The organism is Arthrobacter sp. YD2, from assembly GCF_030410475.1.
GTDB lineage: Bacteria > Actinomycetota > Actinomycetes > Actinomycetales > Micrococcaceae > Arthrobacter_B > Arthrobacter_B zhangbolii.
Genome location: NZ_JAUHHB010000003.1, coordinates 685737 through 743407, shown reverse-complemented (window position 1 = coordinate 743407; position 57671 = coordinate 685737). Strand labels below are relative to the sequence as shown.

The 57671-nt window shown below is 65.8% G+C and carries 49 protein-coding genes, 1 tRNA gene, 1 pseudogene and 2 riboswitches (2 of these 53 cut by a window edge); of the genes and pseudogenes, 29 read left to right on the top strand and 22 right to left on the bottom strand.

The annotated features are described in order from the left end of the window. From QWJ37_RS14425 to QWJ37_RS14405, 5 genes are all read right to left on the bottom strand, one after another. Positions 1-292: the 5' portion of a HAMP domain-containing sensor histidine kinase gene (locus tag QWJ37_RS14425; RefSeq protein WP_290245688.1), read on the bottom strand. The gene continues 1190 nt to the left of window position 1, outside the view; the window shows 292 of its 1482 coding nt (coding positions 1-292); it begins with the start codon at positions 290-292; its stop codon lies beyond the left edge, outside the window. A gap of 4 nt (positions 293-296) precedes the next feature. Continuing rightward, positions 297-1010, bottom strand: a complete 714-nt coding sequence (locus tag QWJ37_RS14420; protein WP_227929202.1) for a response regulator transcription factor — start codon at positions 1008-1010, stop codon at positions 297-299. Positions 1011-1098: 88 nt separating this feature from the next. Further along, positions 1099-2745, bottom strand: coding sequence for a DNA repair helicase XPB (locus QWJ37_RS14415; RefSeq protein WP_290245687.1), 1647 nt, complete (start codon positions 2743-2745; stop codon positions 1099-1101). Continuing rightward, complete coding sequence (locus QWJ37_RS14410; RefSeq protein WP_290245686.1) at positions 2738-5167, bottom strand: helicase-associated domain-containing protein; 2430 nt, start codon at positions 5165-5167, stop codon at positions 2738-2740. Before QWJ37_RS14410 ends, QWJ37_RS14415 begins: the two co-directional genes overlap by 8 nt. A 39-nt stretch (positions 5168-5206) precedes the next feature. Further along, entirely contained in the window at positions 5207-5533 is a 327-nt protein-coding gene (locus QWJ37_RS14405) for a hypothetical protein (RefSeq protein WP_227905762.1), read from the bottom strand. A 200-nt stretch (positions 5534-5733) separates the two neighbouring features. Here QWJ37_RS14405 and QWJ37_RS14400 point away from each other — a divergent pair, with 200 nt between their 5' ends. The 3 genes from QWJ37_RS14400 to QWJ37_RS14390 are packed head-to-tail and all read left to right on the top strand — an operon-like array spanning position 5734 to position 8000. After that, positions 5734-6117, top strand: coding sequence for a cold shock domain-containing protein (locus tag QWJ37_RS14400; RefSeq protein ID WP_227905763.1), 384 nt, complete (start codon positions 5734-5736; stop codon positions 6115-6117). A gap of 21 nt (positions 6118-6138) precedes the next feature. After that, on the top strand, positions 6139-6666 hold the full coding sequence (locus QWJ37_RS14395; protein WP_227929238.1) for a DUF3027 domain-containing protein: 528 nt from the start codon (positions 6139-6141) through the stop codon (positions 6664-6666). A gap of 53 nt (positions 6667-6719) precedes the next feature. Then, a complete protein-coding gene (locus tag QWJ37_RS14390) occupies positions 6720-8000 on the top strand; it encodes an MFS transporter (RefSeq protein WP_290245685.1) in 1281 nt (426 codons plus the stop codon). 38 nt (positions 8001-8038) lie between these two features. Here the strand turns inward: QWJ37_RS14390 and serC are convergent, their stop codons facing one another. Next, positions 8039-9166, bottom strand: a complete 1128-nt coding sequence (gene serC, locus QWJ37_RS14385) for a phosphoserine transaminase (RefSeq protein ID WP_227905765.1) — start codon at positions 9164-9166, stop codon at positions 8039-8041. A gap of 213 nt (positions 9167-9379) precedes the next feature. On the opposite strand from serC, the gene QWJ37_RS14380 reads away from it, so the two are divergent. The 9 genes from QWJ37_RS14380 to fdhD all read left to right on the top strand — a co-directional run bounded on the left by QWJ37_RS14380 (position 9380) and on the right by fdhD (position 17012). Then, the gene (locus QWJ37_RS14380) at positions 9380-10078 is read left to right on the top strand and encodes a metal-dependent transcriptional regulator (protein WP_227905774.1); all 699 of its coding nucleotides are present in this window, start codon (positions 9380-9382) and stop codon (positions 10076-10078) included. A gap of 65 nt (positions 10079-10143) precedes the next feature. Next, positions 10144-10359, top strand: a riboswitch (cyclic di-AMP (ydaO/yuaA leader). 3 nt (positions 10360-10362) lie between these two features. Then, on the top strand, positions 10363-11133 hold the full coding sequence (locus QWJ37_RS14375) for a M23 family metallopeptidase (protein WP_290245684.1): 771 nt from the start codon (positions 10363-10365) through the stop codon (positions 11131-11133). A 118-nt stretch (positions 11134-11251) separates the two neighbouring features. Then, positions 11252-11416: riboswitch (cyclic di-AMP (ydaO/yuaA leader) on the top strand. A 3-nt stretch (positions 11417-11419) separates the two neighbouring features. After that, positions 11420-12223 (top strand): NlpC/P60 family protein, encoded by an 804-nt coding sequence (locus QWJ37_RS14370; protein WP_227905778.1) that lies wholly within the window; start codon positions 11420-11422, stop codon positions 12221-12223. 27 nt (positions 12224-12250) lie between these two features. After that, a complete protein-coding gene (locus QWJ37_RS14365; RefSeq protein WP_227929199.1) occupies positions 12251-13039 on the top strand; it encodes an NlpC/P60 family protein in 789 nt (262 codons plus the stop codon). A 349-nt stretch (positions 13040-13388) separates the two neighbouring features. After that, positions 13389-13889: an HNH endonuclease gene (locus QWJ37_RS14360; RefSeq protein ID WP_227905782.1), complete on the top strand. Its 501-nt coding sequence runs from the start codon at positions 13389-13391 to the stop codon at positions 13887-13889. Further along, complete coding sequence (locus QWJ37_RS14355) at positions 13889-14587, top strand: NTP transferase domain-containing protein (protein ID WP_290245683.1); 699 nt, start codon at positions 13889-13891, stop codon at positions 14585-14587. The genes QWJ37_RS14360 and QWJ37_RS14355 overlap by 1 nt, the downstream gene beginning before the upstream one ends. Continuing rightward, the gene (locus tag QWJ37_RS14350; protein ID WP_290245682.1) at positions 14539-14826 is read left to right on the top strand and encodes a DUF6457 domain-containing protein; all 288 of its coding nucleotides are present in this window, start codon (positions 14539-14541) and stop codon (positions 14824-14826) included. The genes QWJ37_RS14355 and QWJ37_RS14350 overlap by 49 nt, the downstream gene beginning before the upstream one ends. After that, positions 14823-16121 carry a molybdopterin molybdotransferase MoeA gene (locus QWJ37_RS14345; RefSeq protein WP_227905789.1) on the top strand — a complete coding sequence of 433 codons (1299 nt, stop codon included), beginning with the start codon at positions 14823-14825 and terminating at the stop codon, positions 16119-16121. The genes QWJ37_RS14350 and QWJ37_RS14345 overlap by 4 nt, the downstream gene beginning before the upstream one ends. A gap of 45 nt (positions 16122-16166) precedes the next feature. Then, the gene (gene fdhD / locus QWJ37_RS14340; RefSeq protein WP_290245681.1) at positions 16167-17012 is read left to right on the top strand and encodes a formate dehydrogenase accessory sulfurtransferase FdhD; all 846 of its coding nucleotides are present in this window, start codon (positions 16167-16169) and stop codon (positions 17010-17012) included. 70 nt (positions 17013-17082) lie between these two features. On the opposite strand, the gene QWJ37_RS14335 is transcribed toward fdhD, so the two are convergent. After that, positions 17083-18786: an ATP-binding protein gene (locus tag QWJ37_RS14335; RefSeq protein WP_290245680.1), complete on the bottom strand. Its 1704-nt coding sequence runs from the start codon at positions 18784-18786 to the stop codon at positions 17083-17085. Positions 18787-18980: 194 nt separating this feature from the next. On the opposite strand from QWJ37_RS14335, the gene QWJ37_RS14330 reads away from it, so the two are divergent. Next, on the top strand, positions 18981-20888 hold the full coding sequence (locus tag QWJ37_RS14330; RefSeq protein WP_227905797.1) for an ABC transporter ATP-binding protein: 1908 nt from the start codon (positions 18981-18983) through the stop codon (positions 20886-20888). Between the two features lie 39 nt (positions 20889-20927). Here QWJ37_RS14330 and nagB read toward each other — a convergent pair whose 3' ends face one another. The 6 genes from nagB to QWJ37_RS14300 are packed head-to-tail and all read right to left on the bottom strand — an operon-like array spanning position 20928 to position 26253. Beyond that, positions 20928-21689: a glucosamine-6-phosphate deaminase gene (gene nagB, locus QWJ37_RS14325; protein ID WP_290245679.1), complete on the bottom strand. Its 762-nt coding sequence runs from the start codon at positions 21687-21689 to the stop codon at positions 20928-20930. Positions 21690-21693: 4 nt separating this feature from the next. Next, positions 21694-22518: a DeoR/GlpR family DNA-binding transcription regulator gene (locus tag QWJ37_RS14320; protein WP_227929195.1), complete on the bottom strand. Its 825-nt coding sequence runs from the start codon at positions 22516-22518 to the stop codon at positions 21694-21696. Between the two features lie 6 nt (positions 22519-22524). After that, a complete protein-coding gene (locus tag QWJ37_RS14315) occupies positions 22525-23385 on the bottom strand; it encodes a class II fructose-bisphosphate aldolase (RefSeq protein WP_290245678.1) in 861 nt (286 codons plus the stop codon). Beyond that, entirely contained in the window at positions 23385-24374 is a 990-nt protein-coding gene (locus QWJ37_RS14310) for a hexose kinase (RefSeq protein WP_227905802.1), read from the bottom strand. Before QWJ37_RS14310 ends, QWJ37_RS14315 begins: the two co-directional genes overlap by 1 nt. Further along, the gene (locus QWJ37_RS14305; RefSeq protein ID WP_227905803.1) at positions 24371-25315 is read right to left on the bottom strand and encodes an ROK family protein; all 945 of its coding nucleotides are present in this window, start codon (positions 25313-25315) and stop codon (positions 24371-24373) included. The genes QWJ37_RS14310 and QWJ37_RS14305 overlap by 4 nt, the downstream gene beginning before the upstream one ends. Then, positions 25312-26253, bottom strand: a complete 942-nt coding sequence (locus QWJ37_RS14300) for a sugar isomerase (protein ID WP_290245677.1) — start codon at positions 26251-26253, stop codon at positions 25312-25314. The genes QWJ37_RS14305 and QWJ37_RS14300 overlap by 4 nt, the downstream gene beginning before the upstream one ends. Positions 26254-26614: 361 nt before the next feature. Between QWJ37_RS14300 and QWJ37_RS14295 the strand changes: the two genes are divergently transcribed. The 3 genes from QWJ37_RS14295 (at position 26615) to QWJ37_RS14285 (ending at position 29749) form a co-directional block, all read left to right on the top strand. Then, the gene (locus QWJ37_RS14295; protein ID WP_227905814.1) at positions 26615-27847 is read left to right on the top strand and encodes an extracellular solute-binding protein; all 1233 of its coding nucleotides are present in this window, start codon (positions 26615-26617) and stop codon (positions 27845-27847) included. A gap of 71 nt (positions 27848-27918) precedes the next feature. Then, positions 27919-28839 (top strand): sugar ABC transporter permease, encoded by a 921-nt coding sequence (locus QWJ37_RS14290; protein ID WP_227905815.1) that lies wholly within the window; start codon positions 27919-27921, stop codon positions 28837-28839. A 1-nt stretch (position 28840) separates the two neighbouring features. Further along, positions 28841-29749, top strand: a complete 909-nt coding sequence (locus tag QWJ37_RS14285; protein ID WP_290245676.1) for a carbohydrate ABC transporter permease — start codon at positions 28841-28843, stop codon at positions 29747-29749. A gap of 41 nt (positions 29750-29790) precedes the next feature. Here QWJ37_RS14285 and QWJ37_RS14280 read toward each other — a convergent pair. Both QWJ37_RS14280 and QWJ37_RS14275 read right to left on the bottom strand, forming a co-directional pair. Then, positions 29791-29864: transfer RNA gene (locus QWJ37_RS14280), tRNA-Arg, on the bottom strand. Positions 29865-29896: 32 nt separating this feature from the next. Beyond that, on the bottom strand, positions 29897-30451 hold the full coding sequence (locus QWJ37_RS14275) for a MarR family transcriptional regulator (RefSeq protein ID WP_227905817.1): 555 nt from the start codon (positions 30449-30451) through the stop codon (positions 29897-29899). 82 nt (positions 30452-30533) lie between these two features. On the opposite strand from QWJ37_RS14275, the pseudogene QWJ37_RS14270 reads away from it, so the two are divergent. Next, positions 30534-32495: pseudogene (locus tag QWJ37_RS14270) on the top strand (MMPL family transporter); the annotation flags it as partial. Between the two features lie 21 nt (positions 32496-32516). Here QWJ37_RS14270 and QWJ37_RS14265 read toward each other — a convergent pair. Beyond that, entirely contained in the window at positions 32517-33146 is a 630-nt protein-coding gene (locus QWJ37_RS14265) for a hypothetical protein (RefSeq protein WP_227929189.1), read from the bottom strand. A gap of 136 nt (positions 33147-33282) precedes the next feature. On the opposite strand from QWJ37_RS14265, the gene QWJ37_RS14260 reads away from it, so the two are divergent. The 5 genes from QWJ37_RS14260 to QWJ37_RS14240 all read left to right on the top strand — a co-directional run bounded on the left by QWJ37_RS14260 (position 33283) and on the right by QWJ37_RS14240 (position 40428). Then, positions 33283-34086 (top strand): inositol monophosphatase family protein, encoded by an 804-nt coding sequence (locus QWJ37_RS14260; protein ID WP_227929188.1) that lies wholly within the window; start codon positions 33283-33285, stop codon positions 34084-34086. A 92-nt stretch (positions 34087-34178) separates the two neighbouring features. Then, positions 34179-36629, top strand: coding sequence for a DNA helicase PcrA (gene pcrA, locus QWJ37_RS14255; RefSeq protein ID WP_290245675.1), 2451 nt, complete (start codon positions 34179-34181; stop codon positions 36627-36629). 200 nt (positions 36630-36829) lie between these two features. Further along, positions 36830-37999: an ADP-forming succinate--CoA ligase subunit beta gene (sucC, locus tag QWJ37_RS14250; protein WP_227905827.1), complete on the top strand. Its 1170-nt coding sequence runs from the start codon at positions 36830-36832 to the stop codon at positions 37997-37999. 36 nt (positions 38000-38035) lie between these two features. Further along, positions 38036-38938 (top strand): succinate--CoA ligase subunit alpha, encoded by a 903-nt coding sequence (gene sucD / locus QWJ37_RS14245; RefSeq protein ID WP_227905829.1) that lies wholly within the window; start codon positions 38036-38038, stop codon positions 38936-38938. Between the two features lie 83 nt (positions 38939-39021). Then, positions 39022-40428 carry a sugar porter family MFS transporter gene (locus QWJ37_RS14240; RefSeq protein ID WP_227905831.1) on the top strand — a complete coding sequence of 469 codons (1407 nt, stop codon included), beginning with the start codon at positions 39022-39024 and terminating at the stop codon, positions 40426-40428. Positions 40429-40495: 67 nt separating this feature from the next. Here QWJ37_RS14240 and QWJ37_RS14235 read toward each other — a convergent pair whose 3' ends face one another. From QWJ37_RS14235 to QWJ37_RS14225, 3 genes are all read right to left on the bottom strand, one after another. After that, positions 40496-42052 carry an alpha/beta fold hydrolase gene (locus tag QWJ37_RS14235; protein ID WP_290245674.1) on the bottom strand — a complete coding sequence of 519 codons (1557 nt, stop codon included), beginning with the start codon at positions 42050-42052 and terminating at the stop codon, positions 40496-40498. Between the two features lie 259 nt (positions 42053-42311). After that, positions 42312-44129 (bottom strand): BCCT family transporter, encoded by a 1818-nt coding sequence (locus QWJ37_RS14230; protein ID WP_290245755.1) that lies wholly within the window; start codon positions 44127-44129, stop codon positions 42312-42314. Between the two features lie 445 nt (positions 44130-44574). Beyond that, on the bottom strand, positions 44575-45708 hold the full coding sequence (locus tag QWJ37_RS14225; protein ID WP_227905611.1) for a VIT1/CCC1 transporter family protein: 1134 nt from the start codon (positions 45706-45708) through the stop codon (positions 44575-44577). A gap of 338 nt (positions 45709-46046) precedes the next feature. On the opposite strand from QWJ37_RS14225, the gene QWJ37_RS14220 reads away from it, so the two are divergent. From QWJ37_RS14220 to QWJ37_RS14210, 3 genes are read left to right on the top strand one after another with little or no spacing between them, the layout of a single operon-like run. Further along, positions 46047-47849, top strand: coding sequence for a long-chain-fatty-acid--CoA ligase (locus QWJ37_RS14220; RefSeq protein WP_290245673.1), 1803 nt, complete (start codon positions 46047-46049; stop codon positions 47847-47849). Between the two features lie 15 nt (positions 47850-47864). Further along, complete coding sequence (locus QWJ37_RS14215) at positions 47865-49031, top strand: AI-2E family transporter (RefSeq protein WP_290245672.1); 1167 nt, start codon at positions 47865-47867, stop codon at positions 49029-49031. A 3-nt stretch (positions 49032-49034) separates the two neighbouring features. After that, positions 49035-49610 (top strand): cupin domain-containing protein, encoded by a 576-nt coding sequence (locus QWJ37_RS14210; RefSeq protein WP_290245671.1) that lies wholly within the window; start codon positions 49035-49037, stop codon positions 49608-49610. Positions 49611-49682: 72 nt separating this feature from the next. Here QWJ37_RS14210 and QWJ37_RS14205 read toward each other — a convergent pair whose 3' ends face one another. Continuing rightward, on the bottom strand, positions 49683-51365 hold the full coding sequence (locus QWJ37_RS14205) for an FAD-dependent monooxygenase (RefSeq protein ID WP_290245670.1): 1683 nt from the start codon (positions 51363-51365) through the stop codon (positions 49683-49685). A gap of 119 nt (positions 51366-51484) precedes the next feature. Here QWJ37_RS14205 and speB point away from each other — a divergent pair, with 119 nt between their 5' ends. From speB to QWJ37_RS14185, 4 genes are all read left to right on the top strand, one after another. After that, positions 51485-52453, top strand: coding sequence for an agmatinase (gene speB / locus QWJ37_RS14200; protein ID WP_290245669.1), 969 nt, complete (start codon positions 51485-51487; stop codon positions 52451-52453). Further along, a complete protein-coding gene (locus QWJ37_RS14195) occupies positions 52450-54105 on the top strand; it encodes a thiamine pyrophosphate-binding protein (protein ID WP_290245668.1) in 1656 nt (551 codons plus the stop codon). The genes speB and QWJ37_RS14195 overlap by 4 nt, the downstream gene beginning before the upstream one ends. Before the next feature lie 86 nt (positions 54106-54191). Continuing rightward, positions 54192-54707 (top strand): MarR family transcriptional regulator, encoded by a 516-nt coding sequence (locus QWJ37_RS14190; protein WP_227905599.1) that lies wholly within the window; start codon positions 54192-54194, stop codon positions 54705-54707. Between the two features lie 50 nt (positions 54708-54757). After that, positions 54758-56431 carry an MDR family MFS transporter gene (locus QWJ37_RS14185; RefSeq protein ID WP_290245754.1) on the top strand — a complete coding sequence of 558 codons (1674 nt, stop codon included), beginning with the start codon at positions 54758-54760 and terminating at the stop codon, positions 56429-56431. Positions 56432-56451: 20 nt separating this feature from the next. Here the strand turns inward: QWJ37_RS14185 and QWJ37_RS14180 are convergent, their stop codons facing one another. Beyond that, positions 56452-57663 carry an NAD(P)/FAD-dependent oxidoreductase gene (locus tag QWJ37_RS14180; protein WP_290245667.1) on the bottom strand — a complete coding sequence of 404 codons (1212 nt, stop codon included), beginning with the start codon at positions 57661-57663 and terminating at the stop codon, positions 56452-56454. Positions 57664-57668: 5 nt separating this feature from the next. Continuing rightward, positions 57669-57671: the 3' portion of a class I SAM-dependent methyltransferase gene (locus QWJ37_RS14175; RefSeq protein WP_290245666.1), read on the bottom strand. It continues 732 nt past the right edge of the window; 3 of the gene's 735 nt are visible here — the last part of the coding sequence; the start codon falls outside the window, past its right edge; the stop codon is at positions 57669-57671.

Sequence of the window (57671 nt, the reverse complement as noted above, 5' to 3'; positions counted from 1 at the left end):
GCACATCCGTGGCGGATTCCGAGTGGGTGGCCGGACCGTGCGTTCCGTCCTCGTTCAGGTACAGGCCGTAATAGCGGAAAAGCGAGGCATCCGTGCTGGCCTCGTTGACCACCAGATAGCGCGAGACGTTCGGGGCGTTTTCCTCAATGTCCGCGTCCAGCCGGCCAACCAGGATCTGGCGCAGTACGTAGATCGTGGCGAGGCCGGTGATGGTTACCGTCACCACCATCAGCACGGCCATGATGGCGACAAGCTGCGACCGCAGCGACGCGGATTTCCAGCGGCGTATCAAGGGCCTAGCGCTTCTCCGAAGAGCGAAGCAGGTAGCCGACGCCGCGCTTGGTCTGGATCAGCGCGGGCGCGTCCGGGCTCTTGTCGATTTTCCGGCGCAGGTAGGAAATGTAGGACTCCACAATGGAGGCGTCGCCGTTGAAGTCGTATTCCCACACGTGGTCCAGGATCTGCGCCTTGGACAGCACCCGGTTGGGGTTGAGCATCAGGTAGCGCAGCAGCTTGAATTCGGTGGGGGAGAGGTCGATGGTGACGCCCCCGCGCCGGACCTCGTGGGCGTCGTCGTCGAGCTCCAGATCATCCACCCGGATGACTGCGTCGTCGTCTTCCAGCGGCTGGGTGCGACGCAGCACCGCCCGGATGCGGGCGACTACCTCGTCGAGGCTGAAGGGCTTGGTGACGTAGTCGTCACCGCCCACGGTCAGCCCGGTGACCTTGTCCTCGGTGTCGTCGCGGGCAGTCAAAAAGACCACGGGGAAGTGCTGTCCGGCCGCGCGCAGGCGCCGGGTCAGCGTAAAGCCGTCCATGTCCGGAAGCATCACGTCCAGGACGGCCAGATCCGGGTTGTGGGAGTCAACGGCGGCCAGGGCCTCACGGCCGTTGGCGGCAGCGACGACGTCGAAACCGGCGAACCGCAGCGAGGTGGAGAGCAGCTCGCGGATGTTCGGCTCGTCATCAACAACAAGTAGGCGTGCTTCAGGGGTAGACGATTTGTTCACCCCGCCAGTTTCTTACATTTAGCTGGACGTTGTCTGTAGGTGGACCGGATAGTTCCTGAATGGCGCCGGGGAATCCTAAAGGTCCCCGCTACACCGGTTTTTCGATATCGGAGGCGTCCAGGATGGAATAGGCGTAGCCCTGCTCGGCCAGGAACCGCTGCCGCTTGGCGGCGAAGTCCTGGTCCAGGGTGTCCCGGGCCACCACGGTGTAGAAGTGTGCCGCCTTGCCATCGGCTTTGGGCCGCAGCAGCCGGCCCAGCCGCTGGGCCTCCTCCTGCCGGGACCCGAAGGAGCCGGAGACCTGGATGGCCACGGAGGCTTCGGGCAGGTCGATGCTGAAGTTGGCGACCTTGGACACCACCAGGGTGTTCAGCGTTCCCTCGCGGAATTCGTTGAAGAGCCGCTGGCGTTCCTTCACCGGGGTGTCGCCCTTGATGACGGGGGCGTCCAGGCGCTCCGCCAACTCGTCCAGCTGGTCCAGATACTGTCCGATCACCAGGGTCTGCTCACCCGTGTGCCGGCGGACCAGCTGTTCGACGACGCGGGTCTTGGTTTCCGAGGTGGAGCACAACCGGTACTTGTCGCCGTCCTCGGCCATGGCGTAGGCCACCCGCTCATCCCGGGGCAGGTCCACCCGAACCTCGATGCATTCGGCCGGAGCAATGTAGCCCTGCGCCTCGATGTCCTTCCACGGCGCGTCATAGCGCTTGGGCCCGATCAGGGAGAAGACCTCGCCTTCGCGTCCGTCTTCCCGGACCAGGGTGGCGGTCAGGCCGAGCCGGCGCCGGGCCTGGAGATCCGCCGTCATCCGGAAGATCGGTGCCGGCAGCAGGTGGACCTCGTCATAAATGATCAGTCCCCAGTCATTGGCATCCAGAAGTTCCAGGTGCGGATACAGGCCGCCGCGCTTGAGCGTGAGGACCTGGTAGGTGGCGATGGTGACCGGCCGGACTTCCTTCACCGCGCCGGAGTATTCACCGATCTCGTCTTCGGTCAGCGAGGTGCGCTTGAGCAGCTCATCCTTCCACTGCCTGGCGGAGACGGTGTTGGTGACGAGGATCAGGGTGGTGGTGGAGCTGGTGGCCATGGCTGCGGCGCCCACCAGAGTCTTGCCGGCCCCGCACGGCAGGACCACCACGCCGGAGCCTCCGGCCCAGAAGTTCTCCGTGGCCAGCTTCTGGTAGGGCCGCAGAGCCCAGCCGTCCTCGTTGAGCACAATGGGGTGCGGAGTCCCGTCGACATAACCGGCCAGGTCCTCAGCCGGCCAGCCAAGCTTCAGGAGCAGCTGCTTCAGCTGTCCGCGCATGGCGGACTGCACCACCACGGTTTCGCCGTCGATCCGCGGACCCAGCAGCGGCTGGATCTTCTTGGCGTGCATAACTTCTTCCAGCACCGGGTAGTCATTGGTCCGCAGCACCAGCCCGTGCTGGGGGTCTTTTTCCAGCCGCAGCCGACCGTACCGGGACATGGTGTCTTCAATGTCGATCAGCAGCGCATGCGGCACCGGGAAGCGGGAGTAGGTCAGCAGCGTGTTCAGCACCTGCTCGGCGTCGAGGCCGGCGGCGCGGGCGTTCCACAGACCCAGCGGGGTGAGCCGGTAGCTGTGGATGTGCTCGGGGGCACGCTCCAGCTCGGCGAAAGCCGCAATGGCATGCCGGGCCTCGGTAGCCTGCGGGTGATCGACTTCCAGAAGAATCGTCTTATCGCTTTGGACAATCAACGGTCCGTCAACCATGTGCCGGGCTACCCTCCACTATTTCCACGTCCATAATCCGATGTACTGACACTGTACGTTCCACGTCATGGCGCGGGTCGTAGACCCGCACCCTGCCCTCATTCACTGAAAGGGGAACAAAGATCTCCTGGCGCTGATTCCCCTGGCTGTCCACCACGCCCATCCGTACAGAGCTTTTGGTCCGAATGGCCTTGCGCAGGGTTTCCAGGCTGACCAGGGACTCGGTTTCACCGCTGGTATGCAGCACTAGCCCTACGCCGCGGAGGGCAGCGAGCTGCCGGTCCAGATCCTCATCTGTCAGCTCCCACTGGTTCAGGCGGGTCCTGGAAGACGACGGCGCAGCTACGGGAACCATCCGGTGGGAGCCGACCGGTTTGCGGGCCGGTCCCTCCAGTGCAGGCGGATACCCCAGTTCCCGCAGGGAGAACGTGAGTTCCTTGGCGGACACGCCAGCTGCCACGACGGTGGGCGCGAGCCGGACCAGGCCCAGCGACGCGGTGCGCGGGTCCGCGAGCAGTGCGCTCAGGCCTTCCTCGTCGTCGCTGCGCAGATAGGACCCGGCGGTGCCGACCCGGAGCCGGCCGTACCGGGCGGCGGTGTCCTCCACCAGGTAGCTCAGCGGCTGGGGGACTTCGGTGGCGGAATGCTGGCGCAGGAACCTGAGGATGCCTTCGGCGTCGTGTCCTTCATCCAGGGCACGGCGGATGGATTCGGCCGAGAAACGGTAAATGGTGGCCGGGCCCTGGCCCTCGGCGGTGGAAATCAGTGCCAGTTCACGCGCGACGTCGGGCTCCAGGTAGCCGGGCGCGATGGCGGTCAGGTCCGCCTGCAGCAAAAAGGAGTTCAGCGGCGCCGGCAAAGCATCGCGCAGCACGGAGGCGGCCCGCACGTAGTCGCCCTCGGACACGGCGGCGCCCAGGACGGTCAGTGCGCCGGAACCGAGAAGTCCCAGTTGTGCCGCTTCCCGCAGGATGCCCGGCACCAGGCGGGCAAAACGCCGCTGCAGCCGGGGCTGGTGCCAGGTGAGGGCGCTGATGAGGTCCTCTGTGTCAAAGGCGTTCACGGAGTCCCCGGAGCTTTCGACTTCCGAGAGCAGTGCCAGCATTTCCAGGGCCCGGCGCCGGACCACCGGAGCGTCGGGGCGGGAGACTTCGGCGGCCAGCGCGTTGACTGCTCCGCCGGCCGGCAGCGGTGCACCGACCAGTGAGGGAGCCCTGTCGGCGTCCAGCCAGGCTTCCACCAGCCGCCGCCACTGCTCCTCACGGCTGGCCTGCAGCCAGTCTCCTTCCGAGGCGCCCCAGCGGGACGTTGCGGCATCCAGGGTCAGCAGCCCGGCCAGGGCGGCCAGTTCCAGCAGCCAGGACGTGGCCGCGCCGTCGAGGCGCAGGGATTCGGAGAGCCGCCGCACTTCTCGCACGCCCACACCGCCCGAGCGCAGTGTCCCCACCGGGTTTTCCGCAGCCAGGCCCACCAACTCCGTCACCAGGCGGAGGGTCTCGGCCACGGCTCCGAACGCAGCATTGTCGCGCAGGTTGCGCGCCACGGGGCGCGGGTTGGGGCGGGGTGCTTCCAGTTGGAAGTCGGCCACGATGACGTGGCCGCGGGACGCCTGTCCCACCGGGCGCGGCAGTTCCACATGCAGGGCATCAAGGGGAACGAGAAGGCCGCGGGCCACCAGCCATTCCACCGGTGTGGGTGAAGGGTTTTCCAGCACGGCACGTCCCAGGGCGGCTTTTTTGGGAATGGTGCCCACCGGCGAATATTTAAACCTGCGGAGCAGTTCGGCAGTCTGGGGCGGTGCCCCGCTCATCAGCGATGTCCAGGCAACCGGGTCGGACACCAGGTGATGCAGCGCGTGGGCAGCGGTAGCCGGGGTGTCGGCTTTCTCCACAGGCAGCCCGGCACCGCGCAGCCCCTCGACTATGCCAACGAGACGCTGCCCGAACTCGGGATGCTGGGCGGCAAGCGTGGAGTACGGCCGGCCCAGGCCCGCCGGATAGGCGCCCAGCGCCTCGCCAAGAACGGAGACCGGCAGGTAGAAGCGGCGCGTGGCATCTGCTTTGGGGGCTCCCGGATGCGGTTTCGCCCGGCGCAGCAACGCAAGGGAATGCAGGTGTCCCAGAATGACGTCCAGGGATTTGATCGTGGATCCGGCGATCGCGCCCTTGAGCCAGGACGCAGTGGTGCTGAGGTGTGAATCCTCGTTGGTGGTCAGGTCCACGGCTTCGAGGACCTGCAGCTCCGGAGCGGTGAGTTTCTCCAGGATCCGCTGCACGCTGACCCGGGTGGACGCACGTGCCGCCAGGGCCTGGAAATCAGGTACCGGCGGAAGTACGAGATCGGGCCGGGCCGTGAGCAATTCACGCAGCTGGTCGTCGCTGCGTGCGGCTAAATCATCGGCCAAAGCTCGAATCGCGGACATCAGCACCACGTTACCTGAGGAGGGAGGGAAACGGACCGATCAGCCCCGGCGCCTGCGCCTGATTGAATCGATGACCAGGCCCGCCATCAGCACGAAGGCAAGGGGCAATGCATAAAAGGTTGCTGCGACCAGCCAGGGCTCAACGGTCCGTCCCTGCAGGGAAAGGAAGAGAACCGCTGCCAGAGTGCCGAGGCCAAACAGTGCCAGCACACCCGCAAGGGCGGCAGCGATGCGGCGTAGGGGAGACGTGCCGTTGGAGATGCCGGACCCTTTCTGTGGCTGCGGATCATGGAACTTCACATCTTCGGACTGCGGAGATTGCGCTGCCGCAGTGGCCCGGACCGCGTCCGGTGGCGTGGTGCTCATGGTGATTAACGCTAACAGCGGAAAACCAGCCGACAAAGGGGAAGGCTTGGAGGCGGATTCCCTTGTCGGGATATTCTAAAGGGAACAGACTTCCCCGTAGTATCTCTGGGGTACGGAGCGCCGCTTCCGTGCCGGACTGCGGGTCACACGAAAAGGCAGGCAACCCTGCCTTGCTGAAAACTAAGAACGAGGTAACCGAAGTGCCTATCGGCAAGGTCAAGTGGTTCGACACTGGTAAGGGTTTTGGTTTTCTGGCCACGGATGAGGGGCAGGAAGTATTCCTTCATGCCTCGGCCCTGCCAGCAGGAGTCAGCGAGGTTAAGCCCGGCACCCGCATGGAGTTCGGCGTAGCCGACGGCCGGCGCGGCCCGCAGGCCCTTTCCGCACGCATCTTGGAAGCACCGCCGTCGGTTGCCAAGGCCACCCGCAAGGACGCCGAAGACATGGCTGTGATTACCGAAGACCTGATCAAACTCCTTGACGGAATCTCCAACGGCCTGCGCCGCGGGCGCTACCCGGAAAAGAAACATGCCGCCAAGGTGGCCGCAGTCCTGCGCGCCGTCGCTGACGACCTGGATGTATAAGGTTCGCGTACTGAAGTGACTATGACACCGGTAACCCCCTCTCCCGATACGTCTCCGGAACCCGGATCCGACCAGGCAGCTCCCGCGGCCCGGCGGCGGGCTCCGCGCCGTCCCGGTAAACCCGACGCCGTCCTGGCCGCAGCAGTGGCTGAAGCACGTGCCGGCCTGCTGGAGGTCGCAGCTGAAGAAGAAGTGGGCGAGTACGTGGGCGCCGTTGCGGATGCCGAGCGCCTGGTAACCCACCGGTTCGCGGCCCTGCGTCCCGGTTACCGCGGATGGCAGTGGTACTCCACGGTTGCGCGGATGCCCAGAAGTAAAAAGGTGACGGTCAGCGAGGTGGGGCTGCTGCCGTCCGAGGATTCCCTGTTGGCGCCTGAATGGGTGCCGTGGTCCGACCGGCTGCGGCCCGAGGATATCGCCGCCGAGCAGGAACAGCAGGCGAAGGAGCAGGCCGAACAGGAGGCCCGCGACGCGCTGGAACAGGCTGAGCCCCGGCAGGACGGGCAGCAGTCCTCCACTGACGCGACGGGTGCCGGGGAGGACGACTAACCCGTGACGGTTGCGGCAACAGGTTCATCAATCCCGCAGGGGGCGCTGAACTGATGTTCCGTTCCCTACGCATCTTTAACTACCGGATCTGGTTTTTCGGTGCCCTGGTCTCAAACATCGGCACCTGGATGCAGCGGACCGCACAGGACTGGCTGGTCTATGACATCCTCACTGACCAGAATGCGGCAGCGATGGGCATTGTCATGGCCCTGCAGTTGGGGCCCCAGCTGCTGCTCGCCCCCTGGTCCGGACTGATTGCGGATACCTACAACCGCCGCAAGGTCCTGCTGCTGACCCAGATCAGTATGGGCGGTCTCGGCCTCGCCCTGGGCCTGCTGGTTCTCTCCGGCCATGCCGAGCTGTGGCATGTCTACGCGTTTGCCATGGCATTGGGGATTGTTTCCGCCATTGACGGTCCGGCACGGCAGGCTTTTGTGTCCGAAGTGGTTTCGGAACGGGATCTCCCGAACGCCGTGGCCCTGAACAGCGCCTCCTTTAACGGGGCACGGATGATCGGCCCCGCCGTCGCAGGCCTGCTGACCGTGGCCGTCGGCCCGGGGCTGGTCTTTATCCTCAATGCCCTGACCTTCGGCGCCATGGTGGTGGCCCTGCTGAAGATGCGTGCCGGGGAACTGCGGGCCATGCCGAAGGCGTCCGCCGGCAAGGGGCGCATCCGGGCGGGGCTGGCCTATGTGCGCCACCGGCCGGACCTGATGATGGTGATGCTCGCCATTTTCATTGTCGGCACGTTCGGCATGAACTTTGCCATATATATAGCGGCAATGGCGCGCACGGAATTTGGCCGCGATGCAGGGGTCTTCGGGGTGCTCAACTCAGTGATGGCGATCGGCTCGGTATCCGGTGCCTTACTCTCCGCCCGCCGGGACCGGCCACGGCTGCGGTTTGTTTTCGGCGCCGCGGGTGCCTTCGGGTTCGCCTGCATCCTTTCCGCCGCCGCACCCAACCTGATCCTGTTCGCACTCTCGCTGATCCCGGTGGGGCTGTTCGCCCTCACGCTGATGACCAGCGCCAACGCCTATGTGCAGACCACCACCGCACCGGGAATGCGCGGGCGGGTGATGGCGCTGTATTTCGCGATCTTCATGGGCGGAACGCCGCTGGGCGCCCCGGTGGTCGGCTGGGTCTCCAACGCCTTCGGTCCGCGCTGGAGCCTGGGGGTAGCGGCCGCTGCCGGCATTGTGGCGGCCACACTGGGCTTTGTCTGGGCGTGGCGGACCTACGGAATGCGGTTCCACTATGACCGCAGCCTGCCGCGCCGCCTGAGCATGACCACAGACATCCCGGAAAAGGCGCAGGACCCGGACAACGCCTAGTGTCCGGGTCCTGCGCCTGATGCTGCTGGCCTGAAGGGTCAGGAATGCTCGATCACGTAGTCGATGCAGTTCAGCAGGGCGCTGACATCATCGGGTTCGATGGCAACAAAGGTGGCAATCCGCAGCTGGTTGCGGCCCAGCTTGCGGTAGGGCTCCACATCCACCACGCCGTTGGCACGCAGGGTCGCAGCGATGGCGGACGCGTCAATGCTGTCATCGAAATCGATGGTGGCAATCACGTTTGAGCGGTCCTCGGGCCGGGCGACGAACGGTGTGGCCACCGCGGATTTCTCCGCCCAGGAGTATATGCGGCCGGCGGATTCGGCAGTGCGGCCGGCGGCGAAGGCCAGCCCGCCGTTGGTGTTGAGCCACTGGACCTGCGAGTTCAGGGTCACCAGAGTGGACAACGACGGCGTGTTGTAGGTCTGGTTCAGCCGCGAGTTATCAATGGCCGTCTGCAGGTTCAGGAAGTCGGGGATCCAACGGTCGCCGGCGTTGATCCGCGCCGCACGCTCCAGCGCGGCGGGGGAGAACATGCCAAGCCACAGCCCGCCGTCGGACGCGAAGTTCTTCTGCGGCGCGAAGTAATACACATCGGACTGGGCCAGGTCCACGTCCAGCCCGCCGGCAGCGGAAGTGGCGTCAATGAGGACCAGGGAGCCGTCGTCGGCGCCCTGCACCCGCTGGACCGGAGCTGCTACGCCGGTGGAGGTCTCGTTCTGCGGCCAGGCGTAAACATCTACGCCGGGCTCGGCCACGGGCTGCGGCCGGGTACCCGGTTCGGCCTTGATGATGCTGGAGGCGGAGAGGAACGGCGCCTTGTTGGTGGCGGCGGCGAACTTGGAACCGAACTCACCGAAGGAGAGGTGCTGGGCCTTGTTCTCCACCAGGCCGAAGGAGGCAATGTCCCAGAAGGCGGTGGACCCGCCGACGCCGAGGACCACTTCATAACCCTCGGGCGCCGAGAACAGGTCGGAGAGACCGTTACGGATGCTGCCTACAAGGTTGCGCACGGGTGCCTGGCGGTGGGAGGTGCCCAGCAGGCTGCCTCCGGCCTGCGCAAGCGCCTCGATCTGTTCCGGGCGGACCTTGGACGGTCCGGCGCCGAACCGGCCGTCGCGGGGCAGGAGTCCGGCGGGAATCTTCAGTGCGGCGGTATCGCCCATTGGTTATCGCTCCAAGCGTGTCAGGGGAAAGCGCGTATGCAATTCCATTCTGCCGCACCCTCCTCCACCGGACGATTTATGACCCCGGCCACGGGAGGATGTGCTGCAGGCCGGGCAATTTACGGGGCGTCGGGCGAATAGGCTAACGTGTTGGCGTACACCCGGGGCAGCGGTATGTTGTCCTCCTTTCTTCCTTAGTAGGAGCGGCCCGTCATGACGGATCTCATTGACACCACTGAGATGTACCTCAGGACCATCCTGGAACTGGAAGAGGAAAACATTGTTGCCCTGCGGGCGCGGATTGCCGAACGGCTGCGCCACTCAGGCCCCACCGTGTCCCAGACAGTTGGGCGGATGGAGCGCGACGGCCTGGTGGTGGTCGCGGGAACCCGCAGGCTGGAGCTGACCGAACTCGGCCGGCGCCGCGCCACGGAGGTCATGCGGAAGCACCGGCTGGCCGAACGCCTGCTGGCCGATGTGATCGGCCTTGACTGGGCCTACGTCCACGACGAGGCCTGCCGGTGGGAGCATGTCATGAGTGAACGGGTGGAACGGCGGCTCTACGAGCTGCTGGGACGCCCCACCGAATCCCCCTACGGCAACCCCATCCCGGGCCTGGAAGCGATCGGCGGCGTAGCCTCGGAGGTCTTCAGTTCAGGAGTCAATGACCTGGTCTCCATGGTCGCTGAAGCTGTGCCGGGCGCCCCGCTGAAGCTGGTCCGCCTGGCCGAGCCCATCCAGGTGGAGCCCGAACTGCTGTCCCAGCTGGACGAGGCAGGCCTGCGGCCCGGCGCCCGGATCACCGCGGAAGAAGTGGGCGGGTATATCTCAGTCCGTGTGCCCGGCATTGAAGGGGCCCTGGAACTGCCTGCGGAGGTTGCGGCGCACGTCTTCGTGTCCCACGCCGGGTAACGGAATGGTCACTTTTGTGGCGTTTACCCTATAGTGAGTTCCTGACGTTGAAACACCATCGTTATCCGGTCCGTCCGCCGAGCCCTGCCAGCGGACCGGAGTACCAACCGTTCAGGCAGGGGCGGAGGACCCACTTTCCGGCAGCACAGCTGCCTTGGGGTGAAGCCTTCCGGACGCCGACAGCCGTGCACGCCCAGCCGCCTGCACGCCGCCGGACCGGAGGCCGAGTTTCTCTACTCGAATCCGACAGCTAACTTCGTAGGCGATCCAAGAGAGGGAATTACTTGTCGAAGCATGCTGCTTCGGGCCGGCGCCGTGCGTCTGCTCCTGTTACGCCTGCGCGTCAGCGCAACTCAACGTCCTCCGGCCGCCGGCGGGCTGAAACCAAGACCATCTCCGTTGGGGGAGCCGCCCAGAAGGTTGCCATTACCGCTGCCACGTCGGGCCTGATCCTCACCGCGGCCCTGCCGACGACGGCGGCTGCCGGGGACCCCGCAGTGCAGTCGGAACCGGTTGCAGCGACAAGTACGCCAGTACAGGCTGACCCGAATGCCAATGTCGGCTTCGCCAGGGCAGGTTTAAGCAGCGCCTTCGATCCGGACGCCAAGCTCGCCTCGGTTACGGTTGCTGCCGGCAGCACGGTGGTTCCCGCCGCGGCCAAGGGCACACTCTCCACTCCGCTGGACGCCGCCCTCATCGAAACCTCCGGGTTCGGACACCGCGTCAGCCCCATCACCGGTGAAGCCGGCGAAATGCATAATGGCCAGGACTTCGCTGCCACCTGCGGCACCGCCGTAAACGCCGCTGCCTCCGGCACGGTCGTTTTTGCCGGCTGGCACCCCTATGGCGGGGGCAACCGTGTGGTGATTGACCACGGCAACGGCGTAGAGACCACGTACAACCACCTGTCCAGCGCAGCAGTCACCGTGGGTACCGAAATCAAGCGCGGACACCTGGTGGGCGCAAGCGGAACCACTGGCGCTTCCACCGGCTGCCACCTGCATTTTGAGGTCGTAGTTAACGGCGAAGTGGTCGACCCGCGGGACTGGTTGTAACCGGACGAATATCGTTTCGTGATCGGAACGTGACATAGAGCAAATGTTGCTGTACGCTCGTCCTCGTGCCTGATTCGCCAACGATCGGGCACCTTCGAACAGATCGCCGAGCTCTGCCACTGTTTGAAGTCCGTTCGCAGAATCGCATGGCAGAGGCGGGGGAACCAATTTCGGGTTTCGAAAGAAACCCTTGGGGTTAAGTTGCAAAGGCCATTAGGCCGGGCAACCGGGTGACTCCCATCCGAATCCGACAGCTCACCTCGTAGGCATTGGGAGAGGCAAACTTGTGTCATCACACGCTCATGGCCGCCGTCGCGCTGCCACCGTACAGACCAACCCGATCACCGCGCTTTCCAAGGCAGTCAGCTCCAACGCCGGTACCGTAGGCCGCCAGGCCGCCGTCGTAGTAGCAGCATCCGGCCTCGTGCTGGCTGCAGGACTCCCTGCACAGGCTTCCTCCGTGAATACGGACCGCCAGGCTCTTGAGGCCACCACCCTGAACTTCGTGGACGGCAGCGTCACCGCTCCCGCCAACGCCCCCTTCGCTCTGCAGCTGGCCGCTACCGCCGGTTCCATCGATGGATCCGAGTACCGCGCACAGGTTGCAGCAGAAGAAGCAGCAGCAACCGCAGCAGCCGAGCAGGCAGCTGCACAGGCTGCCCAGGCAGCACAGACCGCCGCTGCAGCAACCGCACCCGCAGCTGCCCCGGCCGCTGCCGGTGCCGCCGTTATGACGGCTTCCTCCACTCCTGCCGCACCCGCACCGGAAACCGCTGCTCCCAGCAACGTCGGCGCGGCCCTGGTCGCCTCGGCCTACGGCCAGATCGGCGTTGCCCAGGATTGCACCGCCATGGTTGAAAACGCACTGCGCTCCGTCGGCAAGTCCGTCGGCGATCTGGCCCCGGGCCAGTTCTTCCAGTTCGGCGCAGTTGTCGGCAGCCCGCAGCCCGGCGATCTGGTCATCACCGGTGGCCACGTCGCGATCTACGTCGGCAACGGCCAGGTCATCAGCGGCGGGCTGAACGGTATGAACACCGGCCTGCACAGCCTCTCCGACCTGCCGGGCGCCAGCTTCGTCCGGGTCAGCTAAGCCCAGTTTTTCGAGAGCCGGAGAATCATGACCTCGACAACTGAGCGCGCCCGCCACCGGGCGCCGGTGGAACGCACCACTACGCTGAACGCACTCGCCGGTGCCGTGAGCGCCAACGCAGGAACAGTGGGCCGCCAGGCCGCTGTTATTGCCGCGGCCTCGGGGCTGGTACTGACAACCGGCGTTGCCGCCAATGCCTCCGGTGCGGAGACCCTGCGCGATGTCCGCACCAGCAACCTGAACCTTTCCGCGGCCCAGCCCGTCCAGGTACCGGAGACCATTCAGGTCTCCTTCGAGCGGGACGGGATCAACGGTGTGATCACCGCTCCCGAGCCTGTGCCTGCCGAGACGCCCACGCTGACCGTACAGGCCCAGGAAGTAGTTCCCGCCACGGCCAACACCAATGCCCAGGGCGGCGCCACCACCGGTGCCGCAACTGCAGCACCGGCCGCGGCAACCCCGTCACCGGCACCGGAAGTTCCTTCCGGAGTTGGCGCAACCATCGCGGCCGCAGCTTACGCCCAGCTTGGCGTCAGCCAGGACTGCACCATGCTGGCCACCAATTCGCTGGCTGCCGCAGGCATCAACTTCCACGGATGGCCGGCCGGCTACCTGTCCCTTGGACGGACGGTCAGTGCAGCCGAGGCCATGCCCGGAGACCTGATCTACTACGCCGACGGCGGCATGGGCATGGCCCACATTGCCGTCTACGTAGGCGGCGGACAGGCAGTACACGGCGGGTTCAACGGAAACAGCACAGTGGTTGCTCCGGCGGAGCTTGGCTCCGGCGGCGTTTACATCCGCGTAGGCGGCTAATACCCCTGCACATCAACGCACTGCCTGAGTGCGGGGCGTGAGTTTGTAAGACAGTCTGTAAGACCACGGCAAGGCTCCTCCTTCGGGGGGAGCCTTCCGGCTTTAATCCATTCCTTTTAACCCGCCCGGCCCGTCTAACCCCTCCGGCCCTTTGATACACCCGCACCCCGCCGTCGTCGCTGGGGCGGGGAAGCGGAGCGGGGGAGTGGTGTGTCCGCCGGGGTTTTGCGCGTGAAAATGGCCAAGTTGCGAATCCCGGCATACTCTTGCATAGACAATCCGAAGTGCCGTTTGCGGAACGGTGTCTTGTACTCACCGGTTCGTGGGCGGCAGATGAAGAGGTATGTGCATGCGCACTCTCGTTCTGAATGCTGGATACGAACCGCTGGCCGTGATTACCTTCCGCCGGGCCCTGGTACTGGTCCTCAACGGAAAGGCAAGCGTGGTAGCCGAGAGCGGTGAACCCGTGGCCGGGCCAAATGAGATTTTTCCCCGGCCCTCCGTGATCCTGCTGCACCGTTATGTGAAAATTCCCTACCGCGAGGGCACTGTTGCCACCCGCCGGGGAGTACTGCGCCGGGATAACCATGAATGCGCTTATTGCGGCAAGGCTGCGGCGACGGTGGACCACGTAGTGCCCCGCTCCCGCGGCGGAGATGACAGCTGGGAGAATCTCGTAGCCTGCTGCCTGCGCTGCAACAACACCAAAGGGGATAAGACCCTGGCGCAACTCGGGTGGCAGCTGCGCATTTCGCCCAAGGCGCCCCGCGGCGCCCGCTGGCAGATCCGTGAACTGGAACGGCCGTCCCCGCAATGGGACCCCTTCCTGCAGAATGACACGGCTGCCTGATGCCCGGACCCCCGGATCACGCGGCAATTATCCTGGCCGGCGGCCGCTCCAGCCGCCTGGGCGGTGTGCCCAAGGCACTATTGCTGGCGGACGGTAAAACGCTGCTGGAAACCACCCTTGCCGCGGTGCCCGACGCGCGGCCGGTATACGTCGCCGGTCCGCCTGAGCTGGCCCCGCTCCTGGCCCGGTCTGCACCGGAGGCGGTGCTGGTCCGTGAAGAACCCGCCTTCGGCGGACCGGCAGCAGCAGTGGCGGCCGGCATCCTGGCCATGACCGATCCGCCCGAATGGACGCTGGTGCTGGCCTGCGACATGCCCGGTATCGCGGCCGCCGTAGAGACACTGCTGTGCTCAGCGACGGGATCCGAGAGCCTGCTGGCGGTGGACGCCGAGGGATATATGCAGCCACTTGCAGGGATCTACCGTACGGCGGACCTGCTCTCCGCAGTGAATGTTCCTGCGCCCGGACAGCTGACAAACATGTCGATGAAGGGGCTGCTTGCTAGGGTGCAATGGAGGGGTGTGCAGGTTTCCCCCATGAGTACGGCCGATGTTGACACCTGGGCGGACGCGACGTCCCTGGGTGTGAGCGCCACGGACATGCAGCAGCACAGCCTGCGGCATGGACCCAGCGAAGCGAAGGAGCACGAATGGCAAGCCAGCAGGAACAACTCGAAGCATGGAGCGGCAGGTTGCTGAGGGCCCTTGAGCTCGAAGGCACTCCGGTGGAGGTTTCCGCCGTCCTCGACCTCGCGGCAGCCGCGGCACATAGCGTGGTGCGTCCGGCGGCGCCGTTGACCACCTTCATCGCGGGTTACGCTGCGGGCATGGCAGCAGGCAGCGGCCAGGCGGATGACGCGGTGGCCATGCGTTCGGCGATGGCGGTGGCGGCCAGCGAATGCGCCGGTGCAGCTGCAGAGAAAGGGGGAATGGAATGAGTGAACCCTCGGTTCCCGTCATCCTCCCCGTGCAGCCCAACGCGTCCTGGGCCCAGGCCCGGCATGCCGCGTACGCCGCAGCCCGTCCGTTGCCCTATGAGACGGTACCCCTGGACGAAGCCCTGGGGCGGATTCTCGCGCTGGAAACCGCTGCGCTGCAGCCCGTGCCGCATTACGCCTCGGCGGCCATGGACGGGTGGGCTGTGGCCGGCCCGCCGCCCTGGACGGTCATCACCACCAAGGAACCGGAAGTAGAGCGCTGGCAGATTCACCGCGAATCCGGGCGCCGGGCACTGCAGCCCGGTGAGGCCGTGGCCATCCTCACTGGCGGACTCATCCCAGAGGGCGCGGATTCGGTGCTGCGTTCGGAAAGCGGTACGGTGTCCGGCGATGAAGTGCCGGTGCTGACGCTGAATGACCGTGCGGAAGGCGTCCAGCCCCGGCAGGGTGAACACATCCGTCCGGCCGGCGAGGAAGCATCGGCCGGCGAAACCACCATCCCGGCAGGGAAGCTGCTGAATCCTGCGCACATCGCCCTGGCCGCCGTCTGCGGGCACGATACCCTCCCCGTACTGCGCTCCCCGCGGGTTTCCCTGCTGCTGACCGGCGACGAGGTGATCGAAGCGGGGCTGCCTGAACCGGGCCAGGTCCGGGACACGTTCGGACCGCAGCTGCCGCAGCTGATCACCATGCTTGGCGGACGGGTGGACGTGGTGCGGCGCCTGCCGGACCGGCTCGAGGAGGTAGTGGCCGCGCTCAGCAGCGAAGAGGCCAATGACGAACTCTCCATTGCCATGTCCTCCGGGGACGTGCTGATCACCACCGGCGCCACGGGGCGCTCCGAGGCGGACCATCTGCGCCGGGCCCTGGAGGAAGTGGACGCCGAGCTGCTGATTGACGGCATTGCCATGCGGCCGGGACATCCCACCATGCTGGCCAGACTGCGGGACGGCAGGCTGCTGGTGGCGCTGCCCGGCAACCCGCTGGCTGCGATGATGGCGGTCTTCACACTGGTTCAGCCGCTGCTGGACGGGCTGCGCGGCGCACCGATTTCCCGTGAGCGGCATGTGCTGGCCGGAGTGGACCTGGAGCCGCTGCCGGGCAGGACGCGGCTGGTTCCGTGCACCATCCAGGAGGACCGGGCCATGCCCTCGCCGTATTTCCGCTCCGGCATGCTCCGTGGGCTGGCTGAAGCCGATGCAGTGATGGTGGTCCCCGCGGAGGGCTGCATCCGTGACCAGGCGGTTATGGCTCTGCCACTGCCGTGGCAGGTCAATCAGGCCCCCGCGGGCTAGGGCCGGCACGCAAACGCAACAGGTACTACGGCACAGGGAGGCATTATGGGACGGGTTACCCAACGAGGACGGGTTACGCGGTTCCGGCTGGACGGACATACCGGCACCCGCGAGGACGTGCTGGCGGGGGAGGAGCCGCTGGAAATACGCCTGAACGGCAGATCCTTTACCGTCACGATGCGCACCCCTGGCGACGACTTCGATCTGGTGGCCGGTTTCCTGGTCTCCGAAGGAGTGATCTGGGAGCCCGGCCAGCTCATCAGCCTGCGCTACTGCGCAGGGGTGGACGAGGAAGGGAAACAGACCTTCAACGTTGTTGATGTCCAGCTGCGTCCCGGTACTGCGCTGCCGGACACCGGCATGGAGCGGCACGTCTATACCTCCAGCTCATGCGGGATCTGCGGCACAGCCTCCATTGAGGCCGTGCGTAAGTCCTCGCACTTTGACGCCGCGGGTGACAACGTCAGGCTGCCCCTGCAGATGCTGGCGGAGCTGCCGGACCGGCTGCGGGAGGGACAGAAAGTCTTCGACCGCACCGGTGGCGTACATGCAGCCGGACTGTTCAGCGCGGAGGGTGAGCTGTTGTGCCTGCGCGAGGACGTGGGCAGGCACAACGCTGTAGACAAGGTGGTTGGATGGGCGCTGCGGGCAGGAATGCTTCCGCTGCGCGGCGCCGTACTCCAGGTCTCCGGACGGGCATCCTTTGAACTGGTGCAGAAGGCCCAGCTCGCCGGCATTCCCGTATTGGCCGCCGTCAGCGCACCGTCCGCTCTCTCCGTAGACCTGGCCAAGGATGCAGGGATGACCCTGATCGGCTTCAGCAGGGGCAGTTCCCTGAACTGCTATTCCGCACCGGAGCGGATTGTCGCTCCGGTGCCTGCCGCGCTCTGACGCCGGAGCGGCAGCCCGGGCGGGCGGCCAGCCGGCGGCCCGGACCGGCAGGGGAGGCTCGCCGGCCGGATTAGCGGGAAGCCGGCAGCAGGACAGTGGCGGTGGTGCCCTTGCCCTCCGTGGAGACGATGCCCAGTTCGCCGCCGTGCTGCAGGACGATGTCCTGCACAATGGCCAGTCCCAGGCCGGTGCCCGGAATGGCAGCGGTGGTGGCATTGGACGCCCGGAAGAACCGGCGGAAAAGGTTCGGCAGGTCCGCATCAGGAATCCCAATGCCCGTGTCGCTGACCTGGACCCGAATACTGTTGCCGGCGGCGTCGGGCCTCACCTGCTGGGCGCGGATGTGCACGGACCCGCCGGTGGGCGTGAATTTCACGGCGTTGGAACACAGGTTGGTGAAAACCTGTTCCAGCTGGGCGCGGTCACCATCCACCAGCAGCGGCTCCGGGGAGGGCTCGAAGCGCAGGTCCAGGCTGTTGGCCCGGGCGGCGGGCGCCAGGGAGGCCGCGACGGAGCGCAGCAGCTCATCCAGGTCAACTTCCTCCACTTCCAAGGTGTTCTCATCCGCGTCATGCCGGGAGATGGTGAGCAGATCCGTGATCAGCTGGTTGAGCCGTACGGCGTTGCGGCCGACAATCTTCAGCATCTGGGCGACGTCATCGGGAAGATCGGCGCCGGAGTCTTCCAGAATGAGGTCCAGATAGCCCGTGATGGAGGTCAGCGGAGTGCGCAGTTCATGGTTTACGGTGGCCACGAAGTCCGTTTTGGCCCGGTCCAGTTCCCGCTGTCGCTTGAGCACCATCCGCTGGGCCGTGATCAGGTTCCCCTGCACCAGACCGTGGGCCAGGTTCCCGCTGGCGTGCTGGATGAGTGAAATCTCGGTACTGGTCCACTCCCGGGCGCTGCCTTCACCTGCAAGCCACAGCAACCCGAAGGACTTATCCCCGTGGCCCAGCGGGGTCACCAGGGAGGTCCGCAGGCCCGCCGCAGCGGACGCCGGACTCAGCTGCACCGGTTCGTCACCGGCCGGTGCGCGGTGGTCTTCCACCGCCAGCGCGTGTCCGCGTTCCCACAGCCGGTCCGCCAGTTCTCCGGCAGTGTGGCCCGCCAGCGCAGGAATGGCCCCAACGGTGCCGTCCCTGCTCCAGGACAGGTTGAGCTCAGGCACCCGTTCATCGGGAAAGGTCACCAGCAGGACGTGGTCTGCTTCGAAGGCGGTGCCCAGCCCGTGAACCATAACCTCGGCCATCTGCTGCGGGTCATTGGTGGAGCGGATGGAAGCAGAGATGCGGCGGGTATCCGCACGCATCCGGGCGGTGGCCATTCGGCGTCCGCGGCGGGCCTGGGCAGTGGTGAGGATGAGGTTGACCCGGCGGGCAAGATCCTGCGGGTCTACGGGACTGGGCACAAAGTCGGCAATGCCCAGCTCCACCATCAGTTCCACGTCCAGTCCGGCTTCACCGGTTACCAGGATCACGGGAAGTTTGGTCATGGACCGCTCATGCCGGACGCGCTTGAGCATGTCCATTCCGGCAATCTGGCGGACCGTGGAATCCACTACGGCCAGGGCCGGCGGGGCCTTCCGGGCGGCGTCGATGGCCTCGTCAAGGTTTCGCACCGCAACGGCGTCCAGCCCGGCAGCCGCAAGGATTCCCGCCACGACGGAAAAAACGCCGGGCTCCTCAACGGCCACAAGGGCCGTAGGGCGCCGGGCGGTGCCGTCCAGAGAGGAATCGTCCTCGGGGACGGCCACGGGTTTTAGCGCCGGAGACATAGCGGCCTTTCGTCGGTGCCCGGGGCAGAAAACCGGGCAGCGATTGGAAGTGTATCAGCGCAGACAGCTAAAACAGTGACTTGTTTCACGGCGGGGGCGAGGATGTCGCGGGCCGGTTTCAGCCCCTGGCGATAGGCCCGGACGCGGGCGCACGGAGGCTTAAGCTGGAACGTGCAGATAACGGAGGAAAACACATGAGCATGGAAGGCGCAGCGTGGAGTTCGCTCCACAAGATTTCCCGCGGCAGCGGCACGGATAACAAGATTTCCAAGGACACGCTGGGCCGGATTGTCCGGTTCGCTGCCCCTTACCGGTTCCGGCTCCTGGGCTTTGTGCTGCTTTCCGTAGCCGGCGCGTTCCTGGCCGTGGCCACCCCGGTCCTGGCCGGTGAGGTGGTCAACTCCATTGTGGCCGGGACCGCCCCCGGGGTGGTGATCCGCCTCGCCCTGCTGATAGCCGCCGTTGCGGTGGCCGACGCCGCCGTGTCGCTGGCCACCCGCTGGTTCTCCTCGCGAATCGGGGAAAGCGTCATCCTTGACCTGAGGACAGCGGTATTCGACCACGTCCAGCGGATGCCGGTGGCGTTCTTCACCCGGACCCGCACCGGCGCGCTGGTCAGCCGGCTGAACAATGACGTCATTGGCGCCCAGCAGGCGTTCAGCGGCACCCTGTCCGGCGTGGTGAGCAACGTCGTCGCCCTCATCCTTACCCTGATTGTGATGCTCGGGACCTCATGGCAGGTCACCGTCCTGGCCATGTTGCTCCTGCCGGTGTTCCTGCTGCCGGCCCGGCGGATGGGCGGACGGCTGGCGGCCCTGCGCCGGGAGGCAGCCAACCACAATGCCTCCATGGGCACCCAGATGACCGAGCGGTTTTCCGCACCCGGGGCAACCCTGATCAAGCTCTTTGGCCGCCCTGACGCGGAGTCCCGCGAGTTCGCCGTCCGGGCCGCCCGGGTGCGGGACATCGGCGTGAAAATGGCCATGATGCAGGCCGTTTTCGTCACCGCCTTGACACTTGTCTCTGCCCTGGCCCTGGCCCTGGTGTACGGTCTTGGCGGCTACCTGGCGCTGACCGGAAGCCTGAACACGGGCGACGTGGTCACCCTGGCCCTGCTGCTCACCCGGCTCTACGCACCGCTGACGTCGCTGGCCAACGCCCGGGTGGAAATCATGAGTGCCGTGGTCAGCTTCGAGCGTGTGTTCGAGATCCTCGATCTGCGCCCGCTCATCGCCGAGAAGGAGAAGCCGGCGCCGGTGCCGGACGGCCCGCTGGCCGTGGAGTTCGACGACGTCCGCTTTGCCTATCCCACCGCGGAGAAGGTCTCGCTGGCATCGCTGGAGGACGTGGCCGTGCTGGATACGCGCGGCGGTGAGGAAGTGCTGCACGGAATCTCCTTCCGCGTGGAGCCGGGGCAGACCGTTGCACTGGTTGGCACCTCGGGCGCCGGCAAATCCACCATCGCCCAGCTGCTGTCCCGGCTGTACGACGTCGATTCCGGCGCCGTGCGCTTCTCCGGCACCGATGTGCGGGACCTGAGTTTCGCAGGCATCCGCGGGGCGCTGGGCATGGTCACCCAGGACGGGCACCTGTTCCACGAGACCATCCGCGCCAACCTGCTGCTCGCCAATCCGGAAGCGGGGGAGGAGCAGATCTGGGACGCGCTGCGCCGTGCCCGGCTTCAGGACATGGTCCGGTCCCTGCCGGACGGCCTGGAAACCATGGTGGGGGAGCGCGGTTACCGTCTGTCCGGTGGTGAGCGACAGCGCATGACCATTGCGCGCCTGCTGCTGGCCCAGCCGCGGATCGTCATCCTGGACGAGGCAACTGCCGCCCTGGATTCAACCTCCGAAGCAGCCGTACAGGCGGCCCTGGGGGAGGCGCTGCAGGGACGCACCGCCGTCGTTATTGCCCACCGGCTTTCCACCATCCGCAACGCGGACCGGATCCTGGTGATTGAAGACGGCCGGATTGCCGAGCAGGGCACTCATACCGAGCTGCTGGCACGCGGCGGACGCTATGCGGAGCTGTACAACACACAGTTCGCAACGGAACCGGCCACGGACGGACACCTTGAGGAGAATCCCGCCGGCAGGCCATAAGCGCCGGCCGGCGGCGCTCCGCCGCCGGTCCGCTGCCGCCTACCGGGGCATCTGGTCCTGGACGTCCCGGTAATAATCCTTCAGCGCCAGGTCCGCGGCCGCCTCACGGTCCAGGACGAACGTTGCGTGCGGATGCATCTGCAGCACCGAGGCCGGACACATGCTGGCCAGCGGCCCCTCCACCGCCCGGGCCACAGCCTGCGCCTTGGCTTTACCGTTGGCCACCAGCAGCACCGTCCGCGCCTCCATGATGGTGCCCAGCCCCTGGGTGAGGCAGAGGGAAGGCACCTGGGTCACATCGGCAAAAAACCGTGCGTTGTCCCTGCGGGTGGCGGACATCAGGGTCTTCACCCGGGTCCGCGACGCAAGGGATGACGTCGGTTCGTTGAATCCGATGTGCCCGTTCCGTCCAATGCCCAGAATCTGCAGGTCGATCCCGCCCGCGGCCTTAATGGCAGCCTCATAGTCCAAGCAGGCAGCAGCAAGATCCGCAGCGCCGCCGTCAGGGACATGTACCCTGTCCGGATCCAGGCCCAGTCTGTCGGTGACTTCCCGGCGGATCACTGCGGCATAGCTCTCCGGATGGTCCGGCGCCAGGCCTACGTACTCGTCCAGGGCGAAGGCGCTCAGAGCCGAGAGCTCCGGGCTGCGGTGGCGTTCGAGTGCCTTGTAAATGGCCAGGGGAGAGGAACCGGTGGCCACGCCCAGCGTTTTGACGGTGCCGTGGATGACGCCGCGAAGGATCACCCCGGCGGCATGTTCTCCGACTTCCGCGGCACTGTCCAGAACAACAACCTGCATGGCTTTACCTTCCGGCGCGTTCCCGGGCTCCGCCAGCCGTTTTGACCGGCGCTACGATCACCCTGGTGCCGCGGCTTTCAAACTCGGCTTTCTCGCTGTCGGTGATCCCGCTGTCCGTAATCAGATTGCTGAACACATACCCGTTGAGCGTGGCGAAGCTGCGGGTGCCGATCTTGGAGGAGTCCGCCACGATGTACGTCTCCGACGCGCGCCGCGAGATCAGCGAGTTGACCGCTGCTTCGCCTTCATCGCTGACGGTGGGCCCCACTTCGGCGTCGAGCCCGTTGACCCCCACAAAAGCGAAGTCCAGTGCCACCCGCTGCAGGATGACGTCGGTGTACGGGCCCACCAGTTCGTACGAGCGGGGGTTCACGGTGCCGCCGGTCACCATCACGCGGATATTGGGCCGGACCACCAGCTGTACCGCGATGTTGATGGCGTTGGTGACCACGGTCAGTGTGGGTTTGCTCGAGGGTTCCATCAGGTCCCGGCGCATGCCCAGCGCGTGGGCGATGGCGGTACTGGTGGTGCCGCCGCACAGGCCGATGACGGCGCCCAGCGGGACCAGGGCACTGGCGGCCTGGGCAATGGCCTGCTTCTCGGCCGTATGGTCATCCCGGGTGTACCTGGTGGGCAAGTCGTAGGCAACAGCCTCCATTGTGGCCCCGCCGCGGGTGCGGGTCAGGAGCCGCTGTGCGGCCAAAGCATCCAGGTCCCGGCGGGCGGTGGCGGGCGAGACGTTCAGCTCAGCCATGATCTCGTCCACCTGCACGCGCCCGCGCGCCGCCAGGAGATCGAGGATGGCGTTGAGGCGCTCGGTCTTTTCCATGGTTTTTCAGCCTTTTTCCACAACGGTTGTCCCGGTCAGGGCGAACAGGGACAACAGGCGCCCGGCCTCGGGGGCCAGGGCCCGGCGGCCCGCGGAGAGGTACTTGCGCGAGTCGACAAGATCCGGATGGTCTCCAAGCATCTGGCGCACGGCACGGGTGAAGAAACCGTTCAGATGGGTGGAAACATTAATCTTAGTCATGCCGGCGGAGATGGCGGCGACCAGCGTGCTGTCCGGCACCCCGGAGGAGCCGTGCAGCACCAGCGGGACATCCAGGGCGTTTTTCAGCTCCCGGATCAGCTCGAGGTCCAGCTGTGCGCTCCGGCTGGTCATGGCATGCGAGGACCCCACCGCAACGGCCAGGGCATCGACGCCGGTGGACAGGACAAAGTCCGCCGCCTCGAAGGGATCAGTCCGCACCCCCGGGGCATGCGCTCCGTCCTTGCCGCCCACTTCCCCCAACTCCGCCTCCACGAAGACATCCAACGGCTCGGCATGTTTGACCACACGGGCGGTAGCGGCAACATTCTCGCTGTAGGGCAGGGCCGCGCCGTCAAACATCACCGACCCGAAACCAAGCTCCAATGCCTGGTGGACCAGGGCTTCGTCCTCCGCGTGGTCCAGATGCAGGGCCACCGGGACGGTGGCACCATCAGCGACCGCCAGGCAGGCAGCCGCCAGCGGCTTCAGGGCACCGTGGTACGTGGCGCAGTTCTGTGAAATCTGCAGGATCACCGGCAGCCCGGCGGCTTCGGCGCCGGCGACAATGGCCTCGGCGGTTTCGAGATGCAGGACGTTGAAACTGCCGATTCCGGTGCCGGCCGCCACAGCGTTTTCCATCAGGATCCGGGTAGGGGTGAGACCCATTAGTTTTTCTCCAATGCAGTGTTTAGGTGGGCGTCCGCGGTGCCGGTGCGGTGCCTGGTAACGGTGATCTGCTGCAGCAGACTGCGGTGCTCGGCGGAGATTTCACCGGCTGCCGGCATCAGCACAGCTGCTGCGGACCAAGCGGCTGCCGTGCGCAGCATCTGCTCCAGGTCCCGGTTCCCGGACGCCAAATGGACGGCGAGGGCGGCCACGGCGGCGTCGCCGGCGCCGGTTGGATTGCCGGGCAGGCTGCGGCCCAGCCGCGCGTGCAGGTAGGACTCGGGATCTGCCGCGGAAAAGGCCAGCAATCCGGCCTCACCGCAGCTGAGGAAAACGGTCTCCGCGCCGGCCCTGAGAAGCCGGAGCACGCCCTGGTGCGGATCATCCTCGCCGGTGGCCTCGCGCAGCTCGTGATGGTTGGGCTTCAGGGCGAAGACCCCGGCCTCAGCCGCGCGGATCAAGTCCGGCCCCGAGGTGTCAATGATGCAGGGGATGCCGTATCCGGCGGCTGCCCGTACGAGACCGGGATAAAACCCGGGGGGAGCCTGGGGCGGCAGGCTGCCCGAGCCCACCAGCACGCCGGCGCGGGGGAGCAGCTGCCCGATGTGAACGCTCAGGTCCTGCCATTCACCGCCGTCGAGCGGGGACCCGGTTTCATTGAAGATGCTGGTGACCCCGGCACTTTCGTCGACAAACGCCATGCTCCGCCTGGTCGGCGCCGCCACGGGAACGAGATGGTGCGGAATACCGGCATGCTCAAGGTCCTCGCGGTAGCGGGCGCCGGAAGAGCCTCCACTGGTGGCAACGGCGAGCGTCCGCGCGCCCAATTGGTGGGCCACCCGGGCCACGTTCATTCCCTTGCCTCCGGCGCGGACGGCCGGCGGCGGCACCCGATGGCTGGAACCGGGAACAAGCGCCGGCACGGCATAGGTCTCATCCAGCGCGGGATTGGCCGTGACGGTCAGCACCGTACGGACGGCCGGGTTCACAGCGGTTGTCCGGTCAGGCCGCGCGCGTGCAGGGCAGCGCCCATGAGCCCGGCATCCTGGCCGAGGACGGAAACCCGGATCCCTGGCCGGCGGTGGAAGGAGAGCCGGCTGTCGACGGCGCGGCGCAGCGGCCCGGTCAGGTCGCTGCCGGCCTGGGAGAGGCCGCCGCCGAGTATGACGGCTTCGGTGCCCAATACCGCGGCCAGGTGGCAGATGCCATCGGCCAGGCCCTCCACCGCGTCTGCCCAGACTCCTGCTGCGTCGGCGTCGCCGTTGTGTGCGGCGTGCAGCACCTCTTTTGCCCCGGCGGCGGCCCTGCCGGTGCGTTCCGTATACCGGCGGACTATGGCCCCGGCGGAGCCCACCGTTTCGAGGCAGCCGTGGGCACCGCAGGCGCACAGAGTGCCCGTGGGAACGGCGGCATGGCCGATTTCCCCCGCATAGCCGCCGCCCCGCACCCGCCGTCCGTCACAGAACACGGCCCCGGCAATGCCGGTGCCGATGATTAGCACCACCGCGTCGCGCAGTCCCTGGCCGGCGCCGAGGCGCATTTCGGCCTCGCCGGCCAGTCCGACGTCGTGCCCGAAAGCTACGGGCAGCCCGGTCTCCTCCCGGAGCCGCTGGGCGAAAGGGTAATCCCGCCACCCCAGGTTCGCCGAAAAAAGGCCGGTTCCGGTGCCCTCATCCACCAGTCCGGGTACCACCAGTCCCAAAGCCTGCACGGACACCTGCGGATAGTCCCGGGTGTACCGCTGGGCCAGGACGGCAACCTCCTTCACCACCGCGTCGCCGGGGCGGGCCGGATCGCGAGGCGTCGGCATCCGCAGGAGGGAGTGGAACTTTCCGCTCCCGTCCTGCAGGGCTGCCTTCATATCGGTTCCACCCACGTCAAAGGCGAGGACAGACCCGCCGGCGGGGGAGGAGGCTGCCGGTGCGCTCATGTGCCCGGCTGGCCTTCCAGGATGACGGAACGGGTCAGGCTGCGCGGGCGGTCGGGATCGAGCCCGCGGCCCACGGCACGTTCCAGGGTGAGCTTGTGGATGCGGACCAGCTCGGCAAGGGGATGGCGGGTGGAATGCTCGAACCGTGCGCCCGCCTGTCCGACGTCGGAGCGCAGGCCCTCGGGTTCCTCTCCCAGCAGCCAGGTCACCCGGCCGGGCGCGGCAATCGCGATCGGGCCGTGCCGGTATTCCATTGCGGGGTAGGACTCGGTCCAGCCCTGTACCGCTTCACGCATTTTCAACGCAGCTTCGTGGGCCAGGCCAACGGTCCACCCGCGGCCAAGGAAGCTGAACTGCTCCGCGTCCAGCAGTTCCTCCGGGACAGGTTCAGCCAGCACTGCGCGTGCGTCTTCGACCGCGGGCTCCAGGTCCGTACCGAGGGAGGTCAGAAGATAGGCCAGCGCCGCGGTGGCGAACCGGGTCTGGACCACCGAGGACTCATCTGCGTAGGGCAGGGCAACCACGGATCCGGCCAGTTGGGCTGCCGGCGAATCCAGGTCCCCGAGCAGCACTGTGGTGGGGACTGCGTTGTCCAGTTCGGCGAGGAGGCTTAGTACCTCGGTGGTGGTGCCGGAACGTGTAATCGCTACGACGGCGTCATATCCGCGGCTGGTAACAACCGATGCCTCGGAAGCAGCGAAGGCGTCGGTTTCGCCGAGGCCGGCTTCCTCCCGGGCCGCGGCGTAGGACTGGGCCATGAACCAGGACGTGCCGCAGCCGACAACGGCTACGCGCTTGCCCGCGGCAGGCAGGAGCCTCTCCGCACGCGCCTGTCCAATTGCACGCTCCCAGACATCCGGCTGCGAGAACAGCTCCTCGCGCATCCACTGGCCGGGCGCCGAGGCGGCGGGTGCTGCGTCGGTGAAGGAAATTGGCATGTAGGTGCTCCTGTGTGCAGCGGGCCGGCTTTCCGGCAATCAATGTTGCTCAATGATGGACATTGATTGCTTAGCTTGTCTAGTGATCATGAAAAACCATGGAGGCTCCGATCATTTTTGACCCCGGTTTTGCCGGAATGGCGGCATTTTCCCGAGAAACAGCGAGAAATCTGCAGAAAAAGGTCTTGACGGCGACGCATCCTCGGGTAAGTATTCTCTCAACTGACTGATGAACACTGATTACAGACAACTCCTAGTTATCAGATTCCGTCATAGCTAACGGGCATCCGGTCGTTTTACCGCCGGCAGTAGCTGGCACCGTTTCGCGGTCCCACGGCCGTGACTATTGAAAGAGGATTCAATGAAGAGCAAAGTTCGCATCGGCCTGGTGGCCCTGGCCGCCACCGGCGCCCTCGCGGTTTCCTCCTGTGGGTTCGGTGGCGGCGGTTCCGGTGAAGGGGATGCCAGCTCCCTGGACCTGCTTGTTCCCAGCTATTCGGACGGAACCAAGGCCCTCTGGGAAGGCGTCATCGAGGACTTCCAGGCCGAGAACGAGGGAATCAAGGTAAACCTGCAGGTGGAATCGTGGGAGAACCTCGAGTCCGTCCTGCAGACCAAGATCCAGGCCGGCGAGGCTCCGGATATCTACAACGGCGGTGCCTTCTCGGCCTTCGCGGACGAGGGATTGCTGTATCCGGCAGAAGATATTGCGTCCGAGGAAACCATCAGCGATTTCCAGGAATCCTTCGCCGAGAATGAAGCCCTCGACGGCACGCAGTACGGCCTGCCGCTGATCGCCTCGGTCCGTGCGCTGTTCTACAACCAGGACCTTTTTGACGCCGCGGGTGTCACGGCGCCTCCCACCACCTGGGATGAGCTGCATGCGGCCGCGAAGAAAATCTCGGATACAGGCACCCCCGGCTACGGCATGCCCCTGGGCTCTGAAGAGGCTCAGGGCGAAAGTCTGATCTGGTTCGCCGGTAACGGAGGCGGCTTCGGCAGCGAATCCGAGATCACTGTCAACTCGCCGGAGAACCTCGAAGCCGCCGAGTTCATGAAGAAGATGATTTCCGACGGCGTGACGCAGCCGGATCCGGGAGCAACCCAGCGCACGCCCATGATCAATGTTTTCGCCCAGGGCCAGATCGGCATGGTCTACGCCCTGCCGCAGACGGTGGGCCAGATTGAGGAAGAGAATCCCGAGCTCAACTACGGAGTGACCACGGTCCCCACCAAGAGCGGTGAGCCTGCAACGCTTGGCGTTGCCGACCGGCTGATGGCCTTCAAGAACGATGAGGACAAGCAGGAAGCCATCACGGCCTTCATGGACTTCTTCTACTCTGAGGACAACTACGTGGACTGGGTGCAGACCGAGGGTTTCCTGCCCACCACGAAGAGCGGTTCCGAAGCCATGGCCAGTAACGAGGACCTCGCACCGTTCCTGGACATGCTGCCCAGCGCAAAGTTCTACCCCACCACCAACCCTGCCTGGAACAGCACGGACGGCGCCTTCAAGTCCCTGATGGGCCAGCTTGAAGACCAGGATGCAAAGACCGTCCTGGATCAGATCCAGTCCAAGGCAGACGCAGCCTGACCCCGGCCCGAAGGGGCCGCCGCTCCGGTTCGAAGCGGCGGCCCCTTCCTGTTCCAGAACGGTTTCACATTATGAGCAGCACACTTCGGCATCCGGGAGTGCGGGCCGGCAGGCCGCGGGGCAGCGAAAGCATCTGGGCCGCCCTGCCCTGGATCGGCCCGGTCCTGGTCCTAATCTTCGGCATCGTCATCTTTCCCGCCGGCTACATGATCTACAGCTCCACCAGGCGCATCAGCCAGGCGGGAACGAACGTGGAGGGTGTGGGCCTGGCGAACTTCCAGACAGTGTTCACGGATCCCAACCTGCCGCGGATCCTGCTCAACACCGTGGTCTGGGTTGCCGTGGTGGTGACCCTGACGGTCATCATCTCCCTGGCGCTGGCAAACTTCCTGAACAAGCCCTTCCCCGGCAGGACCCTGGTCCGGATGGCGGTGGTGGTTCCCTGGGCTGCCAGCGTGGTCATGACCACCACGGTGTTCTATTACGGATTGGACCGGGACTACGGCATCATCAACAAGTTCATGGTCGACATTGGGCTGATGGATGCCGCCTACGGGTTCACTAAAAACACGACCACCGCCCTGGCCGCGGCCATTATTGTCGGTGTGTTTGTCTCCCTCCCGTTCACCACCTATACCCTGCTGGCCGGAATGCAGGCGGTACCCGGAGATGCTCTCGAGGCCGCCAAGATGGACGGTGCCGGTCCGGTCCGCACCTACTTCAGTGTGGTGCTGCCCCAGCTGCGCGGCGCGCTCGCCGTCGCCGTACTGATCAACATCATCAACGTCTTCAATAACCTGCCCATCCTGAGGATCATGACCGGATCCATTCCGGGCTACAGTGCCGACACCCTAATGACCTACATCTTCAAGGTGCTGCAGTTTGACCGGCGCCTGGATGTGGCGAGCGCGCTCAGCGTGGTTAACTTCGCCGTCGTCCTGGTGATCGTGGCGGTCTACGTGAAGATCGTCAAACCTATGAAGGAGGTCTGAAATGGCCGTGACAGCCCCCGCAGTTCCCCCGGTTGCCGCACCCGTACAACCCCGCCGGAAGCGGTACGGGACTGACAACGTCAGCGGCCGCCGCATGTGGGGAAGGACCGCCATCGGCGCTGTTATCGCACTTGTTTTCCTGACCCCGTACCTGATCATGCTGGTGGGCTCCCTGAAGACACGCTCGGAAATCCTCTCGGTTCCGCCCGAGTACCTTCCGCAGGACGGCCTTCAGCTGGGGAACTACCAGTCCATGTGGGATACCCCGGAAACCCCGCTGACCTACAACCTGCTCTCCACGATCATCATCGCGGTTTTTGCTACCTTGCTGGTGCTGCTGGTGGCCACCCCCGCCGCGTACTACACCGCGCGTTTCCGCTTTCCCGGAAGGATGGTCTTCCTCTTCCTGGTGATCGTGACCCAGATGCTTCAGCCGGCCGTTCTGACCGCCGGGCTGTTCCGGCAGATTCTCTGGCTGGACCTTAATGACACCTGGGTTGCGATGATCCTGATCAACGCCGCCTTCAATCTCTCCTTCGCGCTCTGGATCATGCACAGCTTCTTCGCGGCCATCCCAAAGGAAATTGACGAGGCAGCGCAGATCGACGGCGCGGGACGCCTGAAGGTACTCTTCCGGATCAACCTGCCGTTGGTCTGGCCGGGCATTGTTACTGCCGTGATTTTCACCTTTGTTTCGTCCTGGAATGAATTCGCCGCCAGCCTGGTGATTATGTCGACCGCGGAGAACCAGCCGCTCTCCGTTGCGCTGACCAAATTCATCGGCCAGTACGCCACCAGCTGGCAGTATGTCTTCGGCGTCTCCATCGTGGCCATTGTGCCGGTGATTATTCTCTTTGCCGTGATCGAGAAGCGCCTCATCGGCGGGCTGACCGCCGGGGCCGTCAAGTAGACGGAAGATCGTTCAGGGCATGGGGTCCTTAAAAGAAAAAGTGCCCCCGGCCGGAATCGAACCGACGACCTGCCCTTTAGGAGAGGGCCGCTCTATCCTACTGAGCTACGGAGGCAAACCGCCGGGTTCCGGCGGAGCGGTACCAGCTTACCCGTTTCTTTCCGTACGTGTTTGCAGCTGATCCGGTGTGCCATTGGCTGCGCCGCCGGTCGCGTCACCTGAGGGCGGCTGTCCGGTGTCGGGGCGCAGCTCGTTCACGTACCGCTGATAGCTATCCCGAATGCCCTGCATAAACCCCAGGACAGTGCGAAGTTCCGCGTCCGAATACCGGGACATCACCTCGTCATTCAGCGCGCCGAGCGGCCCGAAGTAGGCTCCGGCAAGCTGCATGGCGAGCGGTTCAAAATGCAGGGTCACCTTCCGCCTGTCAGCGTGGGTGCGGTTGCGGTGGATGTGCCCGATCCGCTCCAGCCTGTCGATGACGGCGGTGGTGGCGCCGGACGAGGTGCCGAGCCGGGCGCTGAGCTGGCCGGCGGTCAGTGCCTCATGCCGCATCTCCGCCTCCATGATCAGTACCAGCGCGCGCATATCGGTGGTGTTCAGCCCGTGGGCGTGCGCGAAGGCATCAGCGACCCGCTGCCCGTCCAGGGTGATGCCGCGCAGCGCGTCGACGAGATCCCGTCGTAGCTCCTGATCTTCCACAGCCCAATAGTAACTTGGAATTGAAGTATCTCCATATCTGAGATACTTTCGGATAGAGATACTTACGTCACGGGAGAAGCACATGTACGCAGGGATAGTGAAGAACGCCAAAACGGCGTGGGTCACTCTACTGATCGGGGTGGCCGTCATTATTGGCCTGTTCGCCCTGCCGGCAGAGGAAAACGACACCACCGGAGTGGGTGGCCTGGACGACAAGTACCAGTCGACCCAGGTGGAGGAACTGCTCCAGGAGTTCCCCGACGCGCAGGAATCCTCTGCCATTGTGGTGGTCTCCCGCGAAGACGGCGAACCGCTGACCGATGCGGACACGGCCGCCATCGCGGAGATTAATGCGGCGGCGGCCGACGCCGGCGCCTCGGGCCCGCCCCCGCAGGTTCCGCCGGTGGTCTCGGAGAACAAGCTCGTGGCCATCGTTCCGCTGACCCTGCAGGCTGCCGCCGACGACGGCGATGCAGTATCGGAGGAAGTCGAGGCCCTGCGGACGGCGGTTTCCGATGCAGCCCCGGAGGGTGTGAAGGCCGAACTGACCGGCGGTGCGGCGTTCAGCGCCGATCTGGCCGGCGTGTTCTCCGGTGCCAACTTTGTCCTGCTCACTGTGACGGCCGGCGTCGTCGCCGTCCTGCTGATTGTCACTTACCGTTCCCCGTGGCTCTGGATTGTGCCGCTGCTCATTGTTGCGGCCATTGAGCAGCTGGCCGCGAAGGTGGTGGACCTGCTGGCCCCTGCCACGGGAATCAACGTGGATCCATCTGCTGTCGGCATCACCAGCGTCCTGGTCTTCGGCGCGGCCACCAACTATGCGCTGCTGCTGATTGCCCGCTACCGGGAGGAGCTGCGCGCCCACGATTCGGTCTACGAAGCGATGGGCAAGGCCCTGACCCGCACCCGTGAGGCGATCATTGCCAGCGGCGGCACGGTGATCCTGGCGCTGTTGACGCTGCTCTTCACCGATACGGACAGCTACCGCGGGCTGGGCTTCTCCGCGGCCATCGGCATTGTGCTGGCCATTTTCAGTGCACTGTTCCTGCTGCCGGTGGCGCTGGTGCTGCTGGGTCGCAAACTGTTCTGGCCCTTCGTGCCCAAGGTCGGGGACCCCGCCAAGGAAGGGAAGTTCTGGGGCAAGCTGGGCGAGGCAACTGCCCGCCGGCCGAAGACCATTGCCGGTACCGCCGTCGTTGTCCTGCTGGCACTGGGCAGCGCCGTGTTCACCCTGCAGATCGGCCTGAGCGAGAACGAGCAGTTCCGTGAAAAGCCGCAGGCAGTGACCGCTGCGGAAACCCTTGCCGAGGGCTTCCCGGCAGGATCCTCCTCACCCGTCACCGTGCTGGTGGAAACCGGGGCCACTGATGCGGCCGTCGCCGACCTCCAGGGTCTCGAGGGCGTCACCTCCGCCACCCCGGGCAGCGAGCACGACGGACTGACCCGCGTTGAACTGATCACCGGCTATGAAGCCGGAACGGATGAAGCGAACACCTTCATTACCGATCTGCGGGAAGACCTTGCGGATGAAGACTACGAAGCACTGGTAGGCGGCGAAGCTGCACAGCGAGTAGACCAGCTGGCGGCGAACCAGCACGACACGCTGCTGGTGGGCACCTCGGTGATCATCCTGGTGCTGCTGGTGCTGGCCATCCTGCTCCGCTCACTCGTGGCACCGTTCCTGCTGGTCGCCTCGGTACTGCTGACCTTCCTGGCCAGTACCGGACTGAGCTGGCTGGTGTTCGAGAACGTGCTGGACTTCCCCGCCATGGACGTGCAGACCCTGCTCTACTCGTTCCTGTTCCTGGTGGCACTGGGCGTGGACTACAACATCTTCCTCACCACCCGAGCCCGGGAAAACGCGGTGACCATGGGCACCAGGAAGGGCATGCTGGCCGCACTGCGTTCCACCGGCGGTGTTATCACCAGTGCAGGCATTCTGCTGGCGGCGGTCTTCGCCGTGCTGGGCGTGCTTCCGCTGGTCACCCTGACGCAGGTGGGCATCATCGTGGCCATCGGTGTCCTGTTCGACACCCTGCTGGTGCGGACCGTGGTGGTCCCGGCCCTAACCTTTATCCTTGGCGACAAGTTCTGGTGGCCGTCCAACCCGGCGGGTAAAGACGGACACCACGGCCGCCGCAAGGCTGAGGCCGAGCAGGACCCATCGGGCGACGGTCAGGGTGCCAGCAAGAGCGGCGTCGCCGCTGGATAGTTCTGCGGCACCGAGGGCATTGTCAATGGCGATGTTCTCCCACAGATCGGCGACCACAAAGAGGATCGGCGCACTGAAGAGCACCCAGCGCAGCGAACGGCGCTGGGTGTTCAGCCCGATGATCAGCAGCCAGGTCATGCCAAAGACCAGGGGAAAGAGCACCCCGGCAGTTTTGTGCACGTAGCTGAGCTGGCCCAGGGCGTCCGCGTCCATGGCAGCGCGTAGCGCCGCCAGGTGATCTTCCCCGTAGCCGAAGACCATGGAATCGGGCATGGCCAGCCCGTCCGAGAGGTCGGTCAGCTGGCCCAGCACCAGCAGGTGCAGGTACCAGAACAGGAACAGGGTGGTCACCACCCCGGCAATAACAATCAGCCCCGGACTGCTTTTGGGCTGTGGCGGCTGCCCCGCTCCCGGTGCGCCCGGGCGGGCCGGGGCCGCGTTTGGTCCGTGTTTGGCGGCGCGCTGCGCGGCGGTTTTTCCCATAAGTACAGTATGGCCGTACCGGTACATCCGGTGCGGCCATCCTGTTTCCGCCGTGCCGCGCGGTGCGGCGCCGTGCCTGCTGCGGCGCCGGCACCGTCCCTGTCGCGGGCGCCGGACCGGAAGCTACGCTGGGGCTATGGACCCCGTAGCAAGCCCTGAAGATTTCGCCCTGGCCGCCGATCTGGTGCGGGACGCCGGACAGCTCGCCCTTCGCATGCGCATGGAGGGGCTGACCGCCAGTGAGAAGACCTCCGTGTCCGACGTAGTGACCGCAGCAGACCGTGAGGCCGAAGCGCTGGTGGTGAAGCGGCTGCGCGAGCTGCGGCCCGAGGACGGGATTGTGGGGGAGGAAGGCGCCAGCCGAAACGGCACCTCCGGCCGCTCCTGGGTTATTGACCCGGTGGACGGCACCTACAACTTCTTTGCCGGCTCAACGTATTGGTGCTCTGCCCTCGCGCTGCGCGCCGATCCGGGTCCGCACGACGTCCACGGCGATCCTGAGGTGCTGCTGGGCGCCGTCTACCAGCCGCAGGAAGAACAGCTTTGGCTGGGCGGCAGGGGATATCCGGCCACCCGGAACGGGGAACCGGTTACCTGGCCCGAGGATGAGCCGCTGAACCGCATCTCGGCCGGGACCTACATCCACCCGACCTGGCTGCTGCGCCCGGAAGTTGCCGGCCCCTGGACGGCAGCCGCGTCCCGGGCCGCCACGATCCGGATGATGGGCTCCGGGTCCTGTGACCTGGTTCGTGTGGCTGCCGGCCAGTTCGGTGCCTGGTTCCAGCACAGCTGTCCGGAATGGGACTGGCTGCCGGGCAAGGCGATTGTCCTCGCTGCCGGCGGCAGCACCGCCGTCGCCGAGGTGAACGGCTTCCGCTGGCATATTGCCGGCACCGCCGCCGCTGTGCGCGAGATCCACGGCGCGCTGACCTCCGCCTGACCCGCGTCCGGCCCATACCCTTCCCCGCAGTTGAGGGGCGCAAACCGCCCCTCACCGGAATGTCAGCCGCAGCGCCTAGACTTAAAGCCATCATGGACTACCTCTTTGATCCACTCTTTCCCGCACCCCGCACCAACGAACCGGTACCCGCCGCCAAAGCGCCGGACGCCCAAAATGCCCGGCGGGGCTCCTCCTACGCAGATGAAAGCCGTGCCGCAGACCTGCTGCAGGGCCTGAACCCGCAACAGGAGGAAGCGGTGAAGCACAGCGGTTCGCCGCTGCTGATTGTGGCCGGCGCAGGCTCCGGCAAAACCCGGGTGCTCAGCCACCGGATCGCGTACCTGCTGGCCACCGGACGGTCCAACCCCGGCCAGATCCTCGCCATCACCTTCACCAATAAGGCCGCCGCGGAAATGCGTGAGCGGATCGAATCGCTGGTGGGCGGCGTCGCCAAGACCATGTGGATCTCCACCTTCCACTCCTCCTGCGTACGGATCCTGCGCCGGGAAGCCAAAACGGTGGGGATGAACTCCAACTTCTCCATCTACGACTCTGCTGACTCGCTGCGGCTGATCACCCTGGTGGCCAAGGGCCTGGACCTTGACCCCAAGCGGTTCACGCCGAAGTCGATCATGCACAAGATCTCGGCGCTGAAAAACGAACTGATCGACGAGGAGTCCTACGCCGAATCGGCCAACCACGCCGATCCGTTCGAATCCGCCGTGGCGGAGGTTTATAAGGGCTACGCTCAGCGGATGCGCCAGGCCAATGCCATGGACTTTGATGACCTGATTGCCCAGACGGTTTTTATGTTCCGCGCGTTCCCTGGTGTCGCCGAATACTACCGGCGCCGCTTCCGGCACATCCTGGTGGACGAGTACCAGGACACCAACCACGCCCAGTACGCCCTGGTCCGCGAACTGGTGGGCACCGACGGCGACGCACTGGAGATTCCGCCGGCAGAGCTGACCGTGGTGGGCGATTCAGATCAGTCCATCTATGCCTTCCGTGGTGCCGATGTGCGCAACATCAATGACTTCGAGAAGGATTATCCGAGCGCGCGGACCATCCTGCTGGAGCAGAACTACCGTTCCACCCAGACCATCCTCAACGCGGCCAACGCCGTGATCCAGCGGAACCCGAACCGGCCGGAGAAACGCCTTTGGACTGCCGAGGGCGACGGCGAGAAAATCATCGGCTACGTGGGCGAGAACGAACACGAGGAAGCCCGCTTTATCGCCGAGGAGATCGACCGCCTGCAGGACGAGGAAAACCTGCGCCCCGGCGACGTCGCCGTCTTCTACCGGACCAATGCCCAGTCCCGGTCCCTGGAGGACGTCCTGGTCCGCGTTGGCCTGCCCTACAAGGTGGTTGGCGGCACCCGGTTCTACGAACGCAAGGAAATCAAGGACGCGCTGGCCTATCTGCGCGTGCTGGTGAATTCCGACGACGTCGTGAACCTGCGCCGCATCCTCAACGAACCCAAGCGCGGGATCGGTGACCGTGCGGAATACTCCGTGGCGGCCCTGGCCGAACGGGAGCGGATCTCCTTTATGGCTGCCCTGCGCCGTGCCGATGAGGCGCCGGGGCTGGCCACCCGGTCCCTGAACGCGATCAACGGCTTTGTGAAGCTGATCGATGACCTCTCCGAGGTAGCATCCGGATCAGGAGCTGCCGCCGCGTTGGAGGCCGTGCTGGAGCAGACCGGCTACCTGGCCCAGCTGCGCTCCAGCAACGACCCGCAGGACGAATCGCGGGTGGAGAACCTCGCCGAACTGGTTGCCGTGGTCCGCGAATACGAGAGGGACAACCCCGAGGGTTCCCTGGGGGAGTTCCTGGAACAGGTTTCCCTCGTTGCCGACGCCGATTCCATTCCGGACGCCCCGGAGGGCTCCGCCGAGGAGGTTGCCGCCGCCGTCGAGGAGTCCCGCCGCCAGGGCGTGGTCACCCTGATGACGCTGCACACGGCCAAGGGCCTGGAGTTCCCGGTGGTGTTCCTGACCGGCATGGAACAGGGACTCTTCCCGCACCAGCGCTCCGCCACCGACCCGGCCGAGCTCGCCGAGGAACGCCGCCTGGCCTACGTGGGCCTGACCCGCGCCCGGCAGCGCCTTTACCTCACCCGCTCCGAGGTGCGCAGCATGTGGGGGCAGAGCCAGTACAACCCCGCCAGCCAGTTTGTCGGCGAGGTCCCCGCCGAACTGATCGAGTGGAAGCGCGAGGGGATGGACCGGCCCACGTGGGGCGGCGGAGGCAGCATCACCTCCAGCCGCTACGGCGGATCATCCTGGGGCGCCGGTGCACCGATGGGAACCGGCGGCAGTACAGCCAACGCCCCGGTGGCCAAGGCCATGGGGCGCGTACAGCCGCAGAAGGAAGTCATTTCCGTAGCCGCGGGCGACAAGGTCAACCACACCTCCTTCGGGCACGGTACGGTGCTCGCGGTGGAAGGTGCCGGGGATAAAACGGTAGCCAAGGTGAAATTCGACATTGGCGAAAAACGCCTGCTGCTGCGCTATGCGCCCCTGACGAAGGAGTCCTGAAAGAGACGCCTGTCATAGCGCAGGCCCCCTCATTTCTACAAACGATAGAAGTGTGTGCTTCATCACTAAAGGGGTAGTCTGTGATCGGCGCCAAGCGCCGAGGTACTAAAGTTCCCAATGGAGCAGACCGGCTGGATGCATCTGCTCTGCGATCGTCAGATCGAATGTAAACCTACTTCGACGTAGAAGGACACTAGCCCGTGGACCTGTTTGAATATCAGGCGCGCGATCTGTTTGAGGCGCACGGTGTACCCGTGCTTGCCGGAATCGTGGCGCACACTCCTGAAGAAGCCAAAGCTGCTGCTGAGAAGATCGGCGGCGTCGTTGTCGTCAAGGCACAGGTCAAGGTTGGTGGCCGCGGCAAGGCCGGCGGCGTAAAGGTCGCAAAGACCGCCGATGAGGCTTTCGAGCACGCATCCAACATCCTCGGCATGGACATCAAGGGCCACACCGTTAACAAGGTGATGATTGCCCAGGGTGCCGATATCGCCGAGGAATTCTACTTCTCGGTCCTGCTGGACCGCGCAAACCGCAACTACCTGGCCATGTGCTCGGTTGAAGGCGGCATGGAGATTGAGCAGCTGGCCGTGGAGCGTCCCGACGCCCTGGCCCGCGTGGCCGTTGATCCGGCCGTCGGCATCGACTCCGCCAAGGCTGCAGAGATTGTCGACGCCGCAGGGTTCGCACCCGAGCTGCGCGACGGCGTCATCAACGCCATCATCAAGCTGTGGGACGTCTTCACCAAGGAAGACGCCACCCTGGTTGAGGTCAACCCGCTGGTCCGCACCGGCGCCGGCGACATCGTTGCCCTCGACGGCAAGGTTTCCCTCGACGAGAACGCAGACTTCCGCCAGCCCGGCCACGCCGAGCTGGAGGACAAGGACGCCGCTGATCCGCTCGAGGCCAAGGCCAAGGAAAACGACCTCAACTACGTCAAGCTGGACGGCGAAGTCGGCATCATCGGCAACGGCGCCGGTCTGGTGATGTCCACCCTCGACGTGGTGGCCTACGCCGGCGAAAAGCACGGCAACGTCAAGCCTGCCAACTTCCTGGACATCGGCGGCGGAGCCTCGGCATCCGTCATGGCCGCCGGCCTGGACGTCATCCTGAATGACTCCCAGGTCAAGTCCGTATTCGTCAACGTCTTCGGCGGCATCACCGCCTGTGACGCCGTCGCCAACGGCATCGTCAAGGCCCTGGAAATCCTCGGCGACGAAGCCAACAAGCCGCTGGTTGTCCGTCTCGACGGCAACAACGTCGAGGAAGGCCGCCGCATCCTCGCCGAGGCCAACCACCCGCTGGTCACCCTGGCCACCACCATGGACGAAGGCGCCGACAAGGCCGCCGAGCTCGCTCACGCCGCTCGCTAACCGAGCCTGTCGAAACCTAGAAGAGAGAATCCACCTATGTCTATCTACTTGAACAAGGACTCCAAGGTCATCGTTCAGGGCATCACCGGCGGCGAAGGCACCAAGCACACCGCCCTGATGCTCAAGGCCGGCACCCAGGTTGTCGGCGGCGTCAACGCCCGCAAGGCAGGCACCACCGTCACCCACGGCGACGTTGAACTGCCCGTCTTCGGCACCGTTGCCGAGGCCATCGACAAGACCGACGCCGATGTCTCCATCGTCTTCGTGCCGCCGGCCTTCACCAAGGACGCCGTCATGGAAGCCATCGACGCCGGCATCGGCCTCGTTGTGGTCATCACCGAAGGCGTCCCCGTACAGGATTCCGCCGAGTTCTGGGCCCACGCCCAGTCCAAGGTGGACGCCGACGGCAACCAGGTCACCCGCATCATCGGCCCGAACTGCCCCGGCATCATCACCCCCGGTGAAGCACTGGTCGGCATCACGCCCGCCAACATCACCGGCAAGGGCCCCATCGGCCTGGTTTCCAAGTCCGGAACCCTGACCTACCAGATGATGTACGAACTGCGCGATCTTGGCTTCTCCACCGCCATCGGCATCGGCGGCGACCCGGTTATCGGCACCACCCACATCGACGCCCTGGCTGCGTTCGAAGCGGATCCCGAAACCAAGGCGATCGTGATGATCGGCGAAATCGGCGGCGACGCCGAAGAGCGCGCAGCCGAGTTCATCAAGGCCAACGTCACCAAGCCGGTTGTCGGCTACGTGGCAGGCTTCACGGCTCCCGAAGGCAAGACCATGGGCCACGCAGGCGCCATCGTCTCCGGTTCCGCCGGAACCGCCCAGGCCAAGAAGGAAGCCCTCGAGGCTGCCGGCGTCAAGGTCGGCAAGACGCCGTCCGAGACCGCCACCCTGCTGCGCGAAGTTTACGCAGCCCTCTAGTTCCACCACGCATGCCCCCGTCCCGCGGATACATTCCGCGGGACGGGGGTTTTGTGCGTACTGATCCGGTTAGAAAGTTAGACATGTCCACCTCAGTAACAAACGGTCCCGGCAAGGCCGGCGCATCCCGGCATAAACGGGCCCTGCGCCGCGCCTCCTGGATTGTCACCCTCGGCGGTTTCCTGTTCGGTTATGACACCGGCGTCATCAACGGCGCACTGCCATACATGCAGGACGATTTGGGTCTGACCCCGTTCACCGAGGGCCTCATCACCTCCAGCCTGCTCTTCGGCGCGGCGTTTGGCGGTGCCATCTCCGGCAAGCTGACCGACCGGTTTGGCCGCCGCCGCGTGCTGATGGGACTCGCCGTCGTGTTCCTGCTGGGTACGCTGGGTACCTCGCTGGCGCCCACCATTGCCGTGATGGTGATCTCCCGGATCGTGCTGGGGCTGGCAGTGGGCGGCGCTTCGGCGCTGGTGCCCCTGTTCCTGGCCGAACTGGCTCCCGCTGAACGGCGCGGCCAGATGGTGACCCGCGACCAGCTGATGATTGTTACCGGCCAGCTGGTTGCCTTCATCGCCAACGCGGTGATCGGCAACATCTGGGGTGAGGATCAGGGCGTCTGGCGCTGGATGCTCGTGGTGGCCACCCTCCCTGCCATCGCGCTGTGGATCGGTATCGCGTTTGTGCCCGAAAGCCCGCGCTGGCTGGCCTCCAAGGGCCGTTTCGCGGAAACCCTTACCGCCCTGCGCCGTATCCGCAGCGCGGAAGCGGCCGAGTCCGAATACAACGAGGTGCGCGGACTCGCGGAGAAGGAGTCTGCCTCCGCCGGGAGCCTGCGTGACTTCGCCGAGCCGTGGCTGATGCGGGTGCTGCTGATCGGCATGGGCCTGTCCATCGTCCAGCAGATCACCGGCGTCAACGCGATCATGTACTACGGCACACAGATCCTCGCCAATGCAGGGTTCGGTACGGAAGCGGCCCTCACGGCGAACATCGCCAACGGCGTGGTCTCCGTGGCCGCAGCCTGTGTCGGCATCTGGCTCCTGGGGCGGGTCCGGCGCCGCCGAATGCTGATGACCGGCCTCGTCGGCACCGCATCCTCCCTGCTGCTGATCGGGATCGTGTCCCTGACTGTGGCCGAGGGCAGCCTCCGCGGGTACCTCATCCTGGCCCTGACCGTGACGTTCCTGGCCTTCCAGCAGGGCGCCGTATCGCCGGTCACCTGGCTGATGCTCTCCGAGATCTTCCCGCTGAAGGTCCGCGGGCTCGGCATCGGCATGTCGGTCTTTGTGCAGTGGATGACCAACTTTGCCGTTGGATTCTCCTTCCCGATCCTGATGGCTGCCATCGGCATCTCCAACACCTTCTTTATCTTTGTGGTGCTCGGGATCCTGGCCCTGCTGTTTGTCCGCCGGTACGTCCCGGAAACCCGCGGCCAGAGCCTGGAACAGGTGGAGGAACAGCTCCGCGCCGCCGGCACCAAGTAGCCGGCGCAGACGCACAACGGAAGGGACCCAGCACGCTGCAGGGTCCCTTCCGCCTTTCCAAGATCCCCTAGGGAACGGCAGGGTATGCCGCGACCGTGGGCACCGTCACCGACGCAGTGAAGCTGGTGAGCGCGGTGGCCTTCGGCGGCGCGTAGACGGACGTGGCCGGCGTAACCTGCAGCACCAGCCTGCTGGCGGACGTTACGGTGTAGGACACCTCTTCCAATGGCAGGGTCACGGTGTGTTCTTTGCCGTCCAGGACCAGCGGCACCGGCGTCACCTGGTTGCCCAGCACCAGGGAAGCTCGGGCCTTATCTATGATCTGCGCGTAAACGTGGGTGCTGCCCTGCCGGGCTGACCCTTTGTAGGTGAGCGTCAGCTGCGGCGCCCCGAAGACCGAAGTGGTGACCGCCGGTGAGGTAATCGGTACGTTGACTGCTACCGGTGCAACCGCAGCCGCTACCACTGCGCCGCTGACGGCGGCGGGGGAGAGGAGCATGGATCCCCGCCCCGCACCCGTAAGGGAGCCGGTGGCTTCCGGGTAGCCCGGAGCAGCCCGGGTGACGCCGTGCTGATCAATGAACTCGAAAGCGGCTCCGGTGTCCACCGGCTGGTCCCGGAGGTATTTACTGAACCAGTTCAGCACCGCCGGGGTAATCCGGTCCGGACCGGCCGCGGAGTTGCACAAGCCGTGTCCGCCGCAGAACTGCAGCATTTTGGTGGGGGTGCCGGTGCTGCTGATCAGGCGATAGTTGCGGGTGGCCTCATCAAGGGTGAACAGCGTATCCGCAGTGCCCTGGATGATCAGCGTGGGAGCAGTAATGGAGGTGAACATACTTTCCGGAGTCAGTGACTCGAAGTAGGCAATGGATTCGGCGCTGAGTTGGTTTGGATAGGTCAGCCCTTCCCTGCAGGCCTTCCGGACCGGGGCGGCCAGGGCGCCCTGGTTTCCCACCAGCGAACCCAGCTGGCCCAGTGCCGTACCTTCGGCGCAGAGCAGGGCACCCCAACCGCTCTTGAAGGAGCCCGCCTTGTAGAGGCTGGTGGTGAGGTCATTCCAGGCGATGGTGGGCGTGATCGCGTCCACCCGCTGGTCCTGGGAGGCGAGGACAAACTGGATGCCGCCGCCGTAGGAGGCCCCGGCCATGCCCAGCACAGGATCCCCCGGGGCGTCCAGGCTCGCTTCCGGCTGCGCTGCGATGTAGTCAATGATGGCCGAGCCGTCCCGGCCCTCATAAGCGGGGTTGTTGACATAGGCCTCACCGCCGCTGAGGCCGAACCCGCGCGGGTCCCATGTGACCACGTTGTACCCGGCTTCCCGCAGCGGCGCGATGCCGATGGAGCCGATCAGGGTGCTGGTGGAGGTGACCGGCAGGCGTCCGCCGGGAAGCCCGAATCCGGGCCCCACCATCACGGTAGGGGCCTGCTGCCCGGCGGCGAGCCCTGTGGCAGGGAAGAAATTGGTATGGATAGGCGTGCCGTCAAAGCTGGTGACGACGACGTCGGTGCGCGCTGCCGGTGCCGCAGCAGTGGGGGCAGCCGGTGCTGCCACAGCGGGTACGGCAGCCAGTGTGGGGCCCAGCAAAGCTGCGGCAACCGCCAAAACGCCCAGGTGTTTCCTCATAATGACCTCATTGTCCGTGGGGAAGAAGATTGGTTACCGACTGGTAACTTCCCGCAGACTATGGAGAGGCCGGCGGGGGCACAAGCTTTGTGCAACATATTGAACCGATAGTGGCGTCCTTTTTGGCGTTGTCTATTGTGCTGCGATGGTCAGTGGTTTAGGGGACGCCGGTACGGCATGGACGGTTTCAGGCAGACGGAATGCCCCCGCACCTATGGTGCGGGGGCATTCCGGGATGATTCTCGGTGCTTGCCTGCGGCTACTTGCCGCCGCGGGCACCGCCGTCGCGGTCTGTGCCCTCTGGCGCCGCGCTCTTGGAGGCCGCGCTATCGGCCGGCACCGCACCGTTGTTGGATGCTGCCGGCTCCTGGCGTTCGTCATGCTCGGTGGTGTGCAGGTCGAAGGAGGAACCGTGCTCCTCCACGCCGGCCTGAATGGCACGGCCGACAACGGATACCGCGAGCTTGCGCCGCAGCGAGAGCGGATCTCTAGCCAGGTCCTTAACCAGTGCCACGGTTAGCAGCAACATCACCACGGCAAAGGGCAAAGCCGCCACAATGGTGATGCGCTGCAGGCCGTCCAATGCCTCGGCAGGTTCGTCGCCGCCGGCCAGCAGCATCACTGCCGCCACGCCACCGGTAAGGATTCCCCAGAAGACGACGACGGCACGGGGCGGGGTTTCCGCGCCGTTGGAGCTCATTGAGGCCATCACGATGGATGCGGAGTCTGCTCCGGTGACGAAGAAGATTGCGATGAGGATCATGGCCAGAACGCCGACGGCGCCGGCCAGCAGATTCGGCATCGGCAGGGCAGCGAAGAGATCGAAGAGCGATCCGTCGAAGGAAATGGTGGGTTCCCCGTCCACCATGGTGACCAGCCCCTCGGATCCGTTGGCCGCTGCTTCCTGCTGGGTGCCGATGGCCGCGCCGCCAAAGACGGAGAACCAGACAACGCTGACGGCGAAGGGCACCAGCAGGACGCCGGTAACAAACTGCCGGATGGTGCGCCCGCGGCTGATCCGGGCGATGAACATACCCACGAAAGGCGTCCAGGAGAGCCACCAGGCCCAGTAGAAGATGGTCCAGCTGGAGAGCCAGGCGCGCATGGCTTCATCGCCGGTCACTTCGGTCCGGGAGGCCATCTGGGCCATGTTCGCGGCGTAGTCACCGATGGCGGCGGGAACCACGTTGAGTATGAACAGGGTTGGGCCCACCACGAAGATGATCGCGGCGAGGACGAAAGCCAGGACCATGTTGATGTTGGACAGCCACTGGATGCCGCGGGAAATGCCGGACACGGCGGAGGCCACAAAACAGCCGGTGAGGACGGCGACAATGGCCACCAGAATGGGTGTGCCCACCGTACCCAGGAAGCCGGTGGCCTGGAGGCCGCTGCCGATTTGGAGGGCGCCGAGGCCCAGGGAAGCGGCGGTGCCAAAGAGCGTCGCGAAGATCGCGAAGATGTTCAGGACCTTGCCCAGTGGGCCGTCCACGCGCTTGGCGCCGAAGAGCGAGGTGAAGGCGGAGGAGATCAGCTGCTTGCGGCCCAGCCGGTAGGTGCCGTAGGCCATGGCAATACCCACCACGGCGTACATGGCCCAGGGGTGCAGGCCCCAGTGGAACAGCGAGGTTCCCATAGCGGTCTGCAGCGCTTCCGGGGTCTGGGCATCCACCGTGCCCGGCGGTGGGGAGATGTAGTAGAACAGCGGTTCTGCGACGCCGTAGAACATCAGGCCGATGCCCATGCCGGCGGAGAACATCATGGCTATCCAGGACACGGTCTTGTACTGGGGTTCCTCGCCGTCCTGGCCCAGCGGAATGCGGCCGAACCGGCCCACGGCCAGCCAGATGACATACACCACGAGGAACGAAGCCAGCAGGACGAAGAACCAGCCGGCATTGGTGATCACCCAGTCAAGCGCCGTCTGGGAGACTGCGGAAAGGTTGTCCGTTCCGAAGAAGCCCCACGCAATAAATGCCAGGGCGAGGACACCGGTGACGGCAAAGAGCAGCTTGTCCAGTTTCGCGGGTACACCGCGGCTGAGTGCCTTCTCCTGCGCGCGTTGCCCCTCAATCATTAGCTGGACGAGTTCGTGTTCCTGCTCCACCACCGGGAGGGAGGACGTGGTGGTTTCATCGATGGTGATGGCGAGCCGTGAGGACGCGGGATCACCGTCGTGCATCGCGGAGTCGCGCGGCGGACCTTCTGTGGTAGCCATAGGCCTTTCCTTATGTCAGCGCAAAGGGCGGGTCCTTGTGACGGACCCGGGGCAGGCAGAAAGGCAACCACTCCCGGCGGCGGGGCTCAGAGTACCGCCCACAGTCCGCCGGATTTCTCAAAAGCAACGCGGCCAGACCTCTGCGTCCCTTTACATAATTCGCGAGTGTGTTCCTTTCAACGTTGCGGTCGGCTTCGTTGCAAGTCAAATCGGCTGGTTCCATTTCCGTGCCCGGCAATGCGCACGGAACAGGCTGTGGCGGCATGCCGGTAGTGGTGGCCGGGCCGCCGGACGGGTCCCGGACCTAGAGGGCGGTGGTGCCGAAGAACATACCCAGCAGGTAGGTTGCGGCAGCGGCGCCGAAGCCAATGGCAAGCTGCCGCAGGGCCCGCTTGAGCGGGGAAGCACCGGAAAGCAGACCCACGACGGCGCCTGTCATCAGCAGTGCCAGACCCACCAGTACGCAGGAGAGGACAACGGCGGTCAGGCCGGTCAGACCGAACAGGTACGGGAGTACCGGGATGACGGCGCCGGAGGCGAAGAAGCAGAAGCTCGACGCGGCAGCGCCGAGGCCCGTGCCCACGGACTCGTGCTGGTCCCGGGCCTCCCCGGCGTCGTCAGCCTCGGGATTCAGTGAGAAGCTCGGATCACAGTCGCAGCTGAAGAGTCCCATCCGCTCGGCCGCCCGGTGCTCGGCCGCTTCCTTGGACATGCCCCTGGCACGGTAGACCAGCACCAGCTCATTGGCATCAATGTCCAGTGACTTCGCGGCGGAAAGCGTGATCTGCGTGGGCCGGGAAGCGTCCAGAAGTTCGCGCTGGGAGCGAACGGACACGTATTCGCCGGCACCCATGGACAAGGCGCCGGACAGCAGGCCGGCCAGACCGCTGATCAGGATGAAGGTGCTGGAGACCCCGGTGGCGCCGATGCCCATAATGAGGGCAAGGTTGCTCACCAGACCGTCATTGGCGCCGAACACCGCCGCGCGGAAGTTACCGGACAGCCTGGTCCGGCCCCGCGTGGCCAGGCCGCGGACCACTTCCTCATGGATCTGTTCATCAGCGGCCATGGCGCTGGTGGCATTCGGGTCCTGGGAATACGGAGACCGGCCCTCCGCCCGCTGGGCAAGGGCCAGCACAAACACCGAACCGAACCGGCGGGCCAGCAGGCCCAGCATCCGGTTGCGGAGGGAGGGGCGCAGCGGCCGGCCGGCGTCGTCGCCCAGCAGGCTGCGCCAGTGCTCTTCATGGCGTCCCTCCGCTTCGGCGAGGGCCAGCAAAATGTCCCGCTCTTCGCCCTCGCGGCGTTCGGCAAGGTAACGGTAGGTGGCTGCTTCGGCCTGCTCATCGGCCAGGTACTGGCGCCAGCGTTTCTTATCGGCCGCCGTCGGCTGGTGCGGGCTTTCGCCTGAACGGTCCGGCGAGGGGGAGGGGTTCACGGTGCTCCTGACAGGGACCGGAACGCATGGGGATCCGGCCAGCTTAGCTACGACTCTTCTGACCGAAGGTCTCGCTCGCCCGCCGCTGATGTCGGCGGGTGGACTGCCGGGACGCCGCAGCGTCCAGTGTGTCGACAGGCCTCGGGCTGACAGGCTGCGCCATCCCAGACATCACTTCAGACATCGTTCAGAACACAGACCCGGCCGGAGCTACTCCCCTTCGACGCCCAAGTGTAGTCGATCCCGGTGTGCAAAACCCGCCGGCTCGCGGTAAGGCACGGTTTGGGCCAAGACACAGCAGCTTAAGGCAAAGCCGGGCAGGCGCTAAAGTCAATTACGTGAGCAATAACTTTCCTGTCCCGGATCCGGACCGTCCATGGACCCGCCACTACAGCGACGGGGTCCTGACAAGTTTCAGCCTTCCCGAGGGTTCCCTGGTGGACATGGTGGAGACGTCGGTACGTAAATACGGTTCCAAAACCGCGCTGCAGTTCTTTGGTGCCACCACCAGCTACGCCGAGCTGGGTGAACAGATCCGCCGGGCAGCGGCGGGACTGCAGAAGCTGGGTGTACGCAAGGGGGACCGGGTGGCGCTGGTGCTGCCCAATTGCCCGCAGCATGTCGTGGCGTTCTACGCCATCCTGCGGCTGGGCGCTGTAGTGGTGGAGCACAACCCCCTCTACACCGACCGTGAGCTGCGGCATCAGTTCGAAGACCACGGCGCCACTGTGGCCATTGTCTGGGACAAGACCGTCCAGCAGATCCAGGACCTGCCCGCGGACATCCCGGTGCACACCATCATTTCCGTTGGCCTGATCGAAGCCATGCCGCTGAGCAACCGGCTGGCATTGAAGCTGCCCGTTGCCAAGGCCCGCACGGCCCGCGCCGCGCTGACGGCAGACAAGCGGCCGCGCAGCGGGGCACGGAAGGTGCTGACCTGGAAGACGCTGCTGGACACCCGCCCGCTGCGCCGCCGGCACCCGCGTCCGGAGTCCTCGGACCTGGCGGCCATCCAGTACACCAGCGGCACCACGGCCGATCCGAAGGGGGCAATGCTCTCGCACGCCAACCTGATGGCGAACGCCGCGCAGGGCCGGGCCTGGGTGCAGGGCCTGCGCCCCGGCAAGGAAACCGTCTATGCCGTGCTGCCGATGTTCCATGCGTATGGCCTGACGCTGAGCCTGACCTTTGCCATGAGCATGGGCGCCCGCCTGGTACTGTTCCCGAAGTTTGATGTGGACCTCACCCTGCAGGCCATGAAGAAAACGCCCGCAACCTTCCTGCCGGCAGTACCGCCCATCTACGACCGGCTCGCGGCTGCCGCAGCGGAACAGGGCGTCTCGCTTAAGGGTGTCCGGTTCGCCATTTCCGGAGCTATGAACCTGCCGCCGAAAACGGTGGAAACCTGGGAAGCGGCAACCGGCGGGCACCTGATCGAAGGTTACGGGCTGACCGAAACCTCCCCTGTGGCGCTGGGTAACCCCTTCGGTCCCAGCCGCAAGCCCGGCACCGTGGGTGTGCCCTTCCCCGAGACCGATATCCGCATTGTGGATCCGGAGAATCCCGCCGTGGAGGTGCAGTACGGCACGCCCGGCGAACTGCTGATCAAGGGCCCGCAGGTCTTTGGCGGTTACTGGAACAAGCCCCGGGAATCCGAAGCGGCGCTGCTTGAGGGCGGCTGGTTCCGCACCGGCGATATTGTGTCCATGGACGACGACGGATTTGTCACCATCCGGGACCGGATCAAGGAACTGATCATTACCGGCGGTTTCAACGTCTCCCCGTCCGAAGTGGAGGACGCCCTGAAGCGGCACGAGTCCGTGGATGATGCCGCGGTGGTGGGCATGGCCCGGACCGGAGGCGGCGAGGACGTGGTGGCCGCCGTGGTGCTCAAGCCCGGCTCGGGATTCAATGCCGAAGGGCTGCGGGCCTATGTGCGCAATGAACTGGCCGCCTACAAGGTCCCGCGGCGCATCGTGGAAATCCAGGAACTGCCGCGTTCGCTGATCGGCAAGGTCCTGCGCCGGCATGTGCGCGATAACCTGCAGAACGGCATCGACGGATCGTCCGCTGCACCCGACCAGGGCACTGCGCCCGTCAATCCTGACGCCGGTCCTGCCGGTGCCCCGAAACAGCCCTGAGCAGAGAGAGCGGACATGAGCGCATCAAGCACGCAGCGGAAGGAACGGCCTGCCGAAGCCGACCACACCAGGCCCGGCCGGTATTGGAGCGGCCCCCTGGGGCATGCCGCACAGCGTGCGGCACAGATCCTGCTGATCCTGGTGCTCGTGTCCGTGTCCGTGTACGGGCTCCGGCAGATCACGCTGGTGGTGATCCCTGTCCTTCTTGCCCTCATCCTTGGGGCGGCGATCGCTCCCTTCGTGAACTGGCTGCGTCGTAAGGGATGGCCCAGTGCACTGGCGACGGGGTTATCCTTCCTGCTGCTGCTGGCGATCTTCGGCGGCCTGGTGACGGGCATTGTTTTTGCCATTCGCAGCGAGTGGTCTTCCCTGGTGGACCAGGCAGTCCAGGGCTTCGACAAGCTCTATGACTTCATCCTGAACGGCCCCCTGCCGATCGATGACAACATGCTCAGGGACGCCCGGGACGCGGCGATCGATTTCGCCACCAGCAGTACCGTCAGTAACGGGGCAATTGCGGGCCTGTCAGCAGCGACGTCCTTTATCACCGGATTCCTCCTGATGGCCGTGGTGCTGTTCTACTTCCTGAAGGACGGGGACCGGATCTGGGCGTTCTTCCTGCGGTGGTTCCCCGAAGACCGGCGCGAAAAGGCCCGCATCTCCGGCTTCCGGGTCATGGAAGTCCTTGGCGGCTACATCCGGGGCACCGCCATCGTGGCGCTGGTGGACTCGGTCTGCATCGGTGCGGCCCTGTTCATCCTGCAGGTCCCGCTTGCCCTGCCACTGACAGTGATCGTCTTCGTCGGTTCCTTCATTCCGCTGGTGGGCGCAACGGCGGCCGGAGTGTTCGCCGCCCTGATTGCGCTCGTAGCCAACGGCCCCGTGGTGGCGCTGGTGGTGGTGGTGGTGATCATTGCCGTGAACCAGATCGAAGGAAACTTCCTGCAGCCCGTGGTGATGGGTAAATCCCTGAGCATCCATGCCCTGGTCATCCTCCTGGCCCTGACCGCCGGAACCATCCTGGCCGGGATTATCGGCGCCATCCTGGCGGTACCCATCACGGCCGTCGGCTGGGCGGTCATCAAGGTGTGGACCGGGGAAGACAACGGTGAGGACATCGAGGAGCTGGCTGAGATCCCTGATCCCGAGGAACAGCCCGAAATGGAATCCGCGGAGAGCTGACGCGTGAAGGCCCTGCCCGTAGAACCTACCAACGCGCCGGTTGCCATCGGCGTGCGCATCCGTGCCGCCCGGCAGGCCCGCAGGATGACCATTGAACAGGTGGCCGAGGCAACCGGCCTGACCAAGGGCTTCCTCAGCCGGGTGGAACGGGATCTGACCTCACCGTCCGTGGCGTCCCTGGTGACGTTGTGCCAGGTGCTCTCGATCTCCATCGGAGACCTCTTTTCGCCCCCCCAGATTAATCTGACCCGCTGGGAGGACGCCCCGCGGATCAGCCTGGGCGGCGACGGGATTGTGGAACGCCTGGTCACGGCGCGCACCGAGCGCCGGGTCCAAGTGGTCCGCTCCGTCATTGAACCCGGCGGTACCGGAGAGGCAGACCTGTATTCCGTGGACTGCGAAGTCGAAGTGCTGCACGTGGTTCAGGGCCGTTTCCAGCTGATTCTGGGCAGCGAGAGACTGGACCTGGCTGCCGGGGATACTGTCACCTTTCCCGGCAGGGAACCGCACTCCTGGCATAACCCCGGCAGCGGGGAGGCCGTAGTGCTGTGGACCCTGGTTGGACCCGGCAGCGCGTAAAAGCGCGTTCCACTGCCGGGTCGGCGCTGGGTACCTTCCGCCTGGACCCGGGCCGGAGGCTGTCCCGGCCTGCTAGACCCGTGCCGGCTCAGCCGCGGCCGTAAGGTCTGCCAGGTAGCTGAGCGCACCGGACAGGTCCCGGCCCGCAGTCCGGTAGCCAACGTAGCCGTCCGGGCGGATGACCAGCAGTTCCGGACGGCGTGAGCTCAGGCCCAGGCGGTGGAACGCGAGGCCGCTGACATCCTGGATGATGCCGGGCCCGCCGGCGATCAGCCTGCTGCCTGTCATCAGCTGCTTCACGTGCAGCAGCCCGGCCAGGCGGGGCAGTGATGCCTGGATCTGCTCGGCGGCGTCCTGCGGCCATCCCGGGCCGCAGAGCAGCACCGTGAAGCCCGGCGCAACCGCGAGGTCCTGAAGCCGGCGTTCGCGGCCCTGGTGGATCACATCGGCATCCGGCATCCGGTCACCGGGGCGCGGACCGGAGGCCAGCAAACCCGGCAGGCGGGAGGTGCCGGACTGCACCATGTCCGAGCCGCGGTAATTAACGTTCAGCTGCGACATGGTCCGGAAGAGGCGGGAACGCAGCCCGTCCCAGTCCATGACCTTCGGGGCGAGCGCGGGCAGAAGCTTGGTACGCGGCAGTTTCGCCAGGCCGCTGCGGCTGGTGGCGAGCTTGAAGATCCGGTCCGTCGCGGAGACCACATCCCGGCCCACGGGCCGCCGCTCGGCGTCGTAGCTGTCGATCAGGTCATCGCTGGCCAGGCCCCGGGAGCCGAGGGCAAGTTTCCAGCCAAGGTTCAGTGCGTCCTGGATGCCGGTGTTCATGCCCTGCGCCGCCACGGGGGAGTGCACGTGCGCGGCATCGCCAGCCAGGAACACGGAACCCCGCTGGAAGTACTCCGCCACCTGGTGGGAAAGCCGGAAGGTGCTGATCCACTGCGGATCGCGTACCTGCAGTTCTCCGCGGGTGAAGGTGTCGGCCAGCTTCTGGAGCGTCTCCAGGGTGGTTGGCGAGTTGTCCCCGCGCGGTTTGATGCCAATCATCCGCCAGGTGGCCGGGCCGCCGAGCGGGAAGAGGAAAAGGAAGCCGTCCTCGGTGGGGTAGGAGTGCACGGTGTCGGGCTCCGCGCCGTCAACCTCGACGTCCGCCAGGATGAAGGTGTCCGGGTAGGCCGTACCGCGCCAGTCCATGCCGGCCTTCGCGCGCACCGTGCTGTTGGCACCGTCCGCTCCCACCACATAACGGGCGCGGATGCGTTCGATGCCGCGGTCCATGCGCTGGATCTTGGCTTCCATGCCGGCAAACGGGTCTTCCGGGTCCAGGCGTTCGAGGTCCTGGAGCTCGGCGCCGCGCTCAATCCGCACCCGGCGTGAGAGCAGGTACTGCGTGAGGATGCGTTCGGTTTCCGTCTGGGAGAGGAACAGCAGCTGCCGGTAGGCGGAGTCCTCGAGCCCGGAATCGAAGAGGTCCACATTCAGGGTTTCCTCGGGCAGGTGCAGCTGCAGCTGCCGTGCCGGGTGGCCCGCCGCGGCCAGTTCATCACCAATACCGAAGGGGCGCAGTGCTTCGAGAGTGCGCGGCTGGATGGCAATGGCTCGCGACTCGGTACCCGGTGTCTGCCGCCGGTCAATAATGCGGAAACTGGCGCCGAAAGCGCTGAGCTGGGCGGCCAGAGCCAGGCCGGTAGGGCCGGCGCCGACAATCAGGACGTCGACGTCGAAGGAAGGGTCTGCGCTGTTATCGTGGGCCGCCATGCTCTCAGCCTAGTCTTGACCCTGAGCGCAGTTCCACTTTAGCCTTTCGGTAAACTTTTGATTACCTACAGATAACAGGGGTGCGGGCAACGACGCCCGCGCCGGATCCGGAGAACCCCATGGACAACCTTCCCCGCGTCAGCGCCAACGGCAACACCGGTCCGGTGGATGCTGCGCTGGTTCCGCGCTACGCCGGCGCTGCCACATTTGCCCGGCTGCCCCGGCTGGACCAGGTGGGGCGCACCGATGTGGCCGTGGTGGGTGTGCCTTTTGACAGCGGCGTTTCCTACCGGCCGGGCGCACGGTTCGGCGGCAACCATGTCCGGGAAGCAAGCCGCCTGCTGCGCCCCTACAATCCGGCGCTCGACGCATCACCGTTTGGAAACCTGCAGGTGGCGGACGCCGGTGACATGGCGGTGAACCCGTTCAGCATTCATGAGGCCATTGAGACCGTGCAGCAGAACGCCCTGGACCTGACCGGCGGCGGGACGAGACTGCTGACCCTGGGCGGGGACCACACCATTGCCCTCCCGCTGCTCCGTGCCGCTGCAGAACGCGCCGGGACCCCGGTGGCCCTGCTGCACTTTGATGCACACCTGGACACCTGGGATACCTATTTCGGCGCCGAATACACACACGGAACCCCGTTCCGCCGGGCCGTGGAGGAAGGCATCCTGGACACCGACGCCCTTTCCCATGTGGGTACCCGGGGACCCTTGTATGGCAAAAAGGATCTCGAAGAGGACCGACGATTCGGCTTTGGCATCGTGACGTCCTCCGACGTCCTCCGCCAGGGGGTGGATGAGGTGGTGGCGAAACTGCGGGAGCGGATCGGCGACCGGCCGCTCTATATCTCCGTGGACATTGACGTCCTGGACCCGGCCCACGCCCCGGGAACCGGCACTCCCGAAGCCGGAGGCCTGACCAGCCGGGAACTGCTGGAGATCCTGCGCGGACTGCGCGGACTGAACCTGGTGGGGGCCGACGTCGTCGAAGTCGCCCCCGCCTACGACCATGCCGATATCACCGCCGTGGCGGCCTCGCATGTTGCCTATGACCTGATCACCCTGATGGGGCTTTCCGCATGAGCGCCGGAGCCGGCACCGCACCTGCCCGTAACGGCGGCGACCTGGTGGTGGAAACACTCGAAGCCCTGGGCGCCACGAAGGTGTTCGGGATTCCCGGCCAGCACGCGCTGGGACTCTTTGACGCCCTGTCCCGCTCGCGGCTGGAGTTCATTTCCTCCCGGGTGGAAAACAACTCAGCCTTCGCAGCCGACGGCTTTTCCCGGGCCACCGGACAGGTGGGGGTGGTCTTCCTGTCCACCGGCCCCGGGGCACTGACCGCGCTGGCGGGGCTGCAGGAAGCCTATGCCACCGGTGTACCCCTGATTGTGGTGGCCAGCCAGCTGCCGATCGAGGGGCTGGGTGCCCGACGGAGGGGCATGCTGCACCAGCTCGATGACCAGAAGGCCTCCGCTGCCAACGTCACCAAGAGCCAGCGGCTGATCCAGCACGCTTCCGGCATTCCGTCCGCCATCCAGGATGCCTGGACCGAGGCCATCTCCTCCCCGATGGGTCCGGTGTGGATCGAGGTGCCGCAAAACGTCCTGCTGAATCCCGTGCTGGTGCCGGCGGTGGAGGACGCCCTGGCCGAGCCATTCGACAATCCTCCGCGCAGTGAACTGGTGAAGGAAGCCGTTCAGTGGCTGTCCGGTGCCCGGCGTCCGGCCATTATTGCCGGCGGGGGAGTGCGCCGCAGCGGGGCCGGGCAGTCCCTGCTCTCGATCGCCGAGAAACTCCACACGCCGGTGATCTGTACCCCGGGCGGTAATGGTGCCTTTCCCTGGGAACATCCCCTGTCCCTGCAGTCGTGGATGGAGGACCGGCATATGACCGACCTGCTGGAGGACGCTGACGTGCTGCTGGTCATCGGGTCCTCGCTGGGTGAAGTGACCTCCAATTACTTCACCATGGCACCGCGCGGCCGGATCATCCAGATCGACGCCGAACCGCGGGTGCTGGAGTCCAACGCACCGGCCCTTGGCATCCGCGCCGATGCACGGCAGGCACTGGAAGCACTTGACGCTGCACTGCCTGCGGCCGCAGCCGAACTCCCGGACTGGCACGGACAGACCGCCCGGGAGGCGGTCGCCGCGGCCCTGGGCCGGGTGCAGGCACGGCTGGACGCACAGGACCTCGCCCTGGAGCGCCGGTTTATGGCTGATATCCGGGCCGCCGTTCCGGATGAAATGCAGACCTACTGGGACATGACCATTTCCGCGTACTGGGCCTGGAGCTGCTGGGACGCCCGGTCCGGGCAGTTCCACTCCGCCCAGGGCGCCGGCGGACTCGGGTACGGCTTCCCCGGGGCCATCGGCGGGGCCCTCGGCCTGGGGGAGCGGGTGCTGGCGGTGTCAGGAGACGGCTCCGCGATGTACTCCATAGCCGAGCTGGCCACCGCCCGGCAGCACGACGCCGCCGTGACCTGGCTGATTGTCGACGATGGCGGGTACGGGATCCTGCGCGAATACATGGAGGACGCCTTTGGCAAGGCCACGGCAACGGAGCTGGCGCGGCCGGACTTTGTGAAGCTCGCCGAATCCTTCGGGGTTCCGGCCCGCCGCTGTTCACCCGCAGGCATCCGTGAAGCCCTCGAGGAGTCCTTCACGGCGGAGGGCCCCAACGTTGTGGTGGTGGAGGCACGGATAGGACTTTTCGCCCCTACCCATCTGGCATAGCGTTCCACGGCGTTTAGTTAGTTGACCTAGTCAAATTCCGGCGTATAGTTGCCTAGGTCAACTATCGATCCGTCCGGAGGAATCCCATGCCCGTGCAGCAGGCAACGGCGGAAGACCTGACCCGCAAAGTCTTCGCCCTTCAACGGGCCCTGCGGTGCGTCACCCAGCTCAGCGCCGACAGCGGCGGACCCGGGGTGGCATCACAGGGCGTCATGCGCATGATTGCCGAAGACGGTGAACTGCGGGCCACCGAGCTCGCAGCCAAACTGGGCATCGGGCCGGCCGGACTGAGCCGCCACGTCGCCGAGCTGGAAGAGCTTGGCTATGTCCGGCGCCGCCCGCATCCCCAGGACCGCCGTGCCTACCTCATCAGCCTCTCCGAACTGGGGGAAACAGTCCTGGCGCAGGCCCTGGCACACCGGGCAGCCATTCTGCAGCAAACCCTCTCCGACTGGACCGAGGAGCAGGCCCAGACGGCATCGAACTCTATCGGGGCACTCTCCGACACTCTCTTTTCTTCCTTCCGCACCGCCGGTACGTCCCGTTCAACACCTGGCGCGTCCGATTCCATGCCTACTCCGCAGGAGCAAACAGCTAAGTGACCGAAACCAAGACAGCAAAGACAGCCAGGACAAAACACGTACCCGGCGAGATGAGCCACCGCCAGATCCTGCAGGCCCTCACCGGCCTGCTCGCAGCCCTCTTTACGGCAATGCTGAGCACCACCATCGTGGCCAACGCACTGCCCACCATCATGGGTGAACTGCATGGAACCCAGACGGACTTCGCTTGGGTGGTCACCGCGGCGCTGCTGGCCAACGCGGTGAGCACGCCGATCTGGGGCAAGCTCGCTGACTTGTTCAGCAAAAAGCTGCTGGTGCAGCTGAGCATCGTGGTCTTCGTGGCCGGTTCGGTGCTGGCCGGGTTCTCGCACAACATGGAGCTGCTGCTGACGGCCCGCGTGATCCAGGGCCTCGGCATGGGCGGACTCACGGCACTGGCACAGGCGATCATCGGATCCATCATTCCGCCGCGCGAACGCGGCCGGTACTCCGGCTACATGGGTGCCGTGATGGCCGTGGCCACTGCGGGCGGCCCGCTGCTGGGCGGCTTCATTGTGGACAGCCCGCTGGGCTGGCGCTGGACCTTCTTCCTCTGCGTTCCCCTCGCCGTCGTCGCCCTGGTCCTGCTGCAGATCACCCTGCGCCTGGAGCACGTGCGGCGCCCGGCACGGATCGACTGGCTGGGCTCCATCCTGCTCACCGCAGGAATCTCTCTGCTGCTGATCTGGGTCTCCTTCGCCGGCAAGGCCGGCTACTACGAGTGGTGGTCCTGGGAAACGGCCGCCATGGTGGGCGGCTCGGTGGTCCTGCTGGCCCTGCTGGTGTTCGTTGAGTCCAAGGTTCCCGAACCCATCATTCCGCTGAAGATCATCTCCCAGCGCACCACCGCCCTGGCCATCATCGCCTCCGTGGCCGTGGGCATCGCCATGTTCGGTTCCACCACCTTTCTCGGCCAGTACTTCCAGCTGGCCCGCGGCTTCACCCCCACCGAAGCCGGCCTGCTGATGCTGCCCATGATTGCCGGCAACCTGCTCGGGTCCGTGGGATCGGGCCTGCTGATCACCCGGTTCGGCAAATGGAAGCGCTACCTGATCATCGGTACCCTTCTGGTCATCCTCGGTACCGGGCTCGCGGGCATCATTGACCACGAAACCGAGATGGTCCTGGTCAGCCTGTTCATCTTTATCCTCGGTGTCGGCATGGGCCTGCTGATGCAGAACCTGGTCCTCGCCGTGCAGAACACGGTGAAAGTCACCGAAGTCGGCTCCGCCAGCGCCTCGGTGGCCTTCTTCCGCACGGTTGGCGGCGCCATCGGCGTCTCCGTCCTGGGTGCCGTGCTGTCCAGTTCGGTGAGCAACCGGGTCACCCGGGAACTAACGGATGCGGGCATCCCGACCGAGGGCGGCGGCACCACGGCCACCCTGGACATCGCGGAGCTGCCGGAGCAGGTGCAGACGTTCTTCCGGATCGCGTATGCCGAAGGAACCGCTGACATCTTCCGCATCGCAGCGGCCGTTGCCGTGATCGCTTTGGTGGCTGTGCTGTTCATCAAGGAACAGGCGCTGCGCCGGACGCTGGACATCAAACCGACCTCGGCCAGCCCGGTGGAACCGGGCCTGACCGGAGGCAGCGAAATGCTGCAGACCGGCGCCATGGCCGCGGTTCCGGCCGCCCGCACAGCGGAAACGGAGGCTTCCCGGCAGGCGGCCCACGCCGGAAACGCGGGCGACGGACAGACCCCGGGCGCGAGCCCGAAACAGTAAGGCGGGAAGCGCGCCGGCACCTACTGCATGGTGAACCGGCGCGCCACTGCTCCGGCCAGCGCCGGGCTGCGGAACATCCGTTCCAGGCCGGCGTTGCGCAGGGCCATCACCCCCACAGGCAGGGGGCGGCCCAGCATCATGTTTACCCGGGCCTGGGCTGACGCCACCACCGCATCGCGGCGGCGGTCCCGTTCAAAGCCCCGCAGCCGCGTGCCGACCGGTTCGCCCTGCAGGGCAGCGGCGATCAGCGGTGCCACGGCCGCCGCGTCCAGCCAGCCCAGGTTCATGCCCTGCCCGCCGATGGGACTGATCACATGGGCCGCATCACCGATCAGCAGCGTCCGGCCCCGGACCAGGCGTTCGGCGCGGCCAATCCGCACCCCGAAGGCGCTGAGCATCGAGTTCCGCGTTGCGTCCAGCCGGTGCCCGGTGCGGTGGCGCACCATGGCCGCCAGATCAGCGGCGGAGGCATCTGTGGCCAGCGCATCGGTATGCACCACCCAGCGGCGCAGGCCTCCGGGCAGGGGGAAGGACTCAACTATGCCCTCCGGTTCCAGATACAGCACGCCCAGCGAGCCGTCGGACGTGTCATCGGGAAAGTCGCCCATCAGATAGGTATCCGGAAGCAGCCGCGAGGACCACGGTGTCCCCAGGGCGGTGCGAATGGAGGAGCGTGCACCGTCGGCGGCCACCAGCAGTGAGGCCGTGGAAGTGAAGGCGGATCCCTCGTCTGCGGTACCGTGCACGCGCACCGAGGGGCCGTCCTCCTCGAAGGATTCGACGCGGGCCCCGCGGACCAGGGCCTGCGGGTCCAGTGCCTGCAACCGCTCCTTCAATAGTTCCTCGGTGCGCACCTGCGGCAGGGTGAGGACATACGGATAACGGGCCGAAGCAGCGGCGAATCCCAACCGGGCAACTGTCCGTCCCGCGCTGCGTGCCTCGCCGTGGCTGATCTGCACCCCTTCCCGGGCCATGGCCCCGGCGATCCCGGCCAGGGCCAGGGATTCCAGCGCCGGGGGATGCACCCCGATGGCCCGCGAATGCGCGCTGCGTACCTGACGCTGTTCCAGCACCTGGACCGACACCCCTGCCTGAAGCAGCAGGATGGCCAGGTACATTCCCACCGGTCCGCCGCCCGCGATCACGACGTCGGCAGCAGGCCGCGGCACGAGGGGCGGCGGCGCGTCCGGCAGTGGGGATGGGATGGCCGTGGAAGCCGGGGCTGTCGCCACGCGGATCA

Coding starts and splice junctions, on each gene's coding strand:
- QWJ37_RS14415 (WP_290245687.1), bottom strand. CDS start 2,745: ATGGTTGACGGACCGTTGATTGTCCAAAGCGATAAGACGATTCTTCTG.
- QWJ37_RS14410 (WP_290245686.1), bottom strand. CDS start 5,167: ATGTCCGCGATTCGAGCTTTGGCCGATGATTTAGCCGCACGCAGCGAC.
- QWJ37_RS14405 (WP_227905762.1), bottom strand. CDS start 5,533: ATGAGCACCACGCCACCGGACGCGGTCCGGGCCACTGCGGCAGCGCAA.
- QWJ37_RS14395 (WP_227929238.1), top strand. CDS start 6,139: ATGACACCGGTAACCCCCTCTCCCGATACGTCTCCGGAACCCGGATCC.
- QWJ37_RS14390 (WP_290245685.1), top strand. CDS start 6,720: ATGTTCCGTTCCCTACGCATCTTTAACTACCGGATCTGGTTTTTCGGT.
- serC (WP_227905765.1), bottom strand. CDS start 9,166: ATGGGCGATACCGCCGCACTGAAGATTCCCGCCGGACTCCTGCCCCGC.
- QWJ37_RS14380 (WP_227905774.1), top strand. CDS start 9,380: ATGACGGATCTCATTGACACCACTGAGATGTACCTCAGGACCATCCTG.
- QWJ37_RS14365 (WP_227929199.1), top strand. CDS start 12,251: ATGACCTCGACAACTGAGCGCGCCCGCCACCGGGCGCCGGTGGAACGC.
- QWJ37_RS14360 (WP_227905782.1), top strand. CDS start 13,389: ATGCGCACTCTCGTTCTGAATGCTGGATACGAACCGCTGGCCGTGATT.
- QWJ37_RS14355 (WP_290245683.1), top strand. CDS start 13,889: ATGCCCGGACCCCCGGATCACGCGGCAATTATCCTGGCCGGCGGCCGC.
- QWJ37_RS14350 (WP_290245682.1), top strand. CDS start 14,539: ATGGCAAGCCAGCAGGAACAACTCGAAGCATGGAGCGGCAGGTTGCTG.
- QWJ37_RS14345 (WP_227905789.1), top strand. CDS start 14,823: ATGAGTGAACCCTCGGTTCCCGTCATCCTCCCCGTGCAGCCCAACGCG.
- fdhD (WP_290245681.1), top strand. CDS start 16,167: ATGGGACGGGTTACCCAACGAGGACGGGTTACGCGGTTCCGGCTGGAC.
- QWJ37_RS14335 (WP_290245680.1), bottom strand. CDS start 18,786: ATGTCTCCGGCGCTAAAACCCGTGGCCGTCCCCGAGGACGATTCCTCT.
- QWJ37_RS14330 (WP_227905797.1), top strand. CDS start 18,981: ATGAGCATGGAAGGCGCAGCGTGGAGTTCGCTCCACAAGATTTCCCGC.
- nagB (WP_290245679.1), bottom strand. CDS start 21,689: ATGCAGGTTGTTGTTCTGGACAGTGCCGCGGAAGTCGGAGAACATGCC.
- QWJ37_RS14320 (WP_227929195.1), bottom strand. CDS start 22,518: ATGGAAAAGACCGAGCGCCTCAACGCCATCCTCGATCTCCTGGCGGCG.
- QWJ37_RS14315 (WP_290245678.1), bottom strand. CDS start 23,385: ATGGGTCTCACCCCTACCCGGATCCTGATGGAAAACGCTGTGGCGGCC.
- QWJ37_RS14305 (WP_227905803.1), bottom strand. CDS start 25,315: ATGAGCGCACCGGCAGCCTCCTCCCCCGCCGGCGGGTCTGTCCTCGCC.
- QWJ37_RS14300 (WP_290245677.1), bottom strand. CDS start 26,253: ATGCCAATTTCCTTCACCGACGCAGCACCCGCCGCCTCGGCGCCCGGC.
- QWJ37_RS14295 (WP_227905814.1), top strand. CDS start 26,615: ATGAAGAGCAAAGTTCGCATCGGCCTGGTGGCCCTGGCCGCCACCGGC.
- QWJ37_RS14290 (WP_227905815.1), top strand. CDS start 27,919: ATGAGCAGCACACTTCGGCATCCGGGAGTGCGGGCCGGCAGGCCGCGG.
- QWJ37_RS14285 (WP_290245676.1), top strand. CDS start 28,841: ATGGCCGTGACAGCCCCCGCAGTTCCCCCGGTTGCCGCACCCGTACAA.
- QWJ37_RS14265 (WP_227929189.1), bottom strand. CDS start 33,146: ATGGGAAAAACCGCCGCGCAGCGCGCCGCCAAACACGGACCAAACGCG.
- QWJ37_RS14260 (WP_227929188.1), top strand. CDS start 33,283: ATGGACCCCGTAGCAAGCCCTGAAGATTTCGCCCTGGCCGCCGATCTG.
- pcrA (WP_290245675.1), top strand. CDS start 34,179: ATGGACTACCTCTTTGATCCACTCTTTCCCGCACCCCGCACCAACGAA.
- sucD (WP_227905829.1), top strand. CDS start 38,036: ATGTCTATCTACTTGAACAAGGACTCCAAGGTCATCGTTCAGGGCATC.
- QWJ37_RS14240 (WP_227905831.1), top strand. CDS start 39,022: ATGTCCACCTCAGTAACAAACGGTCCCGGCAAGGCCGGCGCATCCCGG.
- QWJ37_RS14235 (WP_290245674.1), bottom strand. CDS start 42,052: ATGAGGAAACACCTGGGCGTTTTGGCGGTTGCCGCAGCTTTGCTGGGC.
- QWJ37_RS14230 (WP_290245755.1), bottom strand. CDS start 44,129: ATGATTGAGGGGCAACGCGCGCAGGAGAAGGCACTCAGCCGCGGTGTA.
- QWJ37_RS14215 (WP_290245672.1), top strand. CDS start 47,865: ATGAGCGCATCAAGCACGCAGCGGAAGGAACGGCCTGCCGAAGCCGAC.
- QWJ37_RS14205 (WP_290245670.1), bottom strand. CDS start 51,365: ATGGCGGCCCACGATAACAGCGCAGACCCTTCCTTCGACGTCGACGTC.
- speB (WP_290245669.1), top strand. CDS start 51,485: ATGGACAACCTTCCCCGCGTCAGCGCCAACGGCAACACCGGTCCGGTG.
- QWJ37_RS14195 (WP_290245668.1), top strand. CDS start 52,450: ATGAGCGCCGGAGCCGGCACCGCACCTGCCCGTAACGGCGGCGACCTG.
- QWJ37_RS14190 (WP_227905599.1), top strand. CDS start 54,192: ATGCCCGTGCAGCAGGCAACGGCGGAAGACCTGACCCGCAAAGTCTTC.
- QWJ37_RS14185 (WP_290245754.1), top strand. CDS start 54,758: ATGAGCCACCGCCAGATCCTGCAGGCCCTCACCGGCCTGCTCGCAGCC.